The sequence below is a fragment of the Desemzia sp. FAM 23989 genome (assembly GCF_045528345.1).
GTDB lineage: Bacteria > Bacillota > Bacilli > Lactobacillales > Carnobacteriaceae > Desemzia.
Map to the genome: position 1 here is coordinate 1 of NZ_JBGQQT010000014.1, position 57,671 is coordinate 57,671.

47 protein-coding genes and 2 pseudogenes (1 of these 49 running past the window's edge) are annotated in these 57,671 nt (G+C 37.1%); 39 read left to right on the top strand and 10 right to left on the bottom strand.

Going from position 1 to position 57,671, the window contains the following annotated elements; genetic code table 11:
- Positions 1 to 447 precede the first annotated feature (447 nt).
- From ACEN36_RS08750 to ACEN36_RS08800, 11 genes are all read left to right on the top strand, one after another.
- Positions 448 to 3,567, top strand: a complete 3,120-nt coding sequence (locus tag ACEN36_RS08750) for a GW dipeptide domain-containing protein (protein ID WP_407126393.1) — start codon at positions 448 to 450, stop codon at positions 3,565 to 3,567.
- 153 nt (positions 3,568 to 3,720) lie between these two features.
- Complete coding sequence (locus tag ACEN36_RS08755) at positions 3,721 to 4,692, top strand: LCP family protein (protein WP_407126394.1); 972 nt, start codon at positions 3,721 to 3,723, stop codon at positions 4,690 to 4,692.
- A 136-nt stretch (positions 4,693 to 4,828) separates the two neighbouring features.
- Complete coding sequence (locus ACEN36_RS08760) at positions 4,829 to 5,995, top strand: nucleotide sugar dehydrogenase (protein WP_407126411.1); 1,167 nt, start codon at positions 4,829 to 4,831, stop codon at positions 5,993 to 5,995.
- A 76-nt stretch (positions 5,996 to 6,071) separates the two neighbouring features.
- Entirely contained in the window at positions 6,072 to 7,139 is a 1,068-nt protein-coding gene (locus tag ACEN36_RS08765) for a glycosyltransferase (RefSeq protein ID WP_407126395.1), read from the top strand.
- 127 nt (positions 7,140 to 7,266) lie between these two features.
- Complete coding sequence (locus tag ACEN36_RS08770) at positions 7,267 to 9,636, top strand: phosphoketolase (RefSeq protein ID WP_407096909.1); 2,370 nt, start codon at positions 7,267 to 7,269, stop codon at positions 9,634 to 9,636.
- Positions 9,637 to 9,781: 145 nt separating this feature from the next.
- Complete coding sequence (locus ACEN36_RS08775; protein WP_407096910.1) at positions 9,782 to 10,549, top strand: tyrosine-protein phosphatase; 768 nt, start codon at positions 9,782 to 9,784, stop codon at positions 10,547 to 10,549.
- A 122-nt stretch (positions 10,550 to 10,671) separates the two neighbouring features.
- Positions 10,672 to 11,568: a UTP--glucose-1-phosphate uridylyltransferase GalU gene (gene galU, locus ACEN36_RS08780; protein WP_407096911.1), complete on the top strand. Its 897-nt coding sequence runs from the start codon at positions 10,672 to 10,674 to the stop codon at positions 11,566 to 11,568.
- Positions 11,569 to 11,995: 427 nt separating this feature from the next.
- Positions 11,996 to 12,808, top strand: a complete 813-nt coding sequence (locus tag ACEN36_RS08785) for an SGNH/GDSL hydrolase family protein (protein WP_407096912.1) — start codon at positions 11,996 to 11,998, stop codon at positions 12,806 to 12,808.
- Between the two features lie 372 nt (positions 12,809 to 13,180).
- Positions 13,181 to 13,369, top strand: a complete 189-nt coding sequence (locus ACEN36_RS08790; protein WP_407096913.1) for a hypothetical protein — start codon at positions 13,181 to 13,183, stop codon at positions 13,367 to 13,369.
- A 185-nt stretch (positions 13,370 to 13,554) separates the two neighbouring features.
- Positions 13,555 to 13,944 (top strand): YtxH domain-containing protein, encoded by a 390-nt coding sequence (locus ACEN36_RS08795; RefSeq protein WP_407096914.1) that lies wholly within the window; start codon positions 13,555 to 13,557, stop codon positions 13,942 to 13,944.
- 50 nt (positions 13,945 to 13,994) lie between these two features.
- Complete coding sequence (locus tag ACEN36_RS08800; protein WP_407126396.1) at positions 13,995 to 14,504, top strand: lipopolysaccharide assembly protein LapA domain-containing protein; 510 nt, start codon at positions 13,995 to 13,997, stop codon at positions 14,502 to 14,504.
- A 116-nt stretch (positions 14,505 to 14,620) separates the two neighbouring features.
- Here ACEN36_RS08800 and ACEN36_RS08805 read toward each other — a convergent pair whose 3' ends face one another.
- Positions 14,621 to 15,577 (bottom strand): YsnF/AvaK domain-containing protein, encoded by a 957-nt coding sequence (locus ACEN36_RS08805; RefSeq protein ID WP_407096916.1) that lies wholly within the window; start codon positions 15,575 to 15,577, stop codon positions 14,621 to 14,623.
- A gap of 160 nt (positions 15,578 to 15,737) precedes the next feature.
- Positions 15,738 to 17,546 (bottom strand): glutamine--fructose-6-phosphate transaminase (isomerizing), encoded by a 1,809-nt coding sequence (gene glmS, locus ACEN36_RS08810; RefSeq protein ID WP_407126397.1) that lies wholly within the window; start codon positions 17,544 to 17,546, stop codon positions 15,738 to 15,740.
- Between the two features lie 388 nt (positions 17,547 to 17,934).
- Here glmS and ACEN36_RS08815 point away from each other — a divergent pair, with 388 nt between their 5' ends.
- From ACEN36_RS08815 to ACEN36_RS08875, 13 genes and pseudogenes are all read left to right on the top strand, one after another.
- Positions 17,935 to 19,374, top strand: coding sequence for a PTS mannitol transporter subunit IICB (locus ACEN36_RS08815; protein ID WP_407096918.1), 1,440 nt, complete (start codon positions 17,935 to 17,937; stop codon positions 19,372 to 19,374).
- A 107-nt stretch (positions 19,375 to 19,481) separates the two neighbouring features.
- Positions 19,482 to 21,563 (top strand): BglG family transcription antiterminator, encoded by a 2,082-nt coding sequence (locus ACEN36_RS08820; protein ID WP_407096919.1) that lies wholly within the window; start codon positions 19,482 to 19,484, stop codon positions 21,561 to 21,563.
- 18 nt (positions 21,564 to 21,581) lie between these two features.
- Positions 21,582 to 22,022: a PTS sugar transporter subunit IIA gene (locus ACEN36_RS08825; RefSeq protein ID WP_407096920.1), complete on the top strand. Its 441-nt coding sequence runs from the start codon at positions 21,582 to 21,584 to the stop codon at positions 22,020 to 22,022.
- The gene (locus ACEN36_RS08830) at positions 22,023 to 23,174 is read left to right on the top strand and encodes a mannitol-1-phosphate 5-dehydrogenase (RefSeq protein WP_407096921.1); all 1,152 of its coding nucleotides are present in this window, start codon (positions 22,023 to 22,025) and stop codon (positions 23,172 to 23,174) included. It begins immediately after the preceding gene.
- Positions 23,175 to 23,996: 822 nt separating this feature from the next.
- Entirely contained in the window at positions 23,997 to 25,259 is a 1,263-nt protein-coding gene (locus ACEN36_RS08835; protein WP_407126412.1) for a dicarboxylate/amino acid:cation symporter, read from the top strand.
- Positions 25,260 to 25,287: 28 nt separating this feature from the next.
- Entirely contained in the window at positions 25,288 to 26,250 is a 963-nt protein-coding gene (locus ACEN36_RS08840) for a RimK family alpha-L-glutamate ligase (protein WP_407126398.1), read from the top strand.
- 163 nt (positions 26,251 to 26,413) lie between these two features.
- Positions 26,414 to 27,100, top strand: coding sequence for a 2,3-diphosphoglycerate-dependent phosphoglycerate mutase (gene gpmA / locus ACEN36_RS08845; RefSeq protein WP_407096924.1), 687 nt, complete (start codon positions 26,414 to 26,416; stop codon positions 27,098 to 27,100).
- Positions 27,101 to 27,374: 274 nt separating this feature from the next.
- The gene (locus ACEN36_RS08850) at positions 27,375 to 28,106 is read left to right on the top strand and encodes a glycerophosphodiester phosphodiesterase (protein ID WP_407126399.1); all 732 of its coding nucleotides are present in this window, start codon (positions 27,375 to 27,377) and stop codon (positions 28,104 to 28,106) included.
- 239 nt (positions 28,107 to 28,345) lie between these two features.
- A complete protein-coding gene (locus ACEN36_RS08855) occupies positions 28,346 to 29,017 on the top strand; it encodes a YczE/YyaS/YitT family protein (protein ID WP_407096926.1) in 672 nt (223 codons plus the stop codon).
- Between the two features lie 207 nt (positions 29,018 to 29,224).
- Positions 29,225 to 30,250 (top strand): LacI family DNA-binding transcriptional regulator, encoded by a 1,026-nt coding sequence (locus ACEN36_RS08860; RefSeq protein WP_407126400.1) that lies wholly within the window; start codon positions 29,225 to 29,227, stop codon positions 30,248 to 30,250.
- A gap of 4 nt (positions 30,251 to 30,254) precedes the next feature.
- Positions 30,255 to 31,208, top strand: a pseudogene (locus tag ACEN36_RS08865) (sugar kinase).
- A 145-nt stretch (positions 31,209 to 31,353) separates the two neighbouring features.
- Positions 31,354 to 31,680, top strand: a complete 327-nt coding sequence (locus ACEN36_RS08870) for a four-helix bundle copper-binding protein (RefSeq protein ID WP_407096928.1) — start codon at positions 31,354 to 31,356, stop codon at positions 31,678 to 31,680.
- A gap of 144 nt (positions 31,681 to 31,824) precedes the next feature.
- The gene (locus ACEN36_RS08875; RefSeq protein WP_407096929.1) at positions 31,825 to 32,376 is read left to right on the top strand and encodes a dihydrolipoamide dehydrogenase; all 552 of its coding nucleotides are present in this window, start codon (positions 31,825 to 31,827) and stop codon (positions 32,374 to 32,376) included.
- A gap of 535 nt (positions 32,377 to 32,911) precedes the next feature.
- Here ACEN36_RS08875 and ACEN36_RS08880 read toward each other — a convergent pair.
- Positions 32,912 to 33,595, bottom strand: coding sequence for a deoxynucleoside kinase (locus ACEN36_RS08880; RefSeq protein ID WP_407096930.1), 684 nt, complete (start codon positions 33,593 to 33,595; stop codon positions 32,912 to 32,914).
- A 262-nt stretch (positions 33,596 to 33,857) separates the two neighbouring features.
- Positions 33,858 to 34,481 carry a histidine phosphatase family protein gene (locus ACEN36_RS08885; protein ID WP_407126401.1) on the bottom strand — a complete coding sequence of 208 codons (624 nt, stop codon included), beginning with the start codon at positions 34,479 to 34,481 and terminating at the stop codon, positions 33,858 to 33,860.
- 259 nt (positions 34,482 to 34,740) lie between these two features.
- On the opposite strand from ACEN36_RS08885, the gene ACEN36_RS08890 reads away from it, so the two are divergent.
- The 4 genes from ACEN36_RS08890 to ACEN36_RS08905 all read left to right on the top strand — a co-directional run bounded on the left by ACEN36_RS08890 (position 34,741) and on the right by ACEN36_RS08905 (position 39,216).
- A complete protein-coding gene (locus ACEN36_RS08890) occupies positions 34,741 to 35,805 on the top strand; it encodes a DUF871 domain-containing protein (RefSeq protein ID WP_407126402.1) in 1,065 nt (354 codons plus the stop codon).
- A gap of 18 nt (positions 35,806 to 35,823) precedes the next feature.
- Positions 35,824 to 36,720 carry an N-acetylmuramic acid 6-phosphate etherase gene (gene murQ / locus ACEN36_RS08895; RefSeq protein ID WP_407103173.1) on the top strand — a complete coding sequence of 299 codons (897 nt, stop codon included), beginning with the start codon at positions 35,824 to 35,826 and terminating at the stop codon, positions 36,718 to 36,720.
- 26 nt (positions 36,721 to 36,746) lie between these two features.
- On the top strand, positions 36,747 to 38,222 hold the full coding sequence (locus tag ACEN36_RS08900; RefSeq protein ID WP_407096934.1) for a PTS transporter subunit EIIC: 1,476 nt from the start codon (positions 36,747 to 36,749) through the stop codon (positions 38,220 to 38,222).
- Between the two features lie 133 nt (positions 38,223 to 38,355).
- A complete protein-coding gene (locus tag ACEN36_RS08905; protein WP_407096935.1) occupies positions 38,356 to 39,216 on the top strand; it encodes a MurR/RpiR family transcriptional regulator in 861 nt (286 codons plus the stop codon).
- 82 nt (positions 39,217 to 39,298) lie between these two features.
- Here the strand turns inward: ACEN36_RS08905 and ACEN36_RS08910 are convergent, their stop codons facing one another.
- The 3 genes from ACEN36_RS08910 to ACEN36_RS08920 form a co-directional block, all read right to left on the bottom strand.
- On the bottom strand, positions 39,299 to 40,381 hold the full coding sequence (locus ACEN36_RS08910; protein WP_407126403.1) for a peptidoglycan-binding protein: 1,083 nt from the start codon (positions 40,379 to 40,381) through the stop codon (positions 39,299 to 39,301).
- Between the two features lie 144 nt (positions 40,382 to 40,525).
- Complete coding sequence (locus ACEN36_RS08915) at positions 40,526 to 40,750, bottom strand: DUF2922 domain-containing protein (protein ID WP_407096937.1); 225 nt, start codon at positions 40,748 to 40,750, stop codon at positions 40,526 to 40,528.
- 33 nt (positions 40,751 to 40,783) lie between these two features.
- On the bottom strand, positions 40,784 to 40,987 hold the full coding sequence (locus ACEN36_RS08920) for a hypothetical protein (protein WP_407096938.1): 204 nt from the start codon (positions 40,985 to 40,987) through the stop codon (positions 40,784 to 40,786).
- Positions 40,988 to 41,265: 278 nt separating this feature from the next.
- Here ACEN36_RS08920 and ACEN36_RS08925 point away from each other — a divergent pair, with 278 nt between their 5' ends.
- From ACEN36_RS08925 to ACEN36_RS08960, 8 genes and pseudogenes are all read left to right on the top strand, one after another.
- Entirely contained in the window at positions 41,266 to 42,138 is an 873-nt protein-coding gene (locus tag ACEN36_RS08925) for a hypothetical protein (protein ID WP_407126404.1), read from the top strand.
- Between the two features lie 1,126 nt (positions 42,139 to 43,264).
- Positions 43,265 to 44,140, top strand: coding sequence for an SDR family oxidoreductase (locus tag ACEN36_RS08930; protein ID WP_407126405.1), 876 nt, complete (start codon positions 43,265 to 43,267; stop codon positions 44,138 to 44,140).
- 25 nt (positions 44,141 to 44,165) lie between these two features.
- Positions 44,166 to 44,741, top strand: coding sequence for a general stress protein (locus tag ACEN36_RS08935; RefSeq protein WP_407126406.1), 576 nt, complete (start codon positions 44,166 to 44,168; stop codon positions 44,739 to 44,741).
- Between the two features lie 168 nt (positions 44,742 to 44,909).
- Positions 44,910 to 46,669, top strand: a pseudogene (locus tag ACEN36_RS08940) (glycoside hydrolase family 3 protein).
- Positions 46,670 to 46,824: 155 nt separating this feature from the next.
- Positions 46,825 to 47,670, top strand: coding sequence for a recombination regulator RecX (gene recX / locus ACEN36_RS08945; RefSeq protein WP_407126407.1), 846 nt, complete (start codon positions 46,825 to 46,827; stop codon positions 47,668 to 47,670).
- Complete coding sequence (gene mutY / locus ACEN36_RS08950; protein WP_407096943.1) at positions 47,667 to 48,869, top strand: A/G-specific adenine glycosylase; 1,203 nt, start codon at positions 47,667 to 47,669, stop codon at positions 48,867 to 48,869. Before recX ends, mutY begins: the two co-directional genes overlap by 4 nt.
- A gap of 182 nt (positions 48,870 to 49,051) precedes the next feature.
- Positions 49,052 to 49,588, top strand: coding sequence for a DUF402 domain-containing protein (locus ACEN36_RS08955; RefSeq protein ID WP_407096956.1), 537 nt, complete (start codon positions 49,052 to 49,054; stop codon positions 49,586 to 49,588).
- A gap of 138 nt (positions 49,589 to 49,726) precedes the next feature.
- A complete protein-coding gene (locus tag ACEN36_RS08960; protein WP_407096944.1) occupies positions 49,727 to 50,578 on the top strand; it encodes an SGNH/GDSL hydrolase family protein in 852 nt (283 codons plus the stop codon).
- A 62-nt stretch (positions 50,579 to 50,640) separates the two neighbouring features.
- Here ACEN36_RS08960 and ACEN36_RS08965 read toward each other — a convergent pair whose 3' ends face one another.
- On the bottom strand, positions 50,641 to 51,741 hold the full coding sequence (locus ACEN36_RS08965; RefSeq protein WP_407096945.1) for an FUSC family protein: 1,101 nt from the start codon (positions 51,739 to 51,741) through the stop codon (positions 50,641 to 50,643).
- Between the two features lie 120 nt (positions 51,742 to 51,861).
- A complete protein-coding gene (locus ACEN36_RS08970) occupies positions 51,862 to 53,154 on the bottom strand; it encodes a glutamate-1-semialdehyde 2,1-aminomutase (RefSeq protein ID WP_407096946.1) in 1,293 nt (430 codons plus the stop codon).
- 187 nt (positions 53,155 to 53,341) lie between these two features.
- On the opposite strand from ACEN36_RS08970, the gene ACEN36_RS08975 reads away from it, so the two are divergent.
- The 3 genes from ACEN36_RS08975 to ACEN36_RS08985 all read left to right on the top strand — a co-directional run bounded on the left by ACEN36_RS08975 (position 53,342) and on the right by ACEN36_RS08985 (position 55,675).
- Positions 53,342 to 54,004, top strand: coding sequence for an NAD(P)H-hydrate epimerase (locus ACEN36_RS08975; RefSeq protein WP_407096947.1), 663 nt, complete (start codon positions 53,342 to 53,344; stop codon positions 54,002 to 54,004).
- A gap of 113 nt (positions 54,005 to 54,117) precedes the next feature.
- The gene (locus tag ACEN36_RS08980) at positions 54,118 to 54,549 is read left to right on the top strand and encodes a Fur family transcriptional regulator (protein ID WP_407096957.1); all 432 of its coding nucleotides are present in this window, start codon (positions 54,118 to 54,120) and stop codon (positions 54,547 to 54,549) included.
- A 160-nt stretch (positions 54,550 to 54,709) separates the two neighbouring features.
- Positions 54,710 to 55,675 carry a LacI family DNA-binding transcriptional regulator gene (locus ACEN36_RS08985; RefSeq protein ID WP_407096948.1) on the top strand — a complete coding sequence of 322 codons (966 nt, stop codon included), beginning with the start codon at positions 54,710 to 54,712 and terminating at the stop codon, positions 55,673 to 55,675.
- A 1,085-nt stretch (positions 55,676 to 56,760) separates the two neighbouring features.
- Here the strand turns inward: ACEN36_RS08985 and ACEN36_RS08990 are convergent.
- Positions 56,761 to 57,671: the 3' portion of a D-serine ammonia-lyase gene (locus ACEN36_RS08990; RefSeq protein WP_407096949.1), read on the bottom strand. The gene runs 457 nt beyond the window's last position; 911 of the gene's 1,368 nt are visible here — the last part of the coding sequence; its start codon lies off the right edge, out of view — the gene reads right to left on this strand; the stop codon is at positions 56,761 to 56,763.

Consider the following 57,671-nt stretch of genomic DNA (forward strand, 5'->3'; position numbering starts at 1 on the left):
ACTTCAAAATCTATTACCATGGAGTAAAGAAGTTCAAGAAAGCTGCAAATAACCCTTACTGTAATACAAAACTATTGTAGCAAGGGTTATTTGTTATATCTATATACCGTTTCATTTTGCGCTTACCATAAAAAAACCTCCTGTATATAGTGTCATGCCTTTAGGCATGCAATATTATTATACAGAAGGTTTCTTTTTTTATTTAGCTATATAGTTTGAGTGGGTCTCATACCCGCAATAGCTGGCTCTATTCCCCGCAACCACTGGCTCACTTTTCCGCACAGATGGCTCTATTTGAATGCAATATTCATAAGATTCAAATGTTAATAAATTTTGAATCTTATAGGCTTTTTATAAGTGAAGAATGTTGTTTGTTTTTTTTAAATATAAACAGTATGGTATACTTAAACAGTGTTACTTTTATAATTAGTTATGGAGGATTGTTAGTTGAAAAATAATAATAAGAAAAAACTGTTTATTACTTTGTCAAGTGGAATATTACTGTCATTAGCAACCAACCAAGATGTCATTTATGCTGTTGAAACAAATAATATAGAGCATAGTAGCAATATTAATATTGAAGTAGTGAATAACTCAATTATTATTGAAGAATTAGTAGCCTATAATATGGACGATGAAAATAAGGAAGAGGTTCAAGATTTAATTGGTCAGGTTAAAATTACAAGGATTGACGAAAAAACATATAGTTTAACTGGCAATACTTTAGATAATAGTGAAGTAACGCTTGTAATTAATGATATTACCAAATATGTAAGTCAAGCGAACGAAAACGGCTATTTTGAAATGGAAATTAAAGATTTTACTGATGATTCAACTATACAGGCTTTCATAAAAGAAAATTCGGAAATTACATATGCAGCTACGCTACAATTTATTGAATATTTCCAAGAATTAGAGATAATTAAAAATGGATCAAATTTAGAAAATTCAAATAGTAATGAAAATGTTGAATTAAAAGAAGAAACTTTTCCAGAAGTAGAAGAACCAGTAGAAACACCTGTTGAAGAAGCTACTCCAGAAGTAGAAGAACCAGTAGAGAGACCTGTTGAAGAAACTGTTCCAGAAGTAGAAGAACCAGAAGAGACACCTGTTGAAGAAGCTACTCCAGAAGTAGAAGAACCAGAAGAGACACCTGTTGAAGAAGCCACTCCAGAAGTAGAAGAACCAGAAGAGACACCTGTTGAAGAAGCCACTCCAGAAGTAGAAGAACCAGAAGAGACACCTGTTGAAGAAGCTACTCCAGAAGTAGAAGAACCAGAAGAGACACCTGTTGAAGAAGCTACTCCAAAAGTAGAAAAAACAGCAGAAACACCTGTTAAAGAAGCTGCTCCCGAAGCAGAAGCACCAAAAGCTAAAATGGCTACAATGTCAACTTTTTCACTAGCTAGCACAGTTTCTACACGATCTGCTATAAATGGAGTTTATACTGTTCAGTCTGGAGATTCACTTGGAGCTATAGCAAATTCCTTTAACCTTTCCTTAAGTCAAGTATTACAGTGGAATCCTCAAATAAAAAATGCAAACTTAATTAGTGTAGGACAGAAAATTAATGTAACTAAAGAGGCATACAACAAATATCTAGAAGATAATAAAGGGAATAATCAAGCACAACCTCGTCCTTTTAAAACCAATCAAGAATTTATAGATTTTATAGCTCCTTTCGCTGTAGAAATAGCAAATGCTTATGGTAAACCACAACTATATGCTTCAGTAATGATTTCGCAAGCAGCGCATGAAAGTAATTTTGGTAAAAGTTTATTGTCATTACCTCCTTACTATAATTTGTTTGGAATCAAAGGAACGTATAATGGTGAATCTGTACCTATGGGAACTTGGGAAGACCTTAATGGGAATATTTCTAACATAACAGCTAATTTTAGAGACTATCCTTCTTACTATGAATCAATGATGGATTACGCTGATTTACTTAGAGGCGGATTATCTAGTAATTCTAATTTTTATTCTGGAGCATGGGTAATAAACACAAATTCTTATCAAGATGCCACTAAGTATCTTACTGGAACATATGCAACAGATACAAAATATAATATCAAAGTGAACAATTATATAGAGCAATATAATTTAACTCAATACGATACAAAAATCGTAGATTCAGATGTGGAAAATACTATTAATGTTTCGTATGATGCTTTAGTTTCTTTGAGTGGCTATACCATAGATACAAAACCTTGGGGAACTCCCGGCTATCAAATGGTAGATAAGACAAACACTTATTTAGGTTCTAGCGTGCGTGTTATAAAAGAAACAACTAATAGTAAGTATGCTTTGATTTCATATAATGGAACTGTATTAGGATGGGTAGACAAAAAAGCTTTAGAAATTTCTTCAGAAATAAAAGATGTGGATTCTTCTGTACCCGTTGATTATAAGGCAGAGATTTCTAAAACTGGTTATTCAATAGATACTTTACCTTGGGGAACTTCCGGTTATAGAACGATAGCTAAGTCTACTGATTATATTGGACAAGAAGTAGATGTAGTTAAAGAAGCTAAAAACGGTTCTTATTCATTAATTTCATTAAATGGTGAGTTGCTGGGCTGGATCGATAGTAAAGCTATTGCGTTTTATGATGTTGAAACAGATATTTCTTCTTCTCATGATACTTTATACAATGCAGTTATAAGCAAAACAGGATTTTCTGTTGATACAAAACCATGGGGAACAAGTGGATACCATACACTTAGCAGTACTTCGGATTATTTAGGAAGAACAATTCAAGTAGTGAAAGAAACTAATAATAAGAATTATGTATTAATTTCTTATGACGGAGAGTTACTAGGATGGGTAGATAAAAAATCACTAAGAACTTTTGAAGTTGTAACGAACGTAGCCTCAACTCAAGCTGTTTCTTATAACGCTACAATTGGTAGTACTTCTTACTCAATCGATACCATGCCATGGGGAACGGCTGGATATCAGACAATTGCTAAAACTAATGATTATGTAGGCGCTGAAGTTAAAGTTATTAGAAAAACTAATAATGGAAACTATGTACTCATCTCTATTAATGGGGAACTATTAGGATGGGTAGATAAAAAAGCTGTTCAAACATATACAGTTGATACTAATGTTTCATCATCTAAAACAGTTTCTTACAATGCTATTCTGAAATCAGGATACTCAGTTGATACGAAACCATGGGGAACTACAGGATATCAGACTATTGCTAAAACTACTGATTACAAAGGTATCCCAGTTAGCGTAACCAAAGAAAAAGGAGCTTATGCATTAGTTGAATCGAATGGTAAAGTATTAGGTTGGGTAGATAAAAAAGCTCTCCAATCGTATACAGTTGATACTAACGTTTCATCATCTAAACCAGTTTCATATAGCGCTACTATTTCAAGTTCTGGTTATTCAGTTGATACAAAACCTTGGGGAACTAGAGGATATAAAACTATTGCAAAAACGACAGATTATATCGGAAGACAAATTAAAGTAGTAAAAGAAAAAGGAGCATATGCTTTAATTTCTTTAGATGGAGTAACTTTTGGATGGGTAGATAAGAAATCATTAAGCAATTAGAACAAAATGTGTAAAAAATACGTAGTCATATTTTTTATTGCAATTGTATTAAAAATACAATTGCAATTTTTTTTTCTATTGGTACAATAATATAGAAAAGTATCGTCAATTATTGTGGCAATTTAATAAGATTGCCAAGGAAAAGGTGAAGAAATGTCACAATCAAGATCAGAAATACGAAATAAAAAAAGCGGGAAAAAGAAACCTTCGTTTATGAAAAAATTAGGTTGTTCTATCGGAATCATCTTTTTAGTGTTGCTTATAGCAGCTGGTATATTTGTGTGGAAGGTTTATAGTGATGTAACAAGTACCACAGACGAAATTTATCAAGACGTTGACAAAAATGAGCTTCGAGAAGATCCGGTTGAAGTCGGAAATAAAGAACCGTTTTCTATCTTGTTATTAGGAGTGGATACCGGTGATCTAGGTCGAACAGAACAAGGCAGATCAGACACTATGATGGTGATGACAGTGAATCCTAATACCAATCAAACATCTATCGTAAGTATACCGAGAGATACATATACGGAAATTATTGGCCGAGGTACTATGGATAAAATTAATCACGCGTATGCATTTGGTGGTGTATCTATGTCTATGAACACAGTACAAAACTTACTGGATGTACCTATTGACTACTATGTCGAAGTCAATATGCAGGGGGTAAAAGATATCGTAGATACTTTAGGCGGAGTACAAGTTACACCTGCTTTGTCGTTTGACTATGATGGACATACATTCGTTGAAGGTCAAACAACTACCTTAGATGGAAATGCAGCCCTAGCTTATTCTCGTATGCGTTACGATGATCCGAATGGAGACTACGGTCGCCAAGCTCGTCAAAGACAAATTATTGTAGCTGCAATGAGTAAAGTAGCTTCGTTATCTACTATCATGAACTACCAGGGAGTTTTAGGCACTCTGGAAAACAATATGCAGACAAACCTTACTTTTGATAACATGGTCTCTATCTTCAATGATTATAGAGGTGCTGCTTCGAATGTAGAGCAAATTCAATTGCAAGGTGCTGGAACAAAAATCGACGGAATCTATTATGCAATCATTGATGACAATGAATTAGCAACTGTCTCAGAGACACTTAAAACACAACTTGAAATTGAGTAACAGAAAAGTCCATGATTGAGTTCATGGACTTTTTACGTTATTCTAACAATTTTCAAAAAGGATTGTTTTGTGAGTGTTTTTTTGCTACCATTAGATTATTATTGAAGAGATAACTAAAGAGGAAGTGCATATGAATATGAATATTACTGTAGTAGGATTGGGATATGTTGGTTTATCTAACGCTGTTTTATTGGCGCAACACAATCGGGTACGTGCGTTAGAAATCGTTTCTGAAAAAGTAGAATTGATCAACCAAAAAAAATCTCCTATCGTGGATAAAGAGATCGAAGAATACTTAATGACTAAAGAGTTGGATCTAACGGCTACAACAGATAAAAAATTTGCATACGAAGAAACAGAATTAGTTGTGATCGCTGCACCAACAAACTATGATGATAAAAAAAATTATTTTGATACTTCTGCAGTGGAAGTAGTGATTGAAGATGTCTTAGAATATGCGCCAAATGCGACTATGATCATCAAATCAACGATTCCTGTCGGATATACAAAAGAAATCAATGAAAAGTACCATACGCAAAGTGTTGTTTTTTCTCCTGAATTCTTAAGAGAAGGAAATGCTTTGTATGATAACTTGTATCCTTCAAGAATCATTGTAGGAGCTAAAACGGAGAAAGCAAAAGCCTTTGCTGATTTAATGGTTCAAGGAGCTATTAAAGAAGATATCGATGTTTTATTCATGGAGTCTACAGAAGCTGAAGCGGTGAAATTATTTTCAAATACTTATTTAGCTCTACGCGTAGCTTACTTTAATGAATTGGATACGTATGCTGAAGTCAGAGGGTTAGATACTAAATCAATTATTAATGGTGTAGGCTTAGATCCACGTATTGGAGATCACTACAACAATCCTTCATTTGGTTACGGCGGCTACTGCTTGCCAAAAGACACCAAACAATTATTGGCCAACTATGAAGATGTGCCAAATAATATCATTGGTGCTATCGTGGATGCGAACAGAACGCGTAAAGATTTCTTAGCTTCACAAGTAGTGGCTAAAGATCCTAAAGTAGTCGGGATTTACCGCTTAACGATGAAAACAAATTCGGATAATTTTAGAGCTTCTTCGATTCAAGGAATTATGAAACGGATTAAAGCTAAAGGAATTGAAGTAGTGGTTTATGAACCTGTATTAAAAGAAGCTGAATTTTATCATTCAAGAGTTGTGAATGACTTGGAAGAATTTAAAAAGATATCTGATGTGATCGTGACAAACCGTGTTACTGAAGAATTAGCTGATGTGGAAGACAAAATTTATACAAGAGATTTATACCACAATAATTAAGGTTGACTAGACTAATTTGTGTAGCAAATGCAAATTAGTCTTTTCTTTGCGAAAAATGGAATGTTGGAGGGGTTTAATGACTCAAAGTTGGGTAGTTTTTTATGTATCCTCTCATGGATTTGGACATATGACGAGAAGTTTAGCAGTTATCGAAGAAGTAATGGAAAAAACAGATTACTACGTTTATTTAGTCTGTGGTAAATACCAAAATGATTTTGCCAGAAGTTATCTAGCAGACTATAAAGAACGGATGCAGTTTAAGGATTTTCAAACGGATGTTGGTCTAGTGACAGCTGATAACAGTTTAGTGGTAGATGCTAGAGAAACTGAACGGCAGTTAATCGATTTTGTAGCAAAATGGGAAGATATTGTTGCAAAAGAAGTAGATCATTTAAAAACACGGACAGTAGAATGCGTAATCAGTGATATCAGTCCTATTGGCGCACTGGTCGGGAATAAATTAAACGTGCGTACGATTGGGTTATCGAACTTCACTTGGGTTGAACAATACGAATACTTCTATTTAAAACAAGATATTATTGATCAATTCAAAACTGCTTATGCCTATTTTGACGAGTTTATTGAATATTCATTGGCACTCCCGATGGAAAGCATTACAGTTCCTAAAAAGAAGATTGGTTTTGTGGCTCGTGAGTTAGATTGGAGAAAAATCAGCGACCTTAAGCAATATTATGGATCTAGTATTTTTATTTCTTGTGGGAAAGCAGTGACCATAGATAATATCCACGTTGAAAATTACAGCGGAACAATTTTTACGACTAGCGGAGTAACCGTTACTGGAAGTGATCATGTAGTGAAATTGCCGGTTGATACATTAGATACACACAATTATCTGGCAGCTAGTGATATAGTGATCGCTAAAGCAGGATGGGGAACGATTTCTGAAGCCATTACGGCGAATAAAAAATTGGTGTTGATTGAGCGGGAGAGTGTTCTGGAAGATTCACACAATATTCAGTGCTTAACAAATAATCATGTAGCTCTCTCTATCAAAGAGAGCGATTTAGGGTCTTTGGATATTATGGAACTGGAAGCCATAGCGGACCGAAAGATTTCATTTGAAAGACTGAACCGTTACACTAACCAACAAGATAAAGTAGTGGACATGTTAGGATTGAATTAAACAGCTTTGGTGGGGTATATCTACTCTACCGAGGCTTTTTTTTGTTTGCTATCGTTTCAATTAATTGTATCTAGAGAAGTAAAAACGTTATAGTAAGGGCATAGAAAAAAGAAAAGGAGCCTTTACTATGACGAATTCAGCAGATTATTCTTCAAAAGAGTATTTGAATAAAGTAGATGCTTGGTGGCGAGCAGCGAACTATCTTTCTGTAGGGCAATTGTATTTGAAAGATAATCCTCTGTTAAAGCGTCCTTTAAAAGCAAACGATTTAAAAGCTAATCCAATCGGCCACTGGGGAACGATTCCCGGACAAAATATGATTTATGCTCATTTGAATCGTGTCATCAATAAATATGATTTAAACATGTTCTTTATTGAAGGACCAGGACATGGAGGTCAAGTGATGATTTCCAATGCCTATCTAGATGGCAGTTATACAGAAATCTATTCCGACATCACAGAAGATGAGATCGGTATGCAGAAGTTGTTTAAACAATTTTCTTTCCCAGGAGGGGTGGGGTCACATGCGGCTCCAGAAACACCTGGATCTATTCACGAAGGTGGAGAATTGGGATATTCGATGTCGCATGCGGTAGGATCGATTCTAGATAATCCAGATGTTATTGCAGCAGTTACGATCGGAGATGGTGAAGCAGAAACGGGAGCTTTAGCTACTTCGTGGTTTTCGAATGTATTTATTAACCCTGTAACGGATGGAGCAGTATTGCCTATACTGCATTTGAATGAATATAAGATTGCCAATCCAACGATTCTTTCCAGGAAAACAGATGAAGAGCTGACAGCTTATTTTGAAGGAATGGATTGGGATCCTATTTTTGTAGAAGGTACTGATGCAGAAAAGGTTCATTCTCAAATGGCAGAAAAACTGGATTTAGTGGTTGAAAAAATACAAACGATTCAAGATACCGCTCGTGAAAATAGTGCTGAAGAAGCTAAAATGCCTAAATGGCCTGTGTTGATCGTGCGTACCCCTAAAGGATGGACTGGTCCTGTAGAATGGGATGCAGAACCTATTGAAGGGTCATTTCGTTCCCACCAAATCCCTATACCTGTAGACCAAGAAGATACTGAGCACATGGATGCGTTAGTCGACTGGCTCAAATCGTATCGTCCTGAAGAGTTATTTGATGAAAATGGAGCTTTGGTTCCAAAAATTAAAGAAATAGCTCCAAAAAGAGAACGCCGAATGGCTATGAATCCTATCGCCAATGGAGGAATTGACCCTCAATCGTTACAATTACCCGACTGGCGGAATTATGTGCTGGACATTCAGGAACCGGGATCTGAAGATGCGCAAGATATGACGGAGTTTGGAAGTTTTGTACGGGATATCGTGACAAAAAATCCTTCTAATTTCCGAGTATTTAGTACAGATGAAATGAAATCTAATCGGTTGAATCGTGTATTTGAAGTTACTAATCGCCAGTGGATGGAGTCGATCAAAGAACCACAAGATGAATTTCAATCTGCAACTGGAAGAGTCATTGATTCTCAATTATCCGAAAATCAAGCAGAAGGTTGGTTAGAAGGATATGTTTTAACCGGCAGGCATGGATTTTTTGTCAGCTATGAAGGGTTCTTACGTGTTGTTGATTCGATGCTGACACAGCATTTCAAATGGCTGCGTAAGGCTAATGAACTCCCATGGCGCAAAAAATATTCTTCTTTAAATATCATGGCTTCCTCAACCGTTTTTCAGCAAGATCATAATGGCTATACACATCAAGATCCTGGAATTCTCACCCATTTAGCGGAAAAGAAAGCTGAATTTATTCGAGAATATTTGCCAGCGGATGCAAACTCATTGCTTGCTGTCATGGATAAAGTATTTCAATCAGAGCAAAAAATCAATTTAATCGTTTCCAGCAAACACCCTCGTCCACAATTTTATAGTATGGAAGAAGCTGAAGAATTAGCAGACAAAGGTCTGAAAGTCATCGACTGGGCTAGTAGTGATAAAGATGGCGAGCCGGATGTAGTAGTGGCAGCTGCTGGTACAGAATCAAATTTAGAAGCTTTAGCAGCAGTCTCCATTTTACGGGAACATTTCCCTAAATTAAAAATCCGCTTTATTAATGTGGTGGATCTGCTCATTTTACGTAGTCAACGTAAAGCGGCGCATGGGCTAAGTGATAAAGACTTTGATGGGTATTTTACCAAAGATACTCCAATTGTTTTTGCTTATCACGGTTACGAGGGATTGATTCGAGATATGTTTTTCGATCGGCACAATCGTAATTTGACGGTACATGGCTATCGCGAAAATGGAGAAGTCACCACTCCGTTTGATATGCGTGTATTAAATAAAATGGACCGTTTCACATTAGCTAAATCCATCGCTTCAGTTGGTCTTGGTTGGACTTCAGATGGCTTTACAAAAGAAATGGATGAGTTGCTGCAAAAACATCATGATTACATTCGTGAAGAAGGTAAAGATATACCGGAAGTAACAGAATGGAAATGGAAAAATAGTTAAATAGAAATCAAATAGAATGAGTCCTCACTGATGGGTGGGGACTTTTTACGTTGTCAATTCGCTACTAGCCATGTGGTTAGAAGTTCGCTATAATAAATAGAAGAGAAATCGCCTTGTTCTGATAGAAAATGAAGGAGTGTTTTACATGATTGATTTGCATTGCCATATTTTACCTGGCATTGATGATGGAGCTAAAACGATCGAAGATTCCATGGATATGGCAAGAACAGCTGTGGAAGAAGGGATCACTCACATTTTGGCTACCCCTCATTACAAGAATGGACATTGGGATAATGAGAAACCAGATATTTTGCCTTTAGTAGAAGAAGTACAAGAAGAGTTGGATGCAAGAGGTATCCCGTTGACCCTCTTTCCGGGACAAGAAGTTCGCATCACCGGTGAACTTATGGAAGATATTGAAATGGGAAATGTTCAGTTTATTGATGAAAGCAATCAATATGTGCTGATTGAATTTCCCACACCGTCGATTCCTGCATATACAGAAACCTTGTTCTTTGAATTGCAGCGTTCAGGTGTGACACCAGTGATTGTACATCCTGAGCGGAACCATGCCGTACTAAAAGACCCGAATGTTTTAATGCCGTTTATCGAAAAAGGAGCCTTAGCTCAATTAACAGCAGCAAGTTATACGGGTGGATTCGGGAAAGACATCCAACAAGTCAGCAAAAAGCTGATTGAGGCTAATCTCGTACATTTCATCGCTTCAGATGCGCACAATATCAATAAACGTTCATTCCATATGAAAGCAGCCTTCGAGAAGTTGGAAAAAGAATATGGTCCGAATAAAGTAGAAGAATATCAACAAGTCACGAAGGATTTGGTAAATGGAGAAGTTATTGTCCCTCCGACTCCAATGAAAATCAAACGAAGTAAATTATTTGGATTATTCTAGCAGCGTTTTTAGGCTTGGTGAGTAGACCAATTATACTAGGAAAAGGTGTTTGGATTTAGTATACTTGTAGAGAGTCTTATGAATGAATAAGTCATTTAAAAAAGTAATCTAGGAGGAAAGAAATGAAAAAAGTAAGAAAAGCGGTTATTCCTGCAGCAGGATTAGGGACAAGATTTTTACCTGCTACAAAAGCGATGGCAAAAGAAATGCTGCCGATCGTAGACAAGCCAACGATCCAATTTATTGTGGAAGAAGCGATTCAATCAGGAATCGAAGAAATCTTAGTGGTGACTGGTAAAAGCAAACGCTCGATTGAGGACCACTTTGATTCCAATATTGAATTGGAAGAAAATCTAAAAGAAAAAAATAAACTTGAGTTGTTAAAGCTGGTTGAAGAAACGACAAAAATCAAGTTGCATTTCATTCGTCAATCTTATCCTAAAGGTTTAGGGGATGCAGTGTTGCATGCTAAAGCTTTTGTTGGAGATGAACCATTTGTTGTTATGTTGGGGGATGATCTGATGATTGATAAAGAACCCTTGACGAAACAATTGATCAATGAATACAATAAAAATAAAGCTTCCAATATCGCTGTAATGGAGATACCTAAAGAAGATACTTCTAAATACGGCATCATTGATCCAGAACGTCAAATCAGCGAAAAGCTGTATAACGTACGTCAATTTGTTGAAAAACCTGCACCAGAAGAGGCTCCTAGTAATTTAGCGATTATCGGACGTTACTTATTAACACCAGAGATATTTACTATACTTGAAAATCAAGAACCAGGTGCTGGGGACGAAATCCAATTAACGGATGCGATTGATAAGTTAAATACGACACAACGGGTTTTTGCGCATGTTTTTACTGGAAAACGATATGATGTCGGGGATAAATTCGGCTTCATGCAGACAAGCATTCAATATGGACTAACTCACCCGCAAATCAAAGACGATTTAGCTCAATACATTATTGAATTAGGGAAAGAATTGGAAAGTAAAAGCACGAAGAAGAAATAAAAAAAGATCTTCATCTTCTAGCGTTGGTAAAGAAATTTTCTCCGGTCTACGGGGTTGCTTATGGAGAGCCATGGGAACGCCTTGAGCCGGAAACGCGTCTCAAGGCTTGCAAGCGTCAAACTTAGCGTAACGGCTAAAGCCTAACGCTAAGTAATTCCCATTGCATCCTCTTTCATGGCTATAAGCAACCCCGTATTCCTCCAAAAAATCCTAGGAATGAGTTTTTAACGGTTTAGAATTAATTTTTTTTCACTTACCAATGTCAAATGATATAGAACCATAAAAAACAATGGAACAGCTGACTCTTTTATAAATAAAGAGTCAGCTTTTTTTTGAATGATTGATTCTGCTGAGAATGATATTCTGTGTTATACTGCAGATAAAGAATTTTTGGACGTACTTGAATAGTATATAAGGAGCTTCACGAATGAGGGGTTTAAGTAAGAGCAGAAAAAAATGGTATATGGTCGGAGTTGTGATACTGGTGCTAGGATTCGTAGTCAGTATTTATATACTGAGCCGGAATGACCGGAAACAAGCAGCAATGACGGCTAATTATGTCAATTCAGATGCTTATCAGCGAGAAAGTATATTAGATCGAGCTAGGTTCGTATCCCAAAGAGATGGAATAATGAATGTAGTAGTTTTAGGCAGCAGTGTGACAAAGGGGTTAGGGGCAACTGAGACCCAGCCTGTATGGGGCAGATTGCTTGAACAGCATTTGAATGCTTATAGCGAGATCAACGTGAATGTGCAGAATCATGGCTATAGCGGCTACAGTACTTCGGACCTGATACAAAACAACAAAATTGTGCCGGTTATTGAAGAAGAACCAGACATGATTATTTTTGAGTTGTGTTTAATCAATAATAATCGTTATCCGCAAAATACTCTTGTTCAAACAAAAGCCGATATCCAGTGGATCATGGAGGCTTTTACTAGAGAACTGCCGGATACATTGGTTATTTTCACGACAGCCAATCCTACGATCTATAATGATGTACTCCTTGCAGACGGGAAAATAACTTATGATCAGTACAATAAAGAAATCGCTACGTTTATTACCGAACAAAATTGGCCTTTAATCGATATCTATCAATTGATGCAGACAGAATTAGAAGAAGAGCATGTAGCTGTAGAGGCTATTCTGGATGATCATGTCCATCCGAATGGCGATGGTTATCAGTTGTGGTTTGATGTAATGGTAGAGAAGTTGAGTGTTCCGGTGAGTGGGTTGTAAACAGTAGTTGCTAGATGAAGTTTTTTGTATAGCCAATACAAAATAGAGGATACAACTAGAGGAGACCTAAAAATAAAATTAGATGTGAACCAAGTGAAAAAGTAGTGAAAAATATAGATAAACAACAAGCTGGAGGTTTGCTGATAGAGAACGGATTTGGTTATTTGATTCAGCAGAAAAATTAATGAGTGATATGATCATCAGTCAATCAAAAAAATATGATGCTAATATAAGTTATAAAAAATAATCAGTTGTCAGTTAGATAAGTTCAAAGCATCTTTCGATGAGAGACTACAAGCATATCATTTGCCATTTTACTCGATTTTTCTTATTCTTAGAGTATAGTAAAAGTCATTGAGGAGGCTAAATAGAATGAGTCAAAAATTTGATGATTTGAAACAAAAACTTAAGAATGTTGATAAAGCGCAGATTGGTGATTTAATGAAAGATTTTCAACGGGCTAAGGAAGACGGGGAAATTAATGAAAAAGAACGCCAAGAACTGATGGATGCAGCTAAAAATGCAATAGGCGATAGTGGTTTCAAAGGATTTGGACTCTAACTTAAACAATTAAAATAATAAAGCTTAGATCTGTATTGGTGGTACTGATCTAAGCTTTTTCTATTTTAAAAATGATTGAATTGACATGAATACAATTTTACAGGCGTTATTGTTTAGCAAAATGAAAGAATAGCGTATAATAAATTTATAAAGCAATTAAAAATTCATAGAAAAGAGGAAATCGTATGACAAAAGCAGGCGCGTTTTTAAAAGGAGCAGCAATTGGGGCAGCTCTAGGATTGTTATTTGCTCCGAAATCTGGAGAAGAGTTAAGAAAAGATTTAATGAAAAAAAGAGAAGAAGCAATGGGGACTGCCAAAGGATATGCGGATATGGCAAAAGAAAAAGGTGCTGATTTACAACAAGTAGCTAAAGATGCTTCAGATGATATTCGTGTAACACTAAAAGACGGCTATGAAGAAGTAAAAGGCCAAGTGCAAGATACTGCTGATCAAGTAAAAAGTGATGCAGAGGATGCTAAAGATACTGCCAAAGAAACAGCTGAAGAAGTAAAGAATGAAGCTGAACAAGGCAAAGCTGAAGCTGATGCAACGGTACAAAATCCTCAAGATTAAGTTGGCTTTTTATCGAATTCATTAAGTATGATTAATGAAGGAGGAAAAAAATGGGACTAGCTATAAGTATCATATTGCTTTTATTGGCTGCAGCATTGATTTTCTTGAACATTGATGCCACTTTGCAACTGAACTTAGGATTTACGGAAATGACTGTTCCTTTATGGGCTGTCATGGTAGGGTTTTTGGTGATAGGTTTGGTTGCAGCATGGCTGATGGCTCTTTCAAAAGAAAGAAAAAACAAAGAGACTCTAAAAGAAAAAGACGAAAAGCTAAGAGATCAAGATGACAAAGTAAGAATAGCAGATAAGACAAAAGAAGAGGCTGTAGTACAAGCTAAAAGAGAATCAGAATCTGAGCTGATCAGAAAAAATGCTGAGATCGAAGGTTTGAAGAAACAAATAGATAGTCTTGAGGATGAACTGAATAGGCATTTACCGAATCATTCCACTTCAGGTATGGAAACGAGTACACAGCATCAACCTGTTGAAGCTCCTATTACTCGAACAGAAAAACAGTCGACTGAAGTGCAAGTAGAACCAAGCGATAAAAGAAAATAAATAGAAAAACTCATCATACAAAATCATCTTGCGATTGACTTGTATGGTGAGCTTTTTTATCAACAGAAAAAAAGTAGGACGAATTCGTCCTACTTTTTCTTTACCATCTAATCGGCTTAAGATCTTTTTAAGTCATCATCATTATCAACAGTGACATCACCTTGAGTATCGACGTCTAGATCTTCTTTACGAAGTGTTTCAGATACTTCTTTAGTTTCTTCTTTAGTTTCTTTGTTTACAACAACTTCATCTGTAACTACTGGACGTTTCGTTACTTCAATTTGTTCTTCTGTAATAGGAATAGTAATTTCTTCTTCATCACCTAGGACTCCGTCAGCTGGTTCATTACCAGTAACAGGTCGTTTTTCAATCGTTACTTCCTCATGTTTTACAGGTACTTCTACTGTTTTTGTTTCTTCAGTAACGTTTTTCTTAATATTAACTTCACCAGTTTGAACTTCATTTGTATCTACGTCTAATCTTTCTTCTTGTAGAGTGATTTTATCCGTATCATCTACTGAATGATCTGTTAGAGTTGGATCAACCTCAGGAACTGGATCCGGATCAGCCACTACATTATCTCCCGGAGTTAAAGCAGGATCAGGCATAATACCTTCTCCAGGCAATGGAGTAGGATCAATTACTGGCGGTACTGCGGTAGGGCTTGAAGTATCTAATGTATCTGCGTCAGTAGTATTTACATTATCTGCACCCATGTTAGGGTCACCATCTACTAGCACAATGATATTTCCGTTATCAATGTCTTCTTTGTAGTTATATAAAACATCGTCATCACGATTGTAATCGGGAGAGTCGTAAGAAGTTTCATCATAAGTGTCTACAGTAAAGACATCTTTGATTTTATCCCACATCGATTTGTCGTCATCGTTATCTGTTGCTCCATCATAATTCGTGGTCACATCTACATCTGTGTCCATTGAAATAGAATCTTTAACAGATGAATTAGTGACTAATGTAATATCATTTTCTGCATACCCTCGAGAAACTAAGACGTCAATTGCTTTTTGTGCTTCTTCTATAGATAAATAACTTCCTTCTACAAATTTGCTCATTATTGATTTCCTCCTTATTTCTTCTTGGTTATTTGATACAACTACATTGTACAAATTTTCGACACATTTGGCTAATGATATGATTTGATGAAGATAAAACTAAGGAAAAAGCTTCCACATAGACGATATTCATCGTTTATGCAGAAGCTTTATCGAAACATTATTCAACGGTAACGCTCTTAGCCAAGTTTCTTGGTTTGTCTACATCATTACCACGGTGCAAGCTAGTGTAGTATGCAATCAATTGAGTCGGGATGACACTCACGAGAGGAGTCAATAATTCATGAACTTTTGGTAATACATAAGCATCGCCAGCTTGTTCTAAGCCTTCCATAGCAATGATCATACTGTGAGCTCCACGAGAAATAACTTCATGTGAATTTCCGCGTGTGTGCCCAGCCGTTTTTCCGTCTGTAATGATCGAAATAACAGGAGTGCCTTCTTCAATCAAAGCAATCGTTCCATGTTTCAATTCTCCGGCCGCAAAGCCTTCTGTTTGAACATAAGAAACTTCTTTCAATTTTAAGGCAGCTTCCATAACCAGGTAGTAATCAACACCGCGTCCAATATAGAATGCATTACGGCTGATACTCAAATGAGTTAAAGAAAGCTGTTCAAAAATTTCTTTGTCATCAATAACGGATTCAATAGCATTGGCTACGATCCCAATTTCGTGAGCAATATCGATTTCGATAGGCAATCCCTTAGCTTTGGCCACTAATTCAGCCAAAATAGATAGCACCGCAATTTGCGCTGTATAGGCTTTAGTAGAAGCAACAGCAATTTCTGGACCAGCGTGCAACAATAATGTAAATTGTGCTTCGCGAGAAAGAGTAGAGCCAGGTACGTTAGTAAGTGTTAGAGATGGGTAACCCATTTCGTTTACTTGGACTAATACTTGACGACTATCAGCCGTTTCGCCACTTTGTGATAAGAAGATAAAGAATGGTTTTTCAGTTAATAACGGCATATTGTAGCCGAATTCGCTTGATAAATGCACTTCTGTAGGAATTTGAGTCATTTTTTCAAGCAATTGTTTTCCTGCCCATCCCGCATTGTAACTTGTACCACAAGCCACGATATAAATACGGTCACTAGCTAAAACAGCCTCCAAAATTTCAGAATCCATTTCTAATTTGCCGGCTTCATTTTGGTAGTTTTGGACAATTTTCCGCATAACAGCTGGTTGTTCGTCGATTTCTTTCGCCATGTAGTATGGGTAAGTGCCTTTACCTAAATCATTTGCGTCTAAATGTGCGGTATAAGAATCGCGTTCGATCACTTCACCAGATAAATCTTCGATCTGAATGCCTTCATTTGATAATGTAGCTACTTCACCGTCCATCAGCTCGATGAATTGATTCGTTTCACGAATCATAGCCATTGCATCACTACAAATCACATTAAATCCATCACCAGTACCTAATAGTAAAGGGCTTTTGTTTTTTGCTGCATAAATCACATCTGGATTTTCGTTATCTACTAATGCTAAAGCATATGAACCTTTTAAAGTAACGATAGCTTTTTTAAAAGCATCCATTGTATCTAATCCTTCAGATTCAGCAAACCAAGCAATCAATTGAACGATGATCTCAGTATCTGTATCACTGTGTAATGGAACATTAGTTAAGTAAGCATCGCGTACTTCTGTAAAGTTTTCGATAACACCGTTGTGAACGATAGAAAAACGACCACTGTTTGATTGATGCGGGTGAGCGTTGTCTACACTTGGAACTCCGTGAGTTGCCCAACGAGTGTGGCCGATCCCTGAAAAAGCCGAAACAGATTCATCCACTTTATCTCGTAAAGCAGCAATACGTCCTTTTTCTTTAAATAAATGACCCGTTTTTTGATTATCCATCACGTAGATTCCTGCTGAATCATACCCGCGATACTCTAAAGTATCTAAACCATTTAACAAAATTTCTTTTGCATCTTTATTTCCGATATATCCTACAATTCCGCACATTCATTATTCCAACTTTCTATGGTATTTTTTAATTTTTAACTTGCGTGTAGTAGATGCCAACCAGCTCGTAAAACGTACGATATTAATCAGTTTATTTAATTGGTATAGACAATATCAGGAACGCTTGGCAACGAGAACAACTAAATAGTACAGCACTAGCAAAAAGATGTCAATGAATTGTTTTATTTTTATTTAAAAATTGGTCTATACGAAATGCGCGGAGGCAAATAGGCACTCTAAAAACAGTAGTGCTGTCAGCGTATATAGTAAACATACTCTTGACACAAACGGGCGTGACAAAGTTGACAGTAGGATGCATTGAAAACGTGTTCAATAAATTGTAAGCTTTTACATGAGAAAAGGAATATTATTTAAAGGAGGAAATGTCGTGGAACAAACAGTATCAAAGTCAAATACAGGAAGAAAGTCGGCCGTTCAAAAGTTTGGTAGTGCTTTAAGTGGGATGGTGATGCCGAATATTGGCGCTTTTATTGCATGGGGGATTATTACTGCCTTATTTATCGGAGACGGTTATCTACCAAATGAACAATTGGCCACTATTGTAGATCCAATGTTGAAATTCTTATTGCCATCATTGATTGCTTATCAAGGTGGGTATAACGTATATGGTCAACGTGGAGCAGTAGTCGGAACGATCGCTACATTTGGTGTCATCATGGGTTCAGAAGTACCTATGTTGATTGGAGCTATGGCTCTTGGTCCATTAGGCGGTTATTTAATCAAGAAATTTGATCAAGTCTTTGGAGACAAAATTAAAACGGGACTGGAAATGTTGGTCAACAACTTCTCAAGCGGTATTATTGGTTTTATCATGGCAGTCATTGCCTTCTATATTGTTGGACCATTTGTTCAAACCTTGACAGATATTATGGGTCAAGGCGTAGCGTGGATCATGAATGCTGGTTTGCTTCCATTAGCAAATATCTTTATTGAACCAGCAAAAATTTTGTTCTTAAATAACGCTATCAACCATGGTATTTTGACACCATTGGGTATTGAACAAGCTGCCGAAGCAGGCAAATCGATTCTATTCTTATTAGAAGCTAATCCTGGTCCTGGTTTAGGTATTTTAGCAGCGTACATGGTTTTTGGTAAAGGTTCATCTAGATCTTCTGCTGTTGGAGCATCAGTTATTCATTTTGTTGGTGGGATTCATGAAATTTACTTCCCATACGTATTGATGAATCCATTATTGTTCTTAGCTGTTATTGCTGGTGGGATCGCTGGTACCTTTACAAATGTACTCATGGGTTCAGGCTTAGTTGCAGCTGCATCTCCTGGTTCAATCTTTGCAATTTTAGGGATGACGGCTAGAGGCAGTCACATAGGCGTTATTCTAGGGGTGCTTGCAGGTGCAATAGTTTCCTTTGCAGTAGCCGCTTTGATATTGAAAACAACTAAAGTAAAAGATTCAGATGAAGAATTTGACGCTAAAGTTCAAGAATCTCAAAATCTTAAGTCACAATCAAAAGGTCAATCTGTTACAGCTCCTGTAACAACTTCAGTGAGCAACGTGAGTGATTCAGCAGTGTCTAAAATTATTTTTGCTTGTGATGCAGGAATGGGTTCAAGTGCAATGGGAGCTTCTCTAATGCGTAAAAAAGTCAAAGAAGCGGGATTAGACATTCCTGTTACAAATTCTTCTATCAGCAACTTGCAAGATGAAGAAGGGTTACTGGTTATTACACAAGAAGAATTAACGGACCGAGCTTCTCAGAAAACTCCTGGGGCAACTCATGTGTCTGTAGATAACTTCTTAAGCAGTCCTAAGTACGATGAAGTTGTGAATCGTTTGAAAGAACAATAATTGAACCATTCATAAAAATTTAATAAGGAAAGTGGTGTAATTTATCTTACACTGCTTTCCTGTTTATTGATTTAATGAGAAATTTTTTTCCAGAGAGGAGGAGGAAATTGTATCTATCTAATCGAGAAAAGAAATTGGTAAATATATTTTTGGAACAACCAAATGGTGTGACGATCGATTATTTGAGTGAACAATTATCTGTCAGCAATCGTACCACTTATAGAGTCATTTCCAGTATGGAAAGTGCGTTAGCTCAGTTCCAAATAAAGTTGACTCGAGATACGAAAGGGTATCGTCTGATCGGGAAAGATGTTTTTTTAGAAAAACTAAAAGAACAAGTCAGCTCTCCCCTAGAAGAACTGTCAGTCCAACAAAGGCAAAGCAAATTGATCATCACATTATTGATGGAAAAAGAAGAGGTCAAAATGGAGTCTCTTGCCATCGATTTAAATGTCAGCGTGGGAACGATTCAGTCAGATTTAGTCTCTATTGAAGAAGTATTTAACGAGTACCAAATTAGAATCAACAGGCGAAAAGCAAAAGGAATCATAGCTGAAGCTTCTGAAAGTAACCGGCGTTTGATCATCAGCGGGCTGATTACCAGTGAAATCAACGAATACGATTTTTTTCAATTGTTTGATCGAAGCAATCAATTAAAACAAGAACGGTGGAAAAACATTCATAACCCTTTTCTGGATGAATTAAATCCTGAAGATCTTGAATATGCTTATAAGGCATTGAAAGAGATAGCGGGATTCAATACCGAAGAAGTGACGGATACTCAATTTCAACGTTTGGTCATTCTATTGTGTATTTCTATTACACGAATGAAACTGGGGCTGTTGCTGGATGAGATTCAATTAAATACACCAAAGACGATAGCCCATAGTAAAAAAAGTCAAATGATGGCAACCAAAATTATGGAAAATATCCAATTGGTTTATCATTTGGAAACCTTACCCATAGAAGAAAAGGAGTTTTTAGCTCTGCAGATTCAGGGGCTGAACATTCCTCTAAAAAATGAATTTTATGAAGATTTTGATGTCAATCTAGGGTATAAAGTTCGTGAATTGATTCGGCTGGTTTCAAAAGATCTGGGTTGGGATTTTTATCTGGATGAGACTCTATATCAGGATTTGCTGCAGCACGTATCTGCAGCATTAAATAGAGCACAAGCTCCTATGCCAGAAAGCAATAATCCGTTGCTCAATAAGATTTTTGAGGAGTATGAAGAAATCAGTTTTTCGGTACAAAACAATTTAAAAACCATTTTTCCAAGTACGAAATTTTTGTCGAATGAAGTAGTCTATATCGTTATCCATTTTGCGTCTGCTTATGAACGAAATCCACGTACTCAATCGTTGTCCGTACTTGTTATTTGCTCAAGCGGGGTTGGCACAGCCAAAATCTTGGAAAGCCGGTTGAAGAAGCACATTCCTGAAATTACAGAGATCGAAATTTCCCAAATCTCGCAATTGAGCAATGTGCATTACGAAGAATACGATTTGATTCTTTCGACAGTATTTCTTCAAGGTTTTGAGACGGAGTATAAAGTGGTCACGCCTCTTCTAATGGATGATGAGGTGAAGAGTATCAAGTTGTACACCCGACAAATATTAGCAGAGAAGAAAAATAAAAAGGAAATGCAAGACCAATTGTATTCCCATAATCATGCAGAAGAGAATGATTTTAAAGATTTCTTCGAAAAATTGTCTGAAGTGAATACTGTTCTAGAGAATTTTGATTTGATTCTTATCAATAATCCCTCAAATATAGAGGATTCTCTAACCTTAATGTGCCAGAGGCTTGAAGGGGAGATCGTATCAAATACTAGAGAGGTAAAAGAAAAATTAGTCAAACGAATGGTACTAGCACCTATTGGATTGCCTAGCACCAATATGGCGTTGTTTCATTGTATTGATGAAGCGGTCCTGAAACCTTATTTTGCTATTTTTGAATTATCGCATCCCTTCCAAATTCAGGCTATGGATAAGAAGAATCTTCAGATGAAACGTGTGTTGATGATGCTGGGTCCCGATCCATTAAGTAAAAAAACGCAAGATATATTAGGGGCGATCAGTGCAGCGATTGTAGAAAGTTCCGTCAATATGGAATTATTTAATTCAGGCTCAAAAGAATTGATCAGTCAATTTTTAAATCATTTGTATTTAGAAAAAATAAAAGCTTAGTGAATAGGAGAATAGTAGATGAGTATTTTAAACGAAACGAACGTGTTATTAAATCAGACAGTTGAAAGCAAGGATGAGGCGATTAAAGCAGCAGGGAAATTACTGGTACAAGGAGGATATGTTGAAGAAAGCTATATTGACTCTATGTTGGAAAGAGAACAAACCGTTTCTACCTATATGGGCAACTTTATTGCGATCCCTCACGGAACAGATGGATCAAAAGAATCCATCAAAAAATCTGGGATCTCTGTAGTACAAATTCCAAATGGAGTCAATTTTGGAAAACCAGATGAAGATAAATTAGTGACCATCGTTTTTGGAATTGCTGGAGTCGGTGATGAACATTTGGATATCTTATCTCAAATTGCAGTGTACTGCTCAGAAATTGAGAATGTAGTGAAACTGGCTGATGCGAAATCGGAAAGTGAAATCGTTCAGTTGTTGGGAGGAATCGATTAAATGAAAGCTATACATTTTGGTGGAGGTAATATTGGACGAGGGTTTATTGGAGAAATTTTAAATCAAAACGGATTTACCGTTGCTTTTGTAGATGTGAATAAAGACATTATTGATGCGTTGAACCAACATAATTCCTACACGATTCATTTGGCTGAAGAAGAAAAATCAACAGTGAAAATTGATAAAGTTTATGGTATCAATAATGGAACAAATCCTGAAGAAGTTGTTGATTTATTTGGCGAAATAGATCTTGTTACTACGGCCATTGGTCCGAAAGTTCTGCCGTATATCGCACCTTTGATTGCTCAAGGAATTCAACAAAGAAAAAAGAGCAACAGTACACAACCATTGGATATCATTGCCTGTGAGAATATGATAGGGGGCAGCAGCTTTTTAAAAGAAGAAGTGACTAAGCACTTAACAGAAGAAGATCTAAGTTATATGGAGAGTTACATTGGATTTCCAAATGCTGCCGTTGACCGGATCGTTCCAGCTCAGACTCATGAGGATGTATTAAGCGTTACTGTCGAACCTTATAAAGAATGGGTAGTTGACAGTGAGGAATTGAAAAATACAGCGTTACAGATTGAGGGGGTTCATTATGTCAAAGATTTAAATCCTTTCATCGAGCGAAAATTGCTTACAGTAAACACAGGTCATGCTGCTACAGCCTACAATGGGAAATATGCCGGGTATCACATGATTGATGAGGCTTTGAGAGATGAAGCCGTCTTACAAGATGTGAAGAGTGTACTGAACGAAACAGGAGCATTGATGATCCAAAAATGGAACTTTGATGCAACAGAGCACCAACAATACATGGACAAAATTTTAAGCCGTTTCAAAAACCCTTTTATTTCGGATGACATTAGCCGAGTAGGCAGAACGCCTATTCGAAAACTAGGGTATGATGAACGATTCATAAAACCGATTCGTGAAGCCTATGAACGTCAATTAAATGTAGAGGCATTGATCCAGACAGTAGCGAAAGCTTTTTGTTACCGCGATGAGAATGATGAAGAAAGTCAAGAATTAAGCCAACTATTTGCGGAAAATACGGTTGCTGAAGTGGTTCGCCATGTGACGAAATTAACGGATGAAGAGCTCATTTCAAAAATAGTTGCCGAGTATGAGAGTTTAGAAAAAAGATAAAGGGAAGGGCGTATATCAAAATGGGATACTCCCTTTTGATATATCGACAGCAACTATTGCGGTCTGGTCGTAAAAAGACACGTCATACGCATGAAAAAATTTAAATAAAAAATAGAATTACGAATCCTCTCGTCTCTGGTATGCTAAAAGAAAAATGCGGAGGTGGGCGACATGAATGAGATTTTCTATCTGCTGAGTGAAGTGGAAGACTTCGGTCTTCATTATGAGAAAGACCTGCTTTCTTTGAACTTCCCGAAATACTTAGACACGCTTTTTAAGCTGTGACTCGTTTGAAGCTTGAAAGTCTGAAGACTGCAGGCTCCAGACGGTCCCATGGCTTTCCGCAAGCAAACCCGTCCATTCCGGAGGAAATTTCACCCCATAGAGCCGCCCCTACTTATTAAGAGAACGTTTTAAAAAGAAGACTTTAATTTTTGAGAGAAAGTATTTTTCATGCATATGACGTGGTACAAAGAGTATTTCTGTTGACAGAGTTTTTTTCGTTTGTTATGATAACTTCAGTTTCGATTAAGTGCGCACTTGATCTAGAAATAAAACTCAAAAAATACTATACAAAGAGGAGGAAACCAAATGTTGATGTTAAACTGTTGTTGTTCATGTTGTTCAAAAAACTCATGTCACCAGTTATCATCGTATGCGGTTTCTTTCTGTTAAATATCCATAGTATGTAAATAACGTACTATTGAGTGATGCGGTTTTCAATGGAAAACTGTATTCTTTTTCAGCTAAACCAAATAGGTAGAATAACGGTGCATGAGAATAACCATTTCTCATGTGCTTTTTTATTTTCGAAGAATAGGAGTGAGTGTATTGGAGAAAGTCAAAAGAATCAAAAAGCCTGGTTTGATGGTACAGGTTTTAATAGGAGCGGTAATCGGGATTTTAGCAGGGTACTTTAGTCCCCAATTAGGAACGGAAACAGAATTTTTAGGAACAATCTTTATGAACTCGATTCAAATGGTGATTGTACCATTGATCTTCCCATTGATCGTCTTGGCAATCGTGGAGATCAGCAAAGCTAAACGATTCGGCGGAATAGCTCTGAAATCATTTGGATACTTTTTTATTGTGACTACAGCTCTCATTGTGATGACCTTATTGATCGGTTTATGGAGCGATGTAGGCAGCGGCTTTTTAGTAGATTCGGTTAGTACGGAAACGTTAAATGGAATAGCAAACAGTATTGATTTCAGAACTTTTTTATTGGGCATTATCCCCAGTAATGTATTTCAAGCTTTTGCAGATGGAAATCTATTGCCGATTATTTTCTTCGGTGTCTTTTTAGGAGTCTCGTTAGTTGCAATTGGCGAACAAGCTAAACCAGTTATTACTTTTTTTGATGCTTGGTCTAAGGCAATGTTTAAAATGGTCAACTATGCGATTGCTCTTGCTCCTATTGGAGTATTCGGCTTTTTAGCATATGATGTAGCTGCATATGGAGTAGGAAACTTACTTTCATTAGGTCAGTTTGTGTTGTGGGCATACATTGCTTATGCGTTAGTAGCTTTTGTAGTTTATCCTTTAGTAGGTTTGTTGTTTAAAGTGCCGTATTTTTCATTATTGAAAGAGACGAGCGATTTATCTTTGCTGGCTTTTTCAGCAGGAAGTTCCAGTATTGTCTTGCCTTCTTTGATTGAACGTCTTAAAAAATTCGGAGTTCCAGAATCTATTGCCTCATTTGTTACTTCTCTAGGGTATTCATTCAATCTTGGAGGAGCGGCTGTTTACACTAGTATGGCTGTTATGTTTGTCGTCAATTTATATGGAGCAACATTGAATGTGACAGATTTTATGGTATTGACGTTGTTTTTGACCATCATCACTAAAAGTATTGCCGCTGTACCTTCTGGAGCAGTGGTTGTCTTATTAGCTTCGGCAACACAATTAGGCCTGCCTCCTCAAGGGGTAGCGTTATTGGTTTCCATAGATTTCTTTGTAAACGCTGGTCGGACGGCTTTAAATGTGGTAGGGAATGCATTAGCTCCAGTGGTGATAGCGAAAACTGAAGGACAGCTCAAAGCGGCTGAGCTGTCAAGTAGAAAAAAATCCGTTAAATCGGCATAATAGAGAATAGGAAATGGAGTGTTTTAGCATGAAAAAAGTATACATTATTCACGAAAATGATGATTGGACAAGACATTTGACGGCTCGTCTTGATGAATTAGCCGTACCGTACGAAAACTGGGATTTATCAGAGGGGATGGTAGATATTCAAACCGCTCCACCAGAAGGCATTTTTTACAACCGAATGAGTGCTTCTTCGCACACTCGTGGCCATCGTTATGCTCCTGAGTTGACGGACAACTTATTGCATTGGTTAGAAAGTTTTGGAGCTACCGTCATCAATGGTACCGGAGCAATTGAGCTTGAAGTCAGCAAATTAAAACAGCATTTAGCATTAAAAACAAATGGTATTACTACTCCAGAAACTATTGGAGCTGTTGGAAAAGAAAATATTATTCAAGCAGCAGAAAAAATGAATCGTTTCCCATTTATCATTAAGCACAATCGTGCGGGTAAAGGATTAGGGGTTCGTTTAATGTACACCATTCAAGATTTGAAAGATTATGTGTATGGACCTGAATTTGAGGATTCAATTGATGGAATCAGCTTGATCCAACAATATATACGTCCAGCTGATGGACACATTGTTCGTTCAGAATTCATTGGTGGAAGATTCTTTTACGCTGTCAAAGTAGACTCTAGTGATGGTTTTGAACTTTGCCCAGCAGATAATTGCCAAATTCCAATTGGAACAGAAATGTGTCCAGCTGAAGAACCGGAAATGTTAACACCCAATAAATTCAATATCAAAGAAGACGGATTGCCACAAGAGCAAATCAATCTGTATGAAGCATTTTTAAAAAAACAACGGATTGATGTAGCCGCTATTGAGTTTATTGAAACAGAAGATGGTCAAACCTATGCTTATGATGTCAATACCAATACGAACTACAATGCAGACGCAGAAGTAACAGCGGGTAAATTTGCTATGTTGGAATTGGCAAAATATTTAAAACAGGAATTAGGAAAAACAACAGCTGTAAATGCGTAACATCCCCGTAACCGGGTCCTGAATCTCATATATCCAGCAAAAGCCTGAACAACCTCAAAGATTGTTCAGGCTTTATTCGTTAGATAATGCTTTCTATGTGCATTTTCTTGCGTTTAAGGGTTAGAATGAAGATAGAGATCAATTATTGAGAGAAGGGGTAATGATGAGTAGAATCGTTTTTATACGACACGGGCAAAGTGAGTGGAATGCACTAAATCAATTCACCGGTTGGGTCGATGTCGGTCTGAGTGAAATAGGGTTGAAAGAAGCTCATGAAGCAGGGGTGAAGTTAAAAGAGGCAGGCATTGAAATAGATTTAGCTTTTACATCTGTTTTGAAGCGGGCAATTAAGACTTGTCATATTGTGTTGGAGGATTCAGATCAATTATGGGTACCGGAAATCAAGACATGGCGTTTAAATGAACGTCACTATGGAGCGTTGCAAGGACTAAATAAAACGGCAACTGCTGAAAAATATGGTGCTGATCAAGTTCAGCTATGGCGTCGTTCTTACGATACGTTGCCGCCGCTTTTAAAACCGGATGATCCTCATTCCGCTTTAAACGATCGTCGGTACTCTCATTTGCAAAAACGAATCGTTCCTATGGGAGAAAATTTGAAAACTACCTTGGCTCGAGTCATTCCATTTTGGGAAGATGAAATTGCACCTGCCATTTTAGATGGAAAAACAGTCTTAGTAGCTGCCCACGGAAATTCTTTGCGGGCATTGGCAAAGTATATAGAAGAAATCTCTGATGAAGACATCATGGAGCTGGAGATACCGACAGGACAACCGTTAATTTATGAATTAGATAAAGAATTAGCGGTCGTAAAAAAATATTACCTGTAGCTTTAATCTTTAAAAGTTGGAAAAAGGCTGTCTCAAAATACGAGGAGATTGATACGGGTTTTAGTTTTTTGATGATTAAGCTAGCGACGACTCACTTAGCTAGAATTATTAATAATTTAAAAAACGCATGTTCTTACCAAGTGGGTTATGCTTGCTATTCATTTATTTTATGGAGATGCTGAAAAAAGCATTTGTCCAAGAATAATAAATTTTGAACGCAGTTATAGTATAATTTTATTATACTAGTTTATAGGAAGGAGTTGTAAAATTGTAAATGAAACCTTTAAATTTTGCTCATCGTGGTTTTAGTGGGAAATACCCAGAAAACACCATGCTGGCTTTTCAAAAAGCCTTTGAAATAGGAATCGATGGAATCGAATTGGATATTCAATTAACAAAAGATCAAGAATTGGTAGTGATTCATGATACAACAGTGAATCGGACGACAAATGGCAAAGGCTATGTAAAAGATATGACTCTTAATGATATACGCCAACTAAATGCAGCAAACAAATTTACGAATATTTCTAAAAAAGAACTCATCCCTACCTTGGAAGAATATTTAGAGTGGGCAAGGGATAAACAGTTAGTAACGAATATTGAATTGAAAACCAATGTTTTCGAGTATCCTGGAATCGAAGAAAAAGTCGTTGATTTGGTACAAAAATACAACGTGAAAGATTCTATTCTTTTTTCTTCATTTAACCATTATACGATCCAAAAAATAAAGGAGTTGGATCCTAAACTTAAATGTGGGCTACTGTCTGCAGACTGGATTGTTGATTTTGGCAAGTACACTCGTGACTTAGGGGTAGAGTGTGTCCATCCAGGGTTCTTTATGTTGCAAAATTCTGCAGTACTGGAGAATATTAAAAACAATCATTTAGAGATCAATACTTGGACAGTCAATCAAGAGAAGCATATGAGACCCTTGATTGAAGCTGGAGTAACCAGCATAATCACCAATTATCCTAATTTATTGAAAGCTGTTTTGAATGAGTATTAATTAACTAGGTAGAAGCAACTGTAAAGCAAGATTTGCAGTTGCTTTTTTTTGAAACGTAAAAACAATTGTGTCTTTTTCTATCCGAAAAAAGACCTGATTCGAAAAGCAGCACTAGCGGATCTGGATAATTCCAAACATTTAAAGAAAAGAATATTGAGTGAACTTCCGAAAGCTTTCTTGCATTAGACGATGAGTTTAAGTATAGTTCTATTTAATATGGAGAAATGGGAGGAAAAGCAGTGACGAAAAAATTCCTGAGCAATATCATTTGTGTCATGTTTGGTGTTACGTTAATTGGGATTGGCGCAAGTTTATCTATTAAAGCAGCTATTGGCGTTTCCGCAGTTGATGCATTAAACAGCGGAATTAGTGAATTAACAACGATTAAAGTGGGAACGGTTTCTATTCTGGTCAACGTTACATTTGTTTTTGTACAAATGCTCATCCAAAAAAAGGATTTTAAACTTTTTCAATTGATGCAAATACCTCTCTCTTTGTTGATTGGTGAAGTAGTGAATGTCATGATTTATTCTGTACTGCCTTTAATTACTTTAGAAGAATACTATATGAATATACTCTTCTTAGTTCTAGGAAATTTATTTGCTGCATTAGGAGTTGGTTTATGCACGGCTTTAGATTTTATCAGTGTTCCACTAGAATCACTGTGCATGGTGTTAAGTAAAAATACCAGAGCCAGTTTTGGGGAAATAAGACAAAGAGCAGATGTCCTTATCATTGTTGCGTCCGTACTGTTGTCACTGTTGTTCAACGGTTCTTTTTTTATTCGGGAAGGAACAATTATCGGAGCCCTCATATTTGCCCCGATGATGAATTTCATTTATTTAAATCTTCATCGAGTTTTTCCTATTGAGCAAATTAAAATGGATAAAACAATTAAAGAAGCTATCTAGAAAGGGTGAGAGTTGATCTCAGCCTTTTTTCGTTCGCCCAGCATGGGCGAACTCTAACTAATGCATTTCCTAGGCTTCTTTGAAGAACGCCATTGACAAAAGGAAGAGGAAAGACTAAACTTTAATTATATGATAACGATTTCTAAAACCGGTTAACTAAACCGATAAACTAATTAATCAAATTAAAAGAGCAGGTGACGTATCCGAATGGCCAAAAAGAAAGTCACGTTAAAAGATATTGCTAAAGCAGCGAATGTTAGTGGAACAACGATTTCTCGTTATTTAAATGGGAAGTTTGATTATATGTCTGCAGACACAAGACAGACGATTGAAAATGTCATTAAGGAATTGGACTATCGTCCGAGTAATATTGCGCGTTCTTTAAAATCACAAAAGAGTATGTTGTTAGGAGCTGTGATAGCAGATATTGAGAATCCTTTTTCCAACACCATCATTAAAGGACTGTCTGATCAAGCAAATGAACTCAACTATTCCTTGATGATTGCAGTCTCAGACGGATCTAAAGAACAAGAACAAAAACACATTCAGCGTTTTATAGACAATCAAGTAGACGGATTAGTTATAAATACCGTTGGAATGAACGAAGACTATTTAACATCTTTAAAAAACGAGGAAATTCCGATTGTTTTATTGGATAAGAACACTTCCGACAAAAGCCTGGATTGCATCACATCAAATAATTATGGATTGAGTAAAGCGCTAGTTCATCATTTACTTGAAGAAGGATTTAAATCGATTGGTTATTTGGCACCAACGATTGAATCTAACACGGTACAGCTTCACAGACTTCAGGCTGTACAGGATGTTTTAAAAGAACATGAGGAAGTTCAACTGAATACTTACACGACTAACAAAGAAAATGCGGAAGAACTAAGGGATGCCATCAAGGACTTTTTCGTACTTCCAGAACCACGTGTCCTGATTGCGACAAATGGATTGATATTGATGAATGTCTTAAAGGAAATCAATAAAATCGGAAAACAAATTGGGAAAGATTATGGAATCTGCGGGTTCGATGATATTGTATCTGCTTCTATTGTCAACCCGGGAATTACGACGGTCGCCCAAAATTCATATGAATTGGGCAAAGAAAGCGGAGCATTGCTCATTGATAAAATCAAAAAAGAAAAACAAGAGAACACTGTGGTATACAAAGAACTGCCAGGAGAATTGAAAATACGCAAGTCTACAACATTAAAGGATGGAGAATAAAAGTATGAGCGATGTAATATTAATTGGAGAACCAATGGGGATGTTTATTGCAAATGATTATGGCGAACTGGAAGAAGGGAAATCTTTCTCTAAAGGAATCGCAGGTGCTGAAGTTAATGTGGGGACTGGTTTAGCTCGATTAGGATACGATGTTAATTTCCTGACTAAATTAGGAAAAGATCCATTTGGTTAATACATTTACAAATATCTTCAAAGCGAGAACATTGGGACAGATCATATTACTTTCGACGATGACTGCAATACTGGTATCATGCTGAAAAACAAAACGAAAGAAGGAGATCCTGTTACGGCTTATTACCGCAAAGGCAGTGCATTTTCCAACTTTTCCATAGAAGACGTGATGGATCTTGATTTTACAGATGTTCGGTTGCTGCATGTTACGGGAATTCCGCCTGCAGTGAACAGAATCACTCGTGGAGCTGTGTATCATTTGATGGCAAAAGCAAGAGAAGCAGGGACTTTTATTACCTTTGACCCTAACTTGCGTCCGGCATTATGGAAAAATGAAGAAACGATGATTAAAGTATTGAATAACATGGCTCGTTATGCAAATGTTGTACTTCCCGGTATTGCTGAAGGGAAAATTCTAACGGGATCCAATGACAAAGATGTCATTGCTCAATTTTATTTAGATATGGGCGTGGAATATGTCGTCATTAAAACAGGATCAGAGGGTGCATTCATTAAAAAACGAGGGGAAGAATTGAAAAATGTCCCAGGCTTTAAAGTAAAAGAAGTGGTTGATACGGTTGGAGCTGGAGATGGATTTGCAGTCGGGATCATCAGTGGTTACCTAGATGGATTGGACATGGAAAACAGTGCAGTTCGTGCTAATGCAATCGGCTCTCTGCAAGTGCAGAATCAAGGAGATAACGAAGGATTGCCAATGCGTGAGGAATTAAAAGTGTATATCGAAGCAAATAGACCTCAAAACTAAAAGTATTATCATCCATAAGAGTTTTCTACTATATGTAGATAGCTCTTATTTGTGTTTAATCTATGGAGGAAGCGTTTTGTTTGCAGCTGTTTAGCGAGAGTTTTATACTAAAAATGGTTAAACATAACGAAGAGGAGAGATAGAGATGGATACGAAACTGAAAGAAATTGCGCAGAAAGCCTTTGATTGCCAACAAGTATGTAATGAGTGTTTTGATGCCTGTTTGGAAGAAGAGCATGTGGGAATGATGGTGGATTGTATACGTACAGATAGAGAATGTGCAGATATTTGTGCTCTAGTGTCTACTTATGTTACCCGTGAAAGTGTACTAACAAAAGAATTGATTCAGCTTTGTGCAACTATTTGCCAAGCTTGCGGAGAAGAATGCGACAAGCACGACCACGACCACTGCCAAAGATGTGCGAAAGTTTGTTTTGAATGTGCAGAACTATGCCGCTCTTATGCAGCATAAAAAAGAAGGAGTTTATTCATTGGCCGTTCTGCAAGGACTGCTGGTGAATAAACTTTTTTGTGTTTTCAGCCTAAAAGAGGCGTTTTTACTTTAGGAATCAATATGGTATATTTAGGTAAACGGTCGATAAAGAAAGGAATATGTATGGAGAAAGTAAAAAAGCCTTCTTACCCTACAACATGGACAGGATTAAAGCCAATACGATTTAAGAAATATCAAAAATGGATCAATCGAGAAAAACCCGGTATTTGTGGGACTTATGTGAGCGCTGCATTAGTAGACGATACGTTCATACATCATTACAGTGCAGAATTGTCTAAAGAAAAATTATTGGCAGGGTTGAGAACGGTTGTGGATGATCGCTTCCCTTATAAAGGGACATTTCCTTGGGATCTACGATTAGGTTTGAGTTATGTGCTAAAAGATATACCAGAATTAAACGTTAAGATGAGTTTCGTCTCGGAACGGAAAGTAGTGGAACTGCTTAACCGTGAAGACCCTATACCGGTGGCAGTAGGTACTGCAAAAATATTCGGCAGCAAGTACAAAAATCATTGGTTGCTGGTTTACGCATATGGATACAATAAAGAAAGAAAGTTGTACTTTAGAGCCTATGATAATCACGGCAAATATTCTGCTATTGTTCCGGCTTCTCAAACATTAGGTTGTGTTTGGATAGAGAAGACAGATTCTTGACATCAGCCTGGCCAATTGAATGAAATAATAAAGGTACTGAGACGATAAGTCTCTAGAAAAGATGCATTCGTAAAATTATTGGAATTTTCAACCAATAAATTTGGGAATGCATCTTGCTTTTTATTTAATTCTTGCTGAAGAAGTTGGATTATTTGCCTTTAGGTCCTTGTTTATTTTGATGGGCCAGTCAGTATATAAGTGATATAGAGAAGGATACTTGGGCCTACCTAACAAAAAGCTGGTATCACAGTGTTAGAATGTGAAGTATTGAGGCTCTACTTAACAAAAAGCTGGTATCTAAAGGTTAAGTCATGAAGTATACCGTCTCAATCTAATCTACCTAATCCTTTACTAGCCACCATCACCAACTAGGAATCTGTGTGGTCTCCATAGCCAACAATTTGAAAAAATATAACAGAATAATCTCAATAGTGAGATCAAAAAATTAAACTTACATAAAAAAGTACTACTTTCATCTCCAAAAAAGAGAGAAAGTAGTACTTTTTTAGTTCAGCATCATTTAAGGTTTGCTGAGTTATTTTGTACCGTTGGAAGCCAAAACAGCTTCTTCACGTACTTCTGCTAAGCGTTGTCTTACGATATCTAAAATAGCTTCAGCATGTTCTGGTTTTTCTAAGTCGTAGTGATCGATATCGATCGTTAAAGTAGCACTCTTGTCGTAACTGTTGAACCACTCATCGTATTGGCCATGTAGATGTTTGTAATAATCTAATAAACCTGCATTCTTATCAATTTGTTCAAAATCACGACCGCGTTTTTCAATCCGTTCTAAAACAGTATCTAAAGACCCTCGTAAATAAATCAACAAATCAGGAGACTTCTTAGGCATGCTGTCTAATTCTTCCATCATGTTATCCAACAAATCAAGATAAGTATCCATTTCAGGTTCGCTCATATTTCCTTCTTCATAGTTGATACGAGTGAATAAAGCATCTTCATAGATTGAGCGATCCAATACATTGTTTTTGTGTTGGAAAGCTGCTTTGATACTTCTGAAACGTGTGTTCAAAAAATAAATCTGCAATGAGAAGGCCCAACGTTTAGGGTCCTCATAAAATTTTTCTAAAATACGGTTATCATCAACACTTTCATAAAAAGCTTCGCTTCCCAGTGCTTCTGAAATCATAGCGGTATAAGTACTTTTTCCTGATCCAATCATTCCTGCCAATACAATCACTGCGTCTTTATCTCCTTTCAATTAACGGTCATCCTCCTAAACAAAGACCGGCGTCTTTATCGTATATTTAACAAAAATTCAGCTTTGCTTAAATTCCCTTATATAGTATAGCATATTTTTTTCTTCTATAAGATTAGATTTTGGTGGTTCTGAAACTTTTGTTTTGTATGATGACGGAAACAAATGAAAGCTGATGGGATCAAGAAGCAAATGTTACGAATATTTGACAAATCAGGGAAAGCTGCATTCGATATTAGAATGTGGTTTTGCTTGATTCAGTGAACTAATGAAGATGATTGGTTTTATTCCAAGCGTCCAAATGGAAGGTGTCCTTTTCATAATTCAATATTGAAATACTGGTATTGTCTAATGGAGGAGCAGAGCGGAGATCTTTTATTTCTTTTCCAAGTAATGACAATAGGGTACACGTGATTGTGATGCTATGGCCAACAAACAAGATATCTTCATTTGGAAAAGCCGTACAAGCTTTATGAACTACATCAGTTCCACGTTTGATCAATTCTCTATAGGTTTCCCCTTTTATAGAAGTGGGGTTGTATAATTCCGGTCTTTCTCGCAAATGATAAAACATTTCCGGATAATTTTCTCTTAACTCCGGAATAAAAGCACCCTCCCAGTCACCGTAACGGAATTCTCGAAATTCTTCTGTGAAATGAACAGAAAATGGGTGTTGAAATTGATTGGTAATCAACTCCATCGTTTCTACAGCCCGATGTTGCGGGCTGGCAATGACACGCGGAATAGTTTCCATCTGTAAAGCTAGTCCAGTCTTTATAGCATCTTGCTTGCTTTCTGGTAAAAGGGGAGAATCGATATCCCCTCCTTGAACTCGGTCTGCTAGATTGTATTCTGTTTTTCCATGACGAACAAAATAAAGTTGTGGCATTGTGATTCCTCCTGTGATGAAATTTAATTTTATCATAACACACTGATGTGAAGTTTAAAAATCGAAACGAATATAAAATAAAAAAATAAAACGAATACATATTTTACGTGGTATCTAACTTATATTGATGTTATATCATGGTTTAAATAAATTTTAATAAATATTGGTATATCTATAAATAATTAAAAAAACGTGTTGAAATAAAATTTCAATGTGGTACTATGGTGTTGAAAAAGAAAACGCTGTAAGGAGGAATGCTATGTTTGGATTATCTGTATTTTTAGGCATCGACCTAACTGAAGATAAAAAACAATATTTAAAAGAAATGAAAGAAGCAGGGTTTACGAGTGTTTTTACGTCATTGCATATTCCAGAAGAAGACGCAGATCAGTACATGCAGAGATTAACGGATTTAGCATCATTAGTCAAAAAATGGGACATGGAGCTGATTGCGGATATCTCTAAAGGTGCCTTAGAAAAATTAGGAATTTCGATACATTCTGCAAGTTCTTTAGAGAAATTGAAACATATTGGTCTTACGGGGTTGAGAGTAGACTATGGATTCACAAACCAAGAAATTGCGTTTATGTCTAACAGTTTGGACATAGCGTTGAATGCTAGTACGATTACGGAGAAGGATGTGGAAGAATTAGTCCAGTATGGAGCCAATTTCCATAAAATGACAGCCATGCACAATTATTATCCAAGGCCAGAAACCGGCTTAGCAAAAGAAGTGTTTCAGCAAAAAAACGTGTGGCTAAATGAAATCGGTTTTACGGTGGCATCATTTGTGTCTGGAGATGAAGAACTAAGAGGACCGCTTTTCCAACATTTGCCTACCTTAGAAGACCATAGAGAACTGCACCCTTTAGCAGCAGCATTGGAATCACTTAAAGATTGTGCAGTAGATGCTGTTTATATAGGGGATCCCACGATTTCGGCGGTAACGTTAGAACAGTTTAAACACTATATACAAGAAGACACGATTCTTTTTCATGTCGAACCAATCAATCACTCGCCGTATTTCGAGCGTATTTTAGGAAAACATCAAAACCGATGGGATCCGGCAAAAGATGTGTTGAGAAGTGCTGACGCGCGATTTAAAGAGATAACTGAAATAGAACCACATGAAACAAGCAGCAGATTTAGAGGAGCGGTAACGTTAGATAACAATCGATACCAACGTTATATGGGAGAAACTCAAGTAGTCGTCCATGAATTGCCGGCAGATGAGAAAGTAAACGTGGTAGCTCAAATCAAAAAAGAAGATTTGTCATTATTAGACTGGTGTGTTGCCGGTAGTCAATTTGAGTTAAAGAATTAAAGGGTTAAAAAGAGGAGAATGACATTGAATTTAGATAAATTAACTACAGAAACCAGAAATCAACAAACGATGAATTTGGACGAGCTGTCCACCAGCGAAGTCTTGCACTTAATGAACGAAGAAGATAAAAAAGTAGCTGCGGCAGTCGAAAAAGAATTGCCTTCTATTTCAAAAGCAGCTGAAGCGATTGTGGCTAGTTTTGAAAAAGGCGGACGTCTGATTTATATGGGAGCTGGAACCAGTGGACGTTTAGGTGTATTGGATGCTGCTGAATGTGTCCCAACGTTTAGTGTAGAACCCACTATGGTACAAGGATTGATCGCCGGTGGAATGAAGGCGATGACAGTAGCAGTTGAAGGAGCAGAGGATTCTCAGACTCTTGGAAAAGAAGATTTGCAAGCTATTGATTTGAATGAAAATGACATTGTTATCGGAATCGCTGCAAGCGGCAGAACACCTTACGTCATTGGCGGTTTAACGTATGCTAAAGCAGTAGGAGCCGTTACAGCCTCACTTTCATGCAATAAGAACGCAAAAATCAGCAAGTATGCAGAATTGCCGATTGAAGTAGAAGTAGGACCAGAAATTTTGACCGGTTCTACAAGACTGAAATCTGGAACAGCGCAAAAGTTAGTGTTGAACATGTTATCTACCAGTTCAATGATCGGCGTTGGAAAAGTATACCAAAATCTGATGGTAGATGTTAAACCATCTAATGAAAAATTAGTAGAACGTTCAAAACGAATCATTATGCAAGCTGCGGAATGTTCTTATGAAGTCGCTGCAGAAGCATTTGAGGCTGCTGACCAACAAGTCAAAGTCGCTATTGTTATGGTTTTAACGAACACTGCAAAAGATAAAGCGCAACAAAAATTAACGGAAGCAAAAGGCTTTGTTAGAAAAACAATAAATTAAAACACATATAAAGGAGGAAAAAAAGAATGGCAAATGCAAAAGAAGAAAAATTAGCTAAAGACATCTACAATCAAGTTGGCGGAATGAGTAATGTTGGGAATGTCATCAACTGTATGACTCGTGTACGTTTAGATATCAAAGACTATGATCAAGTGGATATCGATAATTTGAAAAAAGTAGATGGTGTATTAGGGGTCGTAGAAGACGATACTCTACAAATCGTTTTAGGCCCTGGAATCGTTACTAAAGTAGCGAACCAAATGTCTCAAATGAAAAAAGGGCGTCCCGCTGAAGTCGATTCTACAGGCACAAATTCAGGGAGAGCTGAAGCAGAACGAAAAGCAGCTGCAACTAAATCAGAACAAAAGAAACGCAATAATACTCCATTCAAGCGTGCTCTAAAATCAATTGCGAATATATTCGTACCACTGATTCCTGCATTTGTTGGAGCTGGTATCATTGGCGGGATTGCATCTGTACTCCAAAACTTGATGACAGCTGAAGCTATCGATGCAGCAACTTGGCAAAATATTGTCTTAGTATTAAATATCATCAAAAACGGACTATTTACGTATCTAAACATTTATATTGGTATCAATGCTGCTAAAGTCTTTAAAGCTACGGAAGGACTTGGAGGAGTTGTCGGGGGAATCATTTACTTAACCGGTATGACTCCAGAAGCTCCATTACCCAACATCTTTACTGGTGAACCTTTAGCAGCGGGACAAGGCGGGGTCATCGGAGTCGTCTTAGCTGTATGGCTATTGTCTATCGTTGAAAAGAACTTGCGCAAAGTCGTTCCGGATTCATTAGATGTTATTGTGACTCCGACGATTTCTTTACTGGTAATCGGATTGATTACCATCTTCTTGATCATGCCGATCGCTGGTTTTGTCTCTACTTCTCTCGTAGGTGCAATCACTTGGGTCTTAAATGTTGGTGGAGCATTTGCTGGTTTCGTCTTAGGGGCTTTGTTCTTGCCGATGGTTATGTTTGGACTACACCAAGTCTTGACGCCAATTCATATTGAAATGATTGCTTCACAAGGGTCTACTTTGCTATTACCGATTTTGGCTATGGCTGGTGCTGGTCAAGTTGGAGCAGCCTTCGCATTATGGGCAAAATGCAGAAAAAACAAACAATTAACGAACATGATCAAAGGCTCTTTACCAGTTGGTATCTTAGGAATTGGTGAACCATTGATCTATGCAGTAACATTACCATTAGGTCGTCCATTCATTACAGCTTGTATTGGTGGAGGAATCGGTGGAGCTGTCATCGGATTGATCGGTGGAGTTGGAGCCACAGCTATTGGACCAAGTGGAGTGGCCTTGATTCCGTTGATCGCTGATGGATTATGGTGGGCTTATGTACTAGGTTTATTAGCAGCATATGCTGGTGGATTCTTAGCAACCTACTTCTTTGGAGTACCTGCAGAAGCTATGGAACCAACTGAATTACCGACAACTGAAATTGATGGTGAAACAGTAGTCGACTATTAATCAGTTAATCTATATACTATAAAAGGAAGACTAAAAGGCAACTAGCTGTGATCAGTTTAGGTGCCTTTTTCCTTTAGTCAGATTTGTTCAACTAAAATTGACCTAAGTAAGATTGCTTAAAAGGAGCACACACATGTTAAATAATATCTTATTAAACATTAAAGAGAAAAAGGGTACTTTACCTTTGTCTGAAAAGAAAATCGCGGAATTGATTTTGCAAGAACCGGCCTCTATTATTAATATGAATTCTTCATTACTAGCTCAAAAAGCAGGATCTAGTTCAGCAGCAGTTATTCGGTTCTGCCACTCGATCGGGCTGAAGGGTTTTGTAGAATTAAAATTGCAGCTTTCAGCCGATTTGCAAGGAATCAATGACAATTTATATACAGATATTCTGCCTGGTGAAGAGTTGGCTAAAATCAAAAAGAAATTGCTCGTCAATACAAACCATGTCTTCAAAGAAACCAACAATACGTTAGCTGATGAGGTTGTTTTTAGTGCTACTAAATTATTTTACAGTAGTTCGGTTATTTATCCTTTTGGTCTGGGGGCTTCAAGTATTGTAGCAGAAGATTTTCAACAGAAGTTTAGTCGTATTGGAAAAAAAGTTATTTTTATACAGGATCAGCATGTGTTAGCTACATCATTGGCGGCTTCGGATAAAGACGCTTTATTTTTGGGGATTTCAAATGCTGGAGAAAAAGGAGAAGTACTTGCCTTAACTAAAATGGCTAAATCATTTGGTCTCAAGACCGTTTCACTTACCCGCAATACAGAAAATACATTGAGCCACGAAACAGATGTAGCTTTAAAAACCGCCTTTGCACAAGAACCCCCGTTAAGAAGCGGGGCGACCATTTCTTTATTGACACAAATGTATGCCATTGATATATTGTTTTATGCTTATGTCACCAATTATTATGAATCGAGCTTGGAAAATCTGGAAAAATCAAAAGAAGCGATCAATCATTTATATAAACAATATGACTTTTGATGAATCGTTTGGAAAAATCATACAATATAAAAGCCAAGAATCAAGGATAAGCCTTGATTCTTGGCTTTTTACATTAATACATTTAATAATTAAAAAGTTTTGTTTGAGTTTTAGGACCGCAATTGCCGTCATTTTTCAGATTGTGATCTTTTTGGAATTGTTTGATGGCGGCAGTTGTTTTAGGACCGTATTTTTTATCTAAGGAGCCCACATTGGTATATCCTTTGCAATAAAGCATTGCTTGGACGGCGTAAACGTCCCAACCTTCGTCATTCGGTAAAAGAGCACGAGCCGTTTGTGATATTTCACCGCTCCAGATACCGCTTGGGTATAAACCGACAGCCCGTTGAAACAATTGAAGAATCGCTTTTTTAGTATCAGGCCCGGCTGAACCGTCAGGCGAAGTGCCGACAGTCCGTTGGATTTGTTGGATAATCTGCGTTTTATTCAATGTCAGTTGTTGTTGGGTGATTTTTAATTCCTGACCTAAATAAATCACCTCAGAAGGGAGCTGGTTGACAGTCTTTAACCAACTGATTGTAGTAGCATATTTTTTTGCTATTCCCCAAAGCGAATCGCCTCTTTTGACAATATGGGTGAGATAATCAACAATATGTTCTTCTTTAGGCTTTGTCTTTTTTTCAACGTCAGCAGCAAACTGAGTTAAAGAGATTCCGAAATCAGCTAAATAATTGTCTGGATCTGTATGAGTGGTTCCGCCTAAATGTTGGGTTACCCAATGGTGAGTTTTAATCCCTTTATCTTTAAGTGTTTTTCCCGTATTCAAGGTTATTGGGATAGAAGCTTGCGCAGCCAGTGTTCTCAATAGCCAGATATATGCAGCGTAATCTTTTTTAAATTGTTCTTTGTCCGTTGTGCGGGCTAGTTCAACTTGAGCGTAAGCATAAGGATTGGCATTTGCACCAGCACCGTATTGCATAAGATTTGTCTGAGCCAGTTGGACGATCTTTCCTCCAGCTCCAACCCAATGACTTGTATAGGCTCCGCCTTCCCTAGCATTACGTGACATATATTGGATTTCATTTTTTAAAGCGTCTGGCCCTGTGTTTTTTGGGTTTCCTGATTCGTGGGCGATAATAAAGCGAATGTCTTTTAACGGTTTTTGTTTGAGATTAAGAAGTTGCTTTTCTATGGGATATGTCATAATTTCCTCCTGTTCATATAAGCAATAAAGTAAATCAGCTTAGAGCAGCTTTTTAAAGACAAAAGACCAGACCAATATTGATTGGTCCAGCCTGTTGTAGGGACGAGTTTATTCAGGACTCATTATTTCTTTAACAAATGGTCATTATTCAGTTTCAAAAATATCTGTTAAGATACGTTCGACATAACGAGCAGAAAGTCTTCCCGCGTAAGGATTAACCCCATCTATATCAAACATATTCAAATGAATGATTTTATCCATAGCTTGTTGAGCAGTTTCTGGGGATAGATCGAGAATAGGGTCTTTCACACTCATTGTTTTAGTTTTACCAGCACTGGTGCTGAATTTTAGCTCTAATGTTTTTGTCATTGTTTATTCCTCCTTTTAATGAATTGAGTTGGTTTAGCGAGTATATTTATACTCTTCTACAATCACTGTATGTCCTAGCGGTAATTCAGACAAAGATTCGATAGCATCTGTAAATTCAGCTACTTGAGATTCATTTACATCTGCAATAATATTTGGGTAGCTTCGACGAATAAAATCCTCGTTCTCAATATCTTCAAAATAGACTTCGATAGCTCCTTTGCTCCATTCTTTTTGCATGTGGTCTTCCTCCTTTGATTAGTGTTGTAAGGTTGTCATGACTGCTTACATTTTTAATAACGCAAAAGTAAAAAGATGTGTTACTACCTATTCTTTCCAAGATAAAAAACTAAAAAGGGCGTCCTCCACACTGAACAGAGATGCAACTTGTATTGGTGTTGTAAGTCATCTTCTTTGAACAGACTAAAGGTTTTTGATATGATTATTTTGAAAACAGGACAACTGTTTTATGTTCAAACAATCAACTAGTTTCTAAAATAAATTGGAGCGTGAGAAGCATGCAAAGAAAAATAGAAGGAACCTATCAAAGCTCAAAAGAAGTATTAGCAGCAGTAGAAAGATTGTTGAATGAAGGATATAAGGGAGAGGAAATTGTTGTCATTACAGATAACAACTCTAATCATCAAAAAGAATTAGACGATATGTCATTAATTGAAGTTGATGCAGTTGATCCGAACGAAGGATTGTCTTTCTGGGATAAAGCTAAAGAGATGTTGAGCTTTGGCAATTATGATGTAAATGAGTCTCATAGTCCACTGACTGAATATGGTGTTGAGGATGCAGAAGCTCAAAGGCATAATGAAGCATTGAGAAATGGCGAGATTCTAATATTGGTCAATAAAGAAGTGCCAAAAAATATCAAAGATGTTGCTGAAGATAATGGATCTAGTGACATCAAAAAAGTCTCCAATCACCAGGATGAGTCATTAGAAAACACTAGAGAAGAAATGAAAGAAGAATATGAGCCTGCTCCTGGCGACAAGGAGACTTTTGATCCCAGCAAAGCTCAATCTTCTCGAGAAGATAAACACTTTGACGATGCATTAAAAGATAATAAAGGCGAGGAGTCGGATATTATGAATAACAATGAAAATAATAATCGTTTGGATGATGAACAAGCACCGCAATTAACAGGCGATGAAACAAGCGTTACTTTAGATGAAGGAACGCATGAATATCCTGATAAAGTAAATACCGGCTATACTGAAGGATCTACTGAAAAACCCGCACTATCACCTTTAAATGCAGAAGAAAAAGAAGAAAAATCACCTTCAGAAAACACAGAACAACCAGAAAGTGATGCTTATTACAACGATGAGTACCAAGATGCTGGCGGCAAAACGATCGAAGATGACGAAAGAAAGAACTAAAAGAATCGTTTAAAAATATATACAGTTAACTATATAAAGCAAACGGGAAGCTAGAACCAAAATGTTCTAGCTTCTTTTTTTTATCTTATGGAGAGATTCTGTACCTTATTTTGGTTCTTCATCTTCTAATGTTGGTAAAGAAATTTCCTCCGACCTATGGGGCTGCTGATGGAAAATCAGGTGAACACCTTGGTGCAGACTCCTAAAAGGTAGAGATTTTATTATGCAGCTTATTGGTTGATTTAAGTTTGTTATTTAACCGAATCAAGCCGGCTAATTTTGTTCTTAATGTTTAAACGGAATTTTTCATCAAGGAAGTATTAGCCTTAATGTTTAAAGCGCGTTTTTCATCAAGGAAGTATTAGCCTTGATGTTCAAAGCGTATTTTTCATCAAGGAAGTATTAGCCTTGATGTTCAAAGCGAATTTTTCATCAAGGCAGTTTTATCCTTGATGTTCAAAGTGCGTTTTTCATCAAGGAATTTATAGCCTTGATGTTCAAAGTGCGTTTTTCATCAAGGAAGTATTAGCCTTGATGTTCAAAGTGCGTTTTTCATCAAGGAAGTATTAGCCTTGATGTTCAAAGTGGATTTTTCATCAAGGCAGTATTAGCCTTGATGTTCAAAGCGAATTTTTCATCAAGGCAGTATTAGCCTTGATGTTCAAAGCGTGTTTTTCATCAAGGCAGTATTAGCCTTGATGTTCAAAGTGGATTTTTCATCAAGGCAGTATTAGCCTTGATGTTCAAAGTGTGTTTTTCATCAAGGCAGTTTTAGCCTTGATGTTCAAAACGTGTTTTTCATCAAGGCAGTATTAGCCTTGATGTTCAAAGTGCGTTTTTCATCAAGGCGGTATTAGCCTTGATGTTTAAACCGTGGCTCAAGACTTGCATCTTTCTTCATGGCTATGCAACCCGATATTCCTCCATAAATTTCTAGAAAATGAGTTTCTAATCGGTTTAGAGTTGAAAAAATGTATTTTCTACTTACCAACATCAAATAGTGTAGAATCCTTATTTTCGAGCGTCTTTTTTGTATCTAACCCTTCTTTTTGATATCTTTATGGTGAATAGATTTGAAAATGCATTCATTAAAAAGAAACATCCATTAAAGTTAGAGAGGTTGGAAATGAATATGTCAAATGATGAGCTAAGATCTCAAGAGCCAAAAAAAGATTATCTGATGAGTGACGCTACGGCAGATGTTCCACAAGAAATTGAAGTCGAGGACCCAAACTATAAACCCGCAGAAAAGTTAAAGGGGAAAAATACGATTGTAACGGGTGGCGACAGCGGTATTGGCCAAGCCACAGCGATTGCATTTGCAAAAGAAGGCGCAAATGTGGCGATCGTTTATTACGAAAACGATGAGGATGCTGACAAAACCAAAAATCGTTTGGAAGAAATTGGGGTACAGGCGTTAGCCTTTAAAGGTGATGTAGGAAATGAAGAATTCGCAAAAGATGTTGTAAAACAAGTAGCAGATGCTTGGGGGGAAATAGATGTTCATGTCAATCATGCAGGTGAACAGCATGTTCAAGAAAAACTGCAAGATGTAACGGCTGAACAAATTGATCGGACATTCCGTACTAATGTATACAGCATGTATTATTTTGTAAAAGCTGTTTATCCTCATATGCCAAAAGGAGGATCCATTATCAACACCGCTTCTATTACAGCTTATCAAGGAAATCCTCTTTTCCTTGATTACTCAGCTACAAATGGGGCAATAGTCAGTTTTACCAGATCACTATCACAACATCCTGAAATCCTAGAGAAAGAAATTCGAGTAAATGGAGTAGCTCCAGGTCCAATTATGACACCAATGATTCCTGCTACATTTGATGAAGAAAAATTAAAAACTTGGGGTAAAAGTGGTCCTTTCGGCAGACCTGGCAAAGCCTATGAATTAGCAGGAGCTTATGTATACTTAGCTTGTTCCGATTCAAGTTATGTATCCGGACAAGTGTTACATGTAGATGGGGGAGAATTTACCACTAGCTAATTAAAGGAACGCAAGGAGGATGGTTATGGGAAAAAGAATAGAAGGTTCATACACTTCAATAGAAGAAACCATACAAGCAGTGCGGCGGTTATTGAACGAAAGTTACTATTTATCGGGAGATATTACTATCATCACCAATCAGAGAAATCGGGAAAATTTAGAAGAGCTGACTTCGGTACAAGTAGATAAAGTAGCGACGGTAGAAGACAAATCAACATGGAATCGATTCAAAAGTATGTTCTCTGCTTCAAATGAGGAAGCCACTTTAGAACAATATGGAATTGAAATGCATGATGCAGTTAAATTTGAAGAGGACTTAACAAGTGGAAACTACATTATTATTGTTGAAGAAGATAAAATTTTGAACGATAGTCTAAACAATCCGGTAACGAGCATAGCTGATGCGGTTGTTGAAGCAAGAGATGAGAGCTCTTCTCATGACCAGACCCCAGAAGTCAAAGAAGCTAAAAAAATCAGACCTGAACAAGAAACGATCGTAGGAAATGAAGAAGATCCTTTATTAGATGGTTCAGTAGACAGAGGTCCAATATATGGAATAGTGGAGGATGATCCTAATAAAGAGACGCTAAACGATAATTAAAACTGAGTGTTTTTATTTAGCTTGTTGGGCAGTTACTGCCCAACAAGCTTTTTATATATCATAAAGCAAAAAAAATGTATAATAAAACTCTGTTTTGTATTGTGATATCCTGAAATTTCTTCTATAATGAAATAGAAAACGTTTTACAAATTGAAGGGAGAATGAATAATGAAAGTAGATTTAACGAAAAAACCTTATCATTTAGATGCTGAATCTATCGACTGGGTTGAAAACACTATTTCAAATATGACGGACGAGGAAAAAATTGGGCAGTTATTTATCAATATGGGTTCAAGCCGTACAGAAGAATATTTAACAGGTATAGTAAACGATTATCATATTGCAGGTGTTCGTTATAATCCAGGCACAGCAGAAGAAGTATACGAACAAAACCGTATTTTGCAAGAAAACAGTAAAATTCCCTTGTTGATTGCAGCAAACACTGAAGCAGGTGGAAATGGTGCTTGTACTGATGGAACATACATTGGTCATGAAGTGAAAATCGCTGCTACAAACGACCCTAAATATGCCTATGAAATGGGATGTGTTTCAGGAGTTGAAGCAGCATCTATCGGATGTAACTGGAGTTTTGCTCCAATCGTTGACCTTTTACGCAACTGGCGTAACCCAATCATCTCAACTCGTACTTGGGTGCAGATGTGGATCAAACGATTGATTTGTCTTTAGAGTATATGAGAGGAATTCAAGAAAGTGGGATTGCACCAGCTGCAAAACATTTCCCCGGGGATGGAATAGATGAACGTGACCAACATTTATCATTTGCACCTAACCACTATTCTGTAGAAGAATGGGATCAAACATTTGGTAAAGTTTACAGCTCTTTATTTGATGCTGGTTTACCGTCTATCATGGCTGGTCACATTTCATTACCTGCTTATGTTCGTCATTTCAATCCAGAAGCTACTGTACAAGAAGCAAATCTTCCTGCTACTTTAAGCAAATACATTTTGACTGATTTATTAAGAGACAAAATGGACTTTAATGGATTAGTTGTTACTGATGCAAGTCACATGGTTGCTTTAACAGGTGCTATGAAACGGAAAGATATGCTTCCAGCTTCTATTGCTGCTGGTTCTGACTTGTTCTTATTCTTCAATGATCCAGATGAAGACTTCCAATGGATGATGGATGGATACAAAAATGGTGTGATCACTGAAGATCGTTTACAAGAAGCGTTGACTCGTATTTTAGGAACAAAAGCTGCTCTAGGTTTGCACAAAAAAGCCAAAACAGCATTGCTTCCTACTAAAGAAGAAGCAATGGCAAAAATCGGTCTTCCAGAAAATAAAAAAATCGCTGAAGAAGTTGCTGACCAAGCCATTACATTGGTTAAAAACAACGAAAACATCTTCCCGGTTTCTCCAAACTCGCACAAACGTGTGTTGTTGGTAGACGTTAAAGGGACTCAAGGTGGGTTTGGTGCTATGATCGGTGATTCTGGTAAGCCATCTGATAAAATGAAAGAAATGCTTGAAGCGGAAGGATTCGAAGTAACGATTTGAGAATCTGCTGAAGAAAAAATTATGAAGATGCCTGAAGAAGAGAGAAAAGCAGCGTTAGCAAATGTATACGCACAAAAACGTCCGATTTCTGAATTAACAGAAAATTATGACTTGATCATTAATTTAGCTGTTGTTAATCCAAATACTGACCAACGTATTCAATGGCCAGCATCAAAAGGTACTCCAGACATTCCATTTTATATACGTGAAGTACCAACAATCTTTGTTTCATTGCAATCTCCGTTCCATTTGGCTGATGTGCCTCAAGTACAAACATACATCAATGCTTATGACAGTAAGGAATTTACAATGAAAGCTTTAGTCGACAAAATGTTAGGTCGTTCTGAATTCAAAGGCGTATCTCCAGTAGACGCATTCTGTGGATTCGAAGACACAAAATATTAGAGAGCAACCAACTGCTCATCCAAGAAAATACTTTCCTGGATGAGCAGTTTCTTTTAGATAAAAGGACTTTTTTTAGAATGAAAATCATTGATTCGAACGTTTGTTTGAGGTACGCTATTATAAGAGAAATAAATAAGAGCTAGGAGGTGGGGGCTTTGGTATTGATACCAAATGAGCAACCATCAAATTCAAATAAATCTGTCCCTAAAATTACTAAAATAGAAACACAAAAACGTAAAGGCAGATACAACATTTATTTAGATGAAGAATATGCATTCCCAGTAGACGAAGCAGTATTAGTCAAACATGTTCTGTTTAAAGGAATGGAAGTCACGAAAGAGTTCCAACAACAACTGGAACAGGAAGATAATTTCAGTAAGGCATTTTCTCGTGCAGTGAACTATTTGAGTTATTCATTGCGGTCAGAAAAAGAAGTACGAGATGACCTAGTCAAACATGAATTTAGTATAGAAACAGCTATAAACGTGATTGAAAAATTGAAAGAAATGAAGTACATTGATGATCTCACTTATGCGGAAAGCTACACAAGAACGGCGGCTAATCTAAATGGAAAAGGTCCATACAATATCCGTCAAGAATTGAAAAAGCGAGGTATAAAAGAAACGGTCATTGAGCAAGCTTTGCTGGAATACCCTATGGATCAAAGAGTTGAAAACGGGATAGCAGCTGCTAAAAAAGTCCTTAAACGGACAAAGCGAAGTTCTTCTAAAGAGACAACTAACAAAGTCAGACAAGGTCTGATGCAAAAAGGGTTTAACAATGATGAAATAACCGAAATATTAAATCAAGTGGATACTGAAAAAGATGAAGACGATGAATACGAAGCGCTGAAAAAACAAGGTGAGAAAATTTGGCGAAAACAATCTAAACTTGAAGGAAGTAAAAAAATTCAAAAGGTCAAAGCTAGTCTTTACCAAAAAGGTTTCAATGGTGATTTGATCAATCAATTTATAGAAGAAAAGGAATTAGAAGACGAATGAATAAGTTAGCAGTTAACAACCATGAAGCAAGAGTGATTGATGGGATAAAAATGTGGTCAGAAGAGAGAATCGAGCGATTCCGAGCAACTTTACTGAGTTGGTATGATATTGAAAAGCGAGATCTGCCATGGAGAAAAAATAATGATCCATACCGTATTTGGGTATCTGAAATTATGCTGCAGCAAACGCGGGTCGATACTGTCATCCCCTATTATTTAAATTTCATGCGTACTTTTCCTTCGATTGAAGCTTTAGCCAACGCAGAAGAAGATACTCTATTGAAAGCATGGGAAGGATTGGGATATTATTCGCGTGTTCGAAACATGCAGAAAGCGGCTATTCAGATTATGGAAGACTATGATGGGAAAATGCCAAATGACCCTAAAGAAATTATCAAATTAAAAGGGATTGGTCCCTATACAACTGGAGCCATATCCAGTATGGCTTTCGGACTGCCAGAGCCCGCTGTGGATGGGAATATCATGCGGATCTTGAGTCGTTTATTTGAAATTGATGCAGATATTGCTGTTCCCGCCAATCGAAAAATATTTGAAGATATCTTAAGAGAAATCATCGACCCTTATAAACCAGGCGACTTCAACCAAGCATTAATGGATCTGGGGGCCACTATTTGTACGCCTAAGAATTACCATCCAGAAAATAGTCCGGTGAAAGAGTTTAATCAATCCTATATCAATAGAACATGGGAGAAATATCCAGTTAAGAGTAAAAAGAAAAAAGCTAAACCGCTTTATTATGCAGGAATGATCATTCAAAATGCTAAAGGAGAATTTCTGTTGGAAAAACGCCCTGCAAATGGTTTATTGGCTAATATGTGGACTTTTCCATTGATTGAAGAAAAAAGCTTAAGCGACTTTTTTGTGCGTGGTAAGCTGGTCAAACTAGAGGATGCTGAAAAAGTAAAACAGCATACGTTAGATGTAACACAAGAGCTAGCAGAGAAATATAGGTTGGAACCTGTACTGATAAAAGAACCATTTGCAGGAGAGGTCCATATCTTCAGCCATCTTAAATGGCATATGGCGTTGTATTATGGGCAGCAAATAAATACCATACCGGACAATTCTCTACCAGAAAACTGTTCTTGGGTAAATCCAGAAGATTTTGACCAATACACTTTTCCAGGACCGCAAATGAAAATGTGGGCAGCTTATAAGAAGAGATTTGAAAAAAATTAGGCACTCAGCTGACATGACTACGGTGAAATGTCAGCAAATAAAAAAGTTTGTTTATCCAACGTTTTTTTTACTTTATTAAAAAGGTTATGGTATACTATTTAATGATTCGAGTGTGTTTTCATACTCGTGGTAAAGTAAAAATCTCATCTAAGTTATTTGAGATAAAGAAAGTTGGGTTAGCGATGCATCATCCAAAAGAAGGAGAGTACATCACAATCCAAAGCTATAAACACGACGGCAGTTTACATCGCACGTGGCGAGATACTATGGTACTAAAAACCAGTAATCAATCTTTGATTGGATGCAACGACCATACTTTAGTAACGGAAGCAGATGGTAGAAGATGGGTAACTAGAGAACCTGCTATTCTTTATTTTCATAAAAAATACTGGTTCAACATCATCGCAATGATCCGTGACAATGGAGTATCTTATTATTGCAACCTTGCCTCACCAGCTCTTGTTGATGAAGAAGGGTTAAAATATATTGATTATGATTTAGATATCAAAGTATTTCCAGACGGCGAGAAACGGTTGTTGGATGTAGATGAGTATGAAGACCATAGTCGTAAATGGCAGTATCCTGAAGATATTGATCACATACTAAAAGAAAATGTGAAAATTCTTGTGGACTGGATCAACGAAGGAAAAGGTCCTTTTTCACAGGCCTACATGGACATTTGGTATGAACGGTACCGCCAATTATCACATAAAGAATAGGTCTTTTTGCTGATTGTGAGAGTATTCCAAAAATGGGATAAAAATAGAAACAGGTCATGTCAACGTGAAATTAGTGATGGTGACCTGTTTTTGTATGCTATAATAACAATTGAAATTAAAATTAAGGAGTGAAAAAGTGTGAAAAAGAAAGGCATCTTAATGGTTGTCTTATTGTTTTTTCTCACTGTAGCAGTTGTCTATTTAGGATATAGTTATTCCGATAAACAGCAAGAAGAATTGATACACGCTACTTCAACTGCAGCAGAAAAAGAAGAAACAGCAGACAATGAAGAAGGAACTATTGAAACTGTTGATCCAGCGACTTATGAAGAGAAACGTGAGCAGTTATCCGTTTTGGATTATTTGAAATACATAGGAACACAGAATGAAGAAATAGCCATTGCTTTTTATGGACAATTACCAGAAACAGAATCTTGGACTGGAAACACGGTAAATACCCTAGAAACTGAATTAAATCTGGAGGTTAAAAGCACACTTCTTACAGCATCTGAGACCGATTCATATGAATTGTACATTACAAATAAGGCTCAAGAGTTAGCTGAAACGAATGCTGCAGTAGTGTTCTTTATGATACCAGCGTTGGGAGACCAAGTCCGTGACGTTAGTTTAGAGGATTCAAAAGATTATTTAACACGAAACGTTACTCAAATTCAAGAAGTTCTTCCGGATACTTTAGTAGTACTAGTCTCGCCCCATCCAACTAATAGCGCTGGAAATAGTCTGAATTCTCGTATGTTGGATTACGTTCAATATACGAACAGTGGCATAGAAGCAGCAGAAGAAAATAATATGCCCGTGTTTGATCTGCATGCGGCATATACAGAAAGACTCACAGCAGAAAATATTGAATTAACAACTGTTTTACAAGAAGATGGCACTTTATTAAATTCTCAAGGTGAAGAATTAATGTCTGAACTGTTTATGGAACAGCTAATTGTACCTGTTGACACGACTTCAGGAATACAGTAAAGCGGATAAAAATAAATACACCTAAAAAAGCTTGATTCGGCAATGATTGCCGAATCAAGCTTTTATTGTTCAATGTTTCGAATATTTTCAATCTCTTCGCTTTTTGACCAATCATAGTGTCTATAGCTGGTAACCAATCGATTGAGAAGGATGAGATTTTCTTCATAACTTAGGATATCTGACATGATATGAATAACGGCATTGCTTTCTCCATAATCATCATGCATATAAGACTCCATCTTCGCTTCATTAAAGAATGTACTCATAAATTCTTTTCGAAGGGAAGACTTGTAAGCAATAAAGTTTACGCCTTCAGGGTCAACACGTCCATTAAATTTTAACAATATCTGTTCATGACCGCTCAACAAAACCTCTAACCGTTCGCGAATCAAGATGCGCAAATCAGAAGAGAAATGATTGAACACATTTTCTGAACTGTGTAGTGTCTGTGCTAAATCAAACGCTGAGTTAGTTGTTCTGATCAGTTGTCTGTACACAGCCATTTTACGAAGTCTTCGAATATTTTTTTCTTTAGAAAGTGTAATAGTACTTTCTTCTTTCATCATCGACAGATAATTTTCCATTCGTTTGATTTCAGACTGAATAAATTTTAAATCCTTTTTTAGAATGGTAAATTGTGTATTTTTTCGTACGCTGGCCCGTATCCACTTCATGATCTCAGATGCGGTGTAATCCATTAAATGAAATAACCTTTCTTCGTATCTTGGACGATACAGCAGTGTGTTTACAAGTGTTCCAATAATAATTCCTAATATAGTAGCCAAAACTCGTAAAGCAGCTGCAATAATGAATGAATCAGCTGTGGTAAAACTAATGACAATCAATGTCACCACTGCGTTCCCAATAACATTATCAAATTTTAATTGATGTAATATTGCAATTAAAATGGCTGAAGCAAATCCGACGATCACATAATGTGTTCCAAATAACAGTGTAAAGACAACTGCTACTATACCGCCAATTGTATTTCCTAAGATTCGATTTCGTACTTGCACCCATTGACGCTTAGGGGAAGGCTGCATAGCAAAAATAGCAGCAATACCAGCTAAAATACTGCCTTGTGGAATACCCAAAAGCGGAGGAAGCATCAAAGAAAGCGCAACTGCAAGGCCGGTTTTAAACGTACGAGCACCAATTTTCATTAAAAATGAGTCCCTTCATTTCGTTATAATCATTTCCTATAATTGACCTATTATATCAAAGGTAGACCATTTTGCAAAGGTGTAATTGCAATAATATAATTGGAGCAAAGGAATCTATCTTTATAAAGTTGAAAAAGCTGCATCTATAGCACGTTTTGTTTCATCGATATCTTCTTGAGTATGCATGATCGTAATGTACATTGCTTCGTATTTACTTGGAGCTAAATTGATGCCTTCGTCCAACATAGCCTTAAAGAACTTACCATAGCATTCAGTATCTGTATCAACCGCATCGTTGTAATCTTCTACTTTATGGTCAGTGAAGTAAACTTGTAAAGAGCCGCCGATTTGATTAACGGTTGTTGGAATAGAGTATTTCTCACCAGCCGCTATAAGGGCATCTTTGATTTGTTCAGCAAAATCAGCCATTCTTTCATAAATACCCGGCTCTTGCAGAACTTCTAAACAAGCAATACCTGCTTGCATCGAAAGAGGATTTCCTGCCATGGTACCAGCTTGATAAGCAGGTCCAAGAGGAGCAACAGTGTCCATGATTTCAACAGGACCACCGTAAGCACCAATAGGAAGTCCACCGCCGATAGATTTACCAAAGGCAGTTAAATCAGGGATGACGCCCAGTAAATCTTGTGCAGCTCCATAATGGAAACGGAAATTTGTGATAACTTCATCATAAATGACTAAAGCGCCGTGTTGATGAGTGATTTCATTTACAGCTTCTAAGAAACCAGGTTTTGGAGCAACCATACCAAAATTACCTACGATCGGTTCGACTAAAACAGCCGCTACTTGATTTCCCCATTTGTCCATAACAGCTCTATAGGCTTCGGCATCATTATAAGGAACAGTGATGACTTCTCTTGAAGTTCCGCTTGTCACTCCGCCAGAACTGTTGGTTCCCAATGTAGAAGGACCACTTCCAGCTTCGACCAATACTAAGTCAAAATGTCCATGGTATTGACCAGAGAATTTTACAATCAATTCGCGATTAGTGTAAGCTCTTGCTACACGAACCGTTGTCATCACTGCTTCAGTACCAGAGTTGGTAAATCGCACTTTGTCCATTGAGGGAATCGCGTCCGTTAACATTTGAGCAAATTTAACTTCGTGTTTAGTTGGTGTACCGAATAAAACACCTGTTTCTGCTGCTTTTTGAACGGCTTCCACCACGTGTGGGTGATTGAATCCAGTAATGATAGGGCCGTACGCTGCTAAATAGTCGATATAACGGTTGCCGTCAACATCAAAAAGATAAGCGCCGTCTCCACGTTCCATTGTTACAGGACATCCTCCGCCCACTGCTTTATAAGAACGGCTGGGACTGTTTACTCCTCCTACAATGACTTTTTCTGCTTCTGAACCGATTTGGTTCGATATTGAATGGTCTAACATCATGCTTTTCCTCCTAAGTAATCTATAAGAGATATTATAACTGCTAACATCTGATGCTTTAATCATAGGAGAATTGAACCATTTTTTCAATGTTTAATGTAAAATAAAGATGAAGCAAGGACAAGAAAACGATTTCATTGAATAAGAGCAGATGATTCTCTAAAAAAAGAATAAAAGGAGAAATAATAGTATGTTTAATTTTATAGTAACGGGACCCCAGATGAAGGCTATTGACCAATACACGATTGAAAAAATCGGTATTCCTTCAATGGTATTAATGGAAAGAGCCGCATTGCATGTGCAAGACTGTGTAGAAAAAAATATTCATCCAAAACAATCTATCGCTGTAATTTGTGGGATGGGAAACAACGGAGCTGATGGTGTAGCTGTTGGTCGAATGTTGTTTCTGAAAGGGTACAGAGTTGCGGTCTATTTAGTTGGCAATGTATCTAAATCATCTGTCGAGATGAAGCAGCAATTGAAGATAGCTCAAAATATCGGCATGCCTTATTTTACAAAAACAGTACCGGAAACTAGTCAATATGCTGTTCTTATTGATGCTTTGTTCGGTATCGGATTGAATAAGCCGGTAAAAGGGGAATATTTAAACTGGATAAGATTTATAAATCAGCACAAAGGGGTGGTCTTTTCTGTAGATGTTCCTTCAGGATTATCAGCTACGAATGGAGAAGTGTTAGGTGCTGCAGTTCAAGCAGACTACACGATTACATTTGGATTGATGAAGTATGGTCTTACGAATGAAAATGGAAAGTCATATGCTGGAGAAGTAGTGGTTGGTGATATTGGGTACCCTGAAAAAGCAGTTCGGAAGATTTTAATGAGAAAAGTTTAGCATCAATGTTGAATTCTAGTTGCATTTGCAAAAAATAATGGGTATCATAACAAGAAGTGGATTATTAATTAAGAATGATTTTAATGTAAGTTATAGGAGGGAAAGCCATGGGTATGAGTCAACGAGTTGCTCAATCCATTGATAGATTAAAAGCTAACCATATACGCATCACACCACAACGCTATGGAGTCTTAGAATATTTGATTGAAAATGATAATCATCCTACTGCTGATGAAATTTATAAAGCCTTGTCAGATAAATTTCCTAGTATGAGCGTAGCGACTGTTTACAATAATTTGCGTTTATTTACAAAAATTGGATTTGTAAAAGAAATGAAATTTGGAGATGCTTCAAGCAGATTTGATTTTGCAACAACAGAGCATTATCATGCCATTTGTGAAAACTGCGGAAAAGTAGAAGATGTTTATTACCCTGGTTTAGAAGACGTGGAAAAGGTTACCGCAGAACTGACAGGTTTTAAAGTTTCGAATCATAGGCTGGAAATTTATGGATTGTGTACAGAATGTCAAAAATTAGAATCTTGATAGACTGAAAATATGTAGAAACCTTGAACGGAATGAGTGTTCTGAGGTTTCTATTTTTGTTTTCCAGTTGTCTTTTGCGAAAATAAAAGGGATAATGAACACTATAAACGTAAAAATGAGGTAACGTTAAAGTTGTGAATGAAAGGGGATACAGCACGGTATGGCAACTTTAAATGATGTTGCAAAGAAAGCAAATGTTTCAAAAATGACTGTTTCTCGAGTCATCAATCATCCCGAACAAGTAACAGATGAATTAAAAACATTGGTGATTCAAGCTATGAAAGAGTTGAATTATCGGCCACATACAGCAGCTAAAGCATTAGTAAATAACCGGACTTTGGTAATTAAATTCTTTATTTTGGAAAAAATGAGTACGACTGAGCCTTATTATATGAACTTATTAACTGGAATTGCCAAAGGTTTAGAGGAGGAGCAATATTCATTGCAGTTGGTAACACAGAATAATTTTGATATCGGGTTATGTGATGGGTACATTATGACAGGTGTACGTCAAAAAGATTATGAGTGGATAAGCGGAGCAACTAAACCGGTTGTTTTATTTGGTGAGAATGACCGTGGATATGATTTTATAGATACCGATAATAAAAAAGGTGTAGAAATGGCTACACAATATGCGCTGGATTTAGGGTATGAAGATATTGTCTACATAGGAATAGACATTAACGAAAAATTTGAAAAGTCTCGTGAGGCGGGATACAAAAAAATTCTCAGTGAGAACGATAGAGATACCCGTATTTTTCGTTTTAAGAACCATTCTTCTCTTGCTGCGCAGTTTATGGAAGAAAATTGGGGCTTGTTTAAACCGAATACCGCTTTCATTTGCAGTTCAGATCGTTTAGCATTAGGTATTGAAAGAGGCATTTTAAAAAGGAATGGCGATATTCCTGATGATTATGGGATAATAGGTCACGATGGAGTATTTTTAGACCAAATTGCTTACCCGCGTTTAACGACTGTAAAGCAGCCGGTTATCGAAATGGGAGTAGCTTGTGCGAAAATGATTTTAAAGAAGATTTCAGAAAAAGGGAAGTCTCAAGGAAATCAGCTCTTTCAATCTACTCTAGTTGAACGAGAATCTACCCGAGCAGCGGCGAAAAAGAAGTAAGTTTCAGAATAGTAGATTGATGGAGAAAACAAGTTTGGAGGATCATGTCCTCGGCTTGTTTTTTTTGGTTAAAGGCCAGGTTTTTATCAAAACAACGGATAATATTATATTTAAAAAACTTAGGTGTAGTTTGTCTGCCTTACAATATGGCTCATAAACAGACAATAGTTACTCAATAGCACTCCTGCCAAGAATAGAAGCGAAGTGAGTTAGTAAAAACACCTATTTTCTTCGCTTCTATATGGCTTTGCAATATTTAACATGGGTAATAAACACTAAATGACTATTTTATTTTAAACCTTTTGGTAACTCATTTCTAGAAATTGGTGCGGACCTCTAAAAGTTAGAGTTTTATTATGCAGCGAATTGGCCGGTTTGACTTTGGTTGACAAACTCAAACCAGCCAGTTTTACTTTTGATTGAATAGGGTTATACCATTCGATGTATTCCCTAGATTCATAGCTTATCTTGGTACTGTCAGCCTTGAGATGATGTTTATTCGTCAAGTGAGCAGTGGATTATATCTCACTTGACGAATAAAGTAGGTTTACTCATCAAGTGAACATTAAATTAAGCCTCACTAGAAGAATAAAGCGGGTTTACTCATCAAGTGGCATTAAATGAAGTTCTCACTTGAAGAATAAAGCAGGTTTACTCATCAAGTGGCATTAAATGAAGTTCTCACTTGAAGAATAAAGTAGGTTCAGACATCAAGTGAACGTTAAATTAAGACTCACTAGACTAATAATCTAAAACAACAGCGCCACTGGCTGGCTCAGGCTCATTCTTTTTCTATCTAGAAAGCGTTTAAGGATAGAATGATGAGAAGTTACCTGTTTCTTCGTTAAGAAAAGATAAACTAAAAGATTCTTTAGATATTCTTGAACCGCTTTTCTCTTTAAATGATTTATTATACTCTGCCATAAAAAAGGACCCTCGAAAATCAGATTTTACTCTAATTTTTGAGGGCCGCTATCTTTGGCTCAGTCCAATCGCTTTCCATAAGCAATCCTATGGCGGGAAAAGTTTCTTTACTAACTCTAGAGGATGAAGATCCTTCTATTTTGTATGGAGAACTAAACGCCTTATTCCGCGCTCTTTATAGTTCCTTGCAGATAGAATTCTTTGCGATCGGTTTCGGGAACCATACTTCCGCCTGTTGCCCATGCGATGTGTGTAGCTTGAGACATTTTGTTGGTTAACTGGTTTGCTGCTAGATATTCTTGGCCTTCCGGTGTAGCAAATAAGCGGGCTGCTCCTGGTATTCCGGCAACTGCCGCCGGTTCTAGAAAGATACTTTCGTTGTCCGCTAAAGAAGCTAGTAAGTGATACGTTTCCTCGTCTCGAACAGTATAAGATCCGCTAAAGAAATTTTCCATTACCTTTGCTACAAAGCCTGAAGTACGTGGAACTGCAAGGCCATCTGCACAAGTATGCCCATCAATACCAAAATCCTTCACGGAGACTCCATCGTATTGTTGAGTCACTAATCCCACTAACATAGAAGGGGTATGTGTCGGTTCTGCAAAGAAACAATGAACATAATCTCCATATACTTGTTTCAAACCAAAAGTGATTCCGCCAGGACTGCCTCCGATTCCGCATGGAAGGTACACGAATAATGGGTGGTTCTCATCAACCAAGACACCTTTATTTTCTAATTGCACTTTTAGCCGATTTCCGGCAACAGTGTAGCCTAAGAACAAGTCTATTGAGTGTTCATCATCCACAAAATAAGAAGCAGGATCTGCTTTTGATTCCGCACGACCTTGTTCCACTGCTTGTGTAAAATCTGATTCGTGTTCAATAACGGTAACGCCACGAGAGCGAAGAAAATCTTTTTTCCATTTCTTAGCTTCAACAGACATATGAACCGTCACTTCAAATCCAAGTTTGGCTCCGACTGTTCCTACGCTGATGCCTAAATTACCAGTCGTTCCTACAGCAATTTTGTGTTTAGCAAAAAAGTCTTTGAATTCATCACTAGCAAAAACAG

Coding starts and splice junctions, on each gene's coding strand:
- ACEN36_RS08755 (WP_407126394.1), top strand. CDS start 3,721: ATGTCACAATCAAGATCAGAAATACGAAATAAAAAAAGCGGGAAAAAG.
- ACEN36_RS08760 (WP_407126411.1), top strand. CDS start 4,829: ATGAATATTACTGTAGTAGGATTGGGATATGTTGGTTTATCTAACGCT.
- ACEN36_RS08765 (WP_407126395.1), top strand. CDS start 6,072: ATGACTCAAAGTTGGGTAGTTTTTTATGTATCCTCTCATGGATTTGGA.
- ACEN36_RS08770 (WP_407096909.1), top strand. CDS start 7,267: ATGACGAATTCAGCAGATTATTCTTCAAAAGAGTATTTGAATAAAGTA.
- ACEN36_RS08775 (WP_407096910.1), top strand. CDS start 9,782: ATGATTGATTTGCATTGCCATATTTTACCTGGCATTGATGATGGAGCT.
- galU (WP_407096911.1), top strand. CDS start 10,672: ATGAAAAAAGTAAGAAAAGCGGTTATTCCTGCAGCAGGATTAGGGACA.
- ACEN36_RS08785 (WP_407096912.1), top strand. CDS start 11,996: ATGAGGGGTTTAAGTAAGAGCAGAAAAAAATGGTATATGGTCGGAGTT.
- ACEN36_RS08790 (WP_407096913.1), top strand. CDS start 13,181: ATGAGTCAAAAATTTGATGATTTGAAACAAAAACTTAAGAATGTTGAT.
- ACEN36_RS08795 (WP_407096914.1), top strand. CDS start 13,555: ATGACAAAAGCAGGCGCGTTTTTAAAAGGAGCAGCAATTGGGGCAGCT.
- ACEN36_RS08800 (WP_407126396.1), top strand. CDS start 13,995: ATGGGACTAGCTATAAGTATCATATTGCTTTTATTGGCTGCAGCATTG.
- ACEN36_RS08805 (WP_407096916.1), bottom strand. CDS start 15,577: ATGAGCAAATTTGTAGAAGGAAGTTATTTATCTATAGAAGAAGCACAA.
- glmS (WP_407126397.1), bottom strand. CDS start 17,546: ATGTGCGGAATTGTAGGATATATCGGAAATAAAGATGCAAAAGAAATT.
- ACEN36_RS08825 (WP_407096920.1), top strand. CDS start 21,582: ATGAGTATTTTAAACGAAACGAACGTGTTATTAAATCAGACAGTTGAA.
- ACEN36_RS08830 (WP_407096921.1), top strand. CDS start 22,023: ATGAAAGCTATACATTTTGGTGGAGGTAATATTGGACGAGGGTTTATT.
- ACEN36_RS08840 (WP_407126398.1), top strand. CDS start 25,288: ATGAAAAAAGTATACATTATTCACGAAAATGATGATTGGACAAGACAT.
- gpmA (WP_407096924.1), top strand. CDS start 26,414: ATGAGTAGAATCGTTTTTATACGACACGGGCAAAGTGAGTGGAATGCA.
- ACEN36_RS08850 (WP_407126399.1), top strand. CDS start 27,375: ATGAAACCTTTAAATTTTGCTCATCGTGGTTTTAGTGGGAAATACCCA.
- ACEN36_RS08860 (WP_407126400.1), top strand. CDS start 29,225: ATGGCCAAAAAGAAAGTCACGTTAAAAGATATTGCTAAAGCAGCGAAT.
- ACEN36_RS08870 (WP_407096928.1), top strand. CDS start 31,354: ATGGATACGAAACTGAAAGAAATTGCGCAGAAAGCCTTTGATTGCCAA.
- ACEN36_RS08875 (WP_407096929.1), top strand. CDS start 31,825: ATGGAGAAAGTAAAAAAGCCTTCTTACCCTACAACATGGACAGGATTA.
- ACEN36_RS08885 (WP_407126401.1), bottom strand. CDS start 34,481: ATGCCACAACTTTATTTTGTTCGTCATGGAAAAACAGAATACAATCTA.
- ACEN36_RS08890 (WP_407126402.1), top strand. CDS start 34,741: ATGTTTGGATTATCTGTATTTTTAGGCATCGACCTAACTGAAGATAAA.
- murQ (WP_407103173.1), top strand. CDS start 35,824: ATGACATTGAATTTAGATAAATTAACTACAGAAACCAGAAATCAACAA.
- ACEN36_RS08900 (WP_407096934.1), top strand. CDS start 36,747: ATGGCAAATGCAAAAGAAGAAAAATTAGCTAAAGACATCTACAATCAA.
- ACEN36_RS08905 (WP_407096935.1), top strand. CDS start 38,356: ATGTTAAATAATATCTTATTAAACATTAAAGAGAAAAAGGGTACTTTA.
- ACEN36_RS08910 (WP_407126403.1), bottom strand. CDS start 40,381: ATGACATATCCCATAGAAAAGCAACTTCTTAATCTCAAACAAAAACCG.
- ACEN36_RS08915 (WP_407096937.1), bottom strand. CDS start 40,750: ATGACAAAAACATTAGAGCTAAAATTCAGCACCAGTGCTGGTAAAACT.
- ACEN36_RS08920 (WP_407096938.1), bottom strand. CDS start 40,987: ATGCAAAAAGAATGGAGCAAAGGAGCTATCGAAGTCTATTTTGAAGAT.
- ACEN36_RS08925 (WP_407126404.1), top strand. CDS start 41,266: ATGCAAAGAAAAATAGAAGGAACCTATCAAAGCTCAAAAGAAGTATTA.
- ACEN36_RS08930 (WP_407126405.1), top strand. CDS start 43,265: ATGAATATGTCAAATGATGAGCTAAGATCTCAAGAGCCAAAAAAAGAT.
- ACEN36_RS08935 (WP_407126406.1), top strand. CDS start 44,166: ATGGGAAAAAGAATAGAAGGTTCATACACTTCAATAGAAGAAACCATA.
- mutY (WP_407096943.1), top strand. CDS start 47,667: ATGAATAAGTTAGCAGTTAACAACCATGAAGCAAGAGTGATTGATGGG.
- ACEN36_RS08955 (WP_407096956.1), top strand. CDS start 49,052: ATGCATCATCCAAAAGAAGGAGAGTACATCACAATCCAAAGCTATAAA.
- ACEN36_RS08965 (WP_407096945.1), bottom strand. CDS start 51,741: ATGAAAATTGGTGCTCGTACGTTTAAAACCGGCCTTGCAGTTGCGCTT.
- ACEN36_RS08970 (WP_407096946.1), bottom strand. CDS start 53,154: ATGATGTTAGACCATTCAATATCGAACCAAATCGGTTCAGAAGCAGAA.
- ACEN36_RS08975 (WP_407096947.1), top strand. CDS start 53,342: ATGTTTAATTTTATAGTAACGGGACCCCAGATGAAGGCTATTGACCAA.
- ACEN36_RS08980 (WP_407096957.1), top strand. CDS start 54,118: ATGAGTCAACGAGTTGCTCAATCCATTGATAGATTAAAAGCTAACCAT.
- ACEN36_RS08985 (WP_407096948.1), top strand. CDS start 54,710: ATGGCAACTTTAAATGATGTTGCAAAGAAAGCAAATGTTTCAAAAATG.